This is a genomic window from Blastococcus sp. SYSU DS0533 (assembly GCF_054050775.1).
On the sequence record NZ_JBJGZZ010000010.1, the window covers coordinates 1 to 56,189 of the forward strand.

51 protein-coding genes and 1 pseudogene (1 of these 52 running past the window's edge) are annotated in these 56,189 nt (G+C 74.9%); 29 read left to right on the top strand and 23 right to left on the bottom strand.

Features of this window, described 5'->3' with window-relative positions; all coding sequences use genetic code 11:
• Positions 1–395: 395 nt before the first annotated feature.
• On the bottom strand, positions 396–1,025 hold the full coding sequence (locus ACI79W_RS12985) for an alpha-ketoglutarate-dependent dioxygenase AlkB (protein ID WP_456562498.1): 630 nt from the start codon (positions 1,023–1,025) through the stop codon (positions 396–398).
• Positions 1,026–1,077: 52 nt separating this feature from the next.
• Positions 1,078–3,300 carry a DEAD/DEAH box helicase gene (locus tag ACI79W_RS12990; RefSeq protein ID WP_456562499.1) on the bottom strand — a complete coding sequence of 741 codons (2,223 nt, stop codon included), beginning with the start codon at positions 3,298–3,300 and terminating at the stop codon, positions 1,078–1,080.
• 80 nt (positions 3,301–3,380) lie between these two features.
• Here ACI79W_RS12990 and ACI79W_RS12995 point away from each other — a divergent pair, with 80 nt between their 5' ends.
• Positions 3,381–4,226, top strand: a complete 846-nt coding sequence (locus ACI79W_RS12995; protein ID WP_456562500.1) for a PHP domain-containing protein — start codon at positions 3,381–3,383, stop codon at positions 4,224–4,226.
• A 3-nt stretch (positions 4,227–4,229) separates the two neighbouring features.
• Here the strand turns inward: ACI79W_RS12995 and ACI79W_RS13000 are convergent, their stop codons facing one another.
• The gene (locus ACI79W_RS13000; protein ID WP_456562501.1) at positions 4,230–5,399 is read right to left on the bottom strand and encodes a benzoate/H(+) symporter BenE family transporter; all 1,170 of its coding nucleotides are present in this window, start codon (positions 5,397–5,399) and stop codon (positions 4,230–4,232) included.
• A gap of 103 nt (positions 5,400–5,502) precedes the next feature.
• Between ACI79W_RS13000 and ACI79W_RS13005 the strand changes: the two genes are divergently transcribed.
• The 3 genes from ACI79W_RS13005 to bar are packed head-to-tail and all read left to right on the top strand — an operon-like array spanning position 5,503 to position 8,159.
• Positions 5,503–6,036, top strand: coding sequence for an N-acetyltransferase family protein (locus ACI79W_RS13005; protein WP_456562502.1), 534 nt, complete (start codon positions 5,503–5,505; stop codon positions 6,034–6,036).
• A gap of 54 nt (positions 6,037–6,090) precedes the next feature.
• The gene (locus ACI79W_RS13010) at positions 6,091–7,044 is read left to right on the top strand and encodes a carbamate kinase (RefSeq protein WP_456562503.1); all 954 of its coding nucleotides are present in this window, start codon (positions 6,091–6,093) and stop codon (positions 7,042–7,044) included.
• Positions 7,045–7,055: 11 nt separating this feature from the next.
• Complete coding sequence (bar, locus tag ACI79W_RS13015) at positions 7,056–8,159, top strand: barbiturase (protein ID WP_456562504.1); 1,104 nt, start codon at positions 7,056–7,058, stop codon at positions 8,157–8,159.
• 82 nt (positions 8,160–8,241) lie between these two features.
• On the opposite strand, the gene ACI79W_RS13020 is transcribed toward bar, so the two are convergent.
• Both ACI79W_RS13020 and ACI79W_RS13025 read right to left on the bottom strand, forming a co-directional pair.
• Positions 8,242–9,939 carry a signal peptidase I gene (locus ACI79W_RS13020; protein WP_456562505.1) on the bottom strand — a complete coding sequence of 566 codons (1,698 nt, stop codon included), beginning with the start codon at positions 9,937–9,939 and terminating at the stop codon, positions 8,242–8,244.
• Positions 9,940–9,997: 58 nt separating this feature from the next.
• Positions 9,998–10,393 (bottom strand): hypothetical protein, encoded by a 396-nt coding sequence (locus ACI79W_RS13025; RefSeq protein WP_456562506.1) that lies wholly within the window; start codon positions 10,391–10,393, stop codon positions 9,998–10,000.
• Positions 10,394–10,711: 318 nt separating this feature from the next.
• On the opposite strand from ACI79W_RS13025, the gene ACI79W_RS13030 reads away from it, so the two are divergent.
• The 3 genes from ACI79W_RS13030 (at position 10,712) to ACI79W_RS13040 (ending at position 14,225) form a co-directional block, all read left to right on the top strand.
• A complete protein-coding gene (locus ACI79W_RS13030; protein ID WP_456562507.1) occupies positions 10,712–11,962 on the top strand; it encodes a Cache 3/Cache 2 fusion domain-containing protein in 1,251 nt (416 codons plus the stop codon).
• Between the two features lie 91 nt (positions 11,963–12,053).
• Positions 12,054–13,145, top strand: a complete 1,092-nt coding sequence (locus ACI79W_RS13035) for a PP2C family protein-serine/threonine phosphatase (RefSeq protein ID WP_456562508.1) — start codon at positions 12,054–12,056, stop codon at positions 13,143–13,145.
• A 114-nt stretch (positions 13,146–13,259) separates the two neighbouring features.
• On the top strand, positions 13,260–14,225 hold the full coding sequence (locus tag ACI79W_RS13040; protein WP_456562509.1) for a tripartite tricarboxylate transporter substrate binding protein: 966 nt from the start codon (positions 13,260–13,262) through the stop codon (positions 14,223–14,225).
• A gap of 7 nt (positions 14,226–14,232) precedes the next feature.
• Here ACI79W_RS13040 and ACI79W_RS13045 read toward each other — a convergent pair whose 3' ends face one another.
• The 3 genes from ACI79W_RS13045 to ACI79W_RS13055 form a co-directional block, all read right to left on the bottom strand.
• The gene (locus tag ACI79W_RS13045) at positions 14,233–14,778 is read right to left on the bottom strand and encodes an RNA 2'-phosphotransferase (protein ID WP_456562510.1); all 546 of its coding nucleotides are present in this window, start codon (positions 14,776–14,778) and stop codon (positions 14,233–14,235) included.
• 10 nt (positions 14,779–14,788) lie between these two features.
• Positions 14,789–16,549 carry a PP2C family protein-serine/threonine phosphatase gene (locus ACI79W_RS13050; protein WP_456562511.1) on the bottom strand — a complete coding sequence of 587 codons (1,761 nt, stop codon included), beginning with the start codon at positions 16,547–16,549 and terminating at the stop codon, positions 14,789–14,791.
• 162 nt (positions 16,550–16,711) lie between these two features.
• Positions 16,712–16,963 (bottom strand): hypothetical protein, encoded by a 252-nt coding sequence (locus ACI79W_RS13055; protein ID WP_456562512.1) that lies wholly within the window; start codon positions 16,961–16,963, stop codon positions 16,712–16,714.
• A 7-nt stretch (positions 16,964–16,970) separates the two neighbouring features.
• Between ACI79W_RS13055 and ACI79W_RS13060 the strand changes: the two genes are divergently transcribed.
• Both ACI79W_RS13060 and ACI79W_RS13065 read left to right on the top strand, forming a co-directional pair.
• On the top strand, positions 16,971–17,183 hold the full coding sequence (locus ACI79W_RS13060; protein ID WP_456562513.1) for a hypothetical protein: 213 nt from the start codon (positions 16,971–16,973) through the stop codon (positions 17,181–17,183).
• Between the two features lie 211 nt (positions 17,184–17,394).
• Complete coding sequence (locus ACI79W_RS13065) at positions 17,395–18,156, top strand: PilZ domain-containing protein (RefSeq protein WP_456562514.1); 762 nt, start codon at positions 17,395–17,397, stop codon at positions 18,154–18,156.
• 60 nt (positions 18,157–18,216) lie between these two features.
• On the opposite strand, the gene ACI79W_RS13070 is transcribed toward ACI79W_RS13065, so the two are convergent.
• Entirely contained in the window at positions 18,217–19,635 is a 1,419-nt protein-coding gene (locus tag ACI79W_RS13070) for a DUF1116 domain-containing protein (RefSeq protein WP_456562515.1), read from the bottom strand.
• Positions 19,632–21,137, bottom strand: a complete 1,506-nt coding sequence (locus ACI79W_RS13075) for an FdrA family protein (protein WP_456562516.1) — start codon at positions 21,135–21,137, stop codon at positions 19,632–19,634. Before ACI79W_RS13075 ends, ACI79W_RS13070 begins: the two co-directional genes overlap by 4 nt.
• Positions 21,138–21,316: 179 nt before the next feature.
• On the opposite strand from ACI79W_RS13075, the gene ACI79W_RS13080 reads away from it, so the two are divergent.
• The 6 genes from ACI79W_RS13080 (at position 21,317) to ACI79W_RS13105 (ending at position 28,640) form a co-directional block, all read left to right on the top strand.
• Positions 21,317–22,792, top strand: a complete 1,476-nt coding sequence (locus ACI79W_RS13080) for a uracil-xanthine permease family protein (protein WP_456562517.1) — start codon at positions 21,317–21,319, stop codon at positions 22,790–22,792.
• Between the two features lie 209 nt (positions 22,793–23,001).
• Positions 23,002–23,871 carry an FAD binding domain-containing protein gene (locus ACI79W_RS13085; RefSeq protein ID WP_456562518.1) on the top strand — a complete coding sequence of 290 codons (870 nt, stop codon included), beginning with the start codon at positions 23,002–23,004 and terminating at the stop codon, positions 23,869–23,871.
• Positions 23,868–24,383: a (2Fe-2S)-binding protein gene (locus ACI79W_RS13090; RefSeq protein ID WP_456562519.1), complete on the top strand. Its 516-nt coding sequence runs from the start codon at positions 23,868–23,870 to the stop codon at positions 24,381–24,383. The genes ACI79W_RS13085 and ACI79W_RS13090 overlap by 4 nt, the downstream gene beginning before the upstream one ends.
• Complete coding sequence (gene cutA, locus ACI79W_RS13095) at positions 24,380–26,803, top strand: aerobic carbon-monoxide dehydrogenase large subunit (RefSeq protein ID WP_456562520.1); 2,424 nt, start codon at positions 24,380–24,382, stop codon at positions 26,801–26,803. The genes ACI79W_RS13090 and cutA overlap by 4 nt, the downstream gene beginning before the upstream one ends.
• Entirely contained in the window at positions 26,800–27,480 is a 681-nt protein-coding gene (locus ACI79W_RS13100) for an SRPBCC family protein (protein WP_456562521.1), read from the top strand. Before cutA ends, ACI79W_RS13100 begins: the two co-directional genes overlap by 4 nt.
• Positions 27,481–27,809: 329 nt before the next feature.
• Complete coding sequence (locus tag ACI79W_RS13105) at positions 27,810–28,640, top strand: SDR family oxidoreductase (protein WP_456562522.1); 831 nt, start codon at positions 27,810–27,812, stop codon at positions 28,638–28,640.
• 166 nt (positions 28,641–28,806) lie between these two features.
• Here the strand turns inward: ACI79W_RS13105 and ACI79W_RS13110 are convergent, their stop codons facing one another.
• A complete protein-coding gene (locus tag ACI79W_RS13110; RefSeq protein ID WP_456562523.1) occupies positions 28,807–29,559 on the bottom strand; it encodes a thioesterase family protein in 753 nt (250 codons plus the stop codon).
• On the bottom strand, positions 29,556–30,980 hold the full coding sequence (locus ACI79W_RS13115) for an MFS transporter (RefSeq protein WP_456562524.1): 1,425 nt from the start codon (positions 30,978–30,980) through the stop codon (positions 29,556–29,558). The genes ACI79W_RS13110 and ACI79W_RS13115 overlap by 4 nt, the downstream gene beginning before the upstream one ends.
• Positions 30,981–31,068: 88 nt before the next feature.
• On the opposite strand from ACI79W_RS13115, the gene ACI79W_RS13120 reads away from it, so the two are divergent.
• The gene (locus ACI79W_RS13120; protein WP_456562525.1) at positions 31,069–31,536 is read left to right on the top strand and encodes a winged helix-turn-helix transcriptional regulator; all 468 of its coding nucleotides are present in this window, start codon (positions 31,069–31,071) and stop codon (positions 31,534–31,536) included.
• Between the two features lie 129 nt (positions 31,537–31,665).
• On the opposite strand, the gene ACI79W_RS13125 is transcribed toward ACI79W_RS13120, so the two are convergent.
• From ACI79W_RS13125 to ACI79W_RS13135, 3 genes are all read right to left on the bottom strand, one after another.
• Complete coding sequence (locus ACI79W_RS13125) at positions 31,666–32,595, bottom strand: oxidoreductase (RefSeq protein ID WP_456562526.1); 930 nt, start codon at positions 32,593–32,595, stop codon at positions 31,666–31,668.
• 66 nt (positions 32,596–32,661) lie between these two features.
• Entirely contained in the window at positions 32,662–33,216 is a 555-nt protein-coding gene (locus ACI79W_RS13130) for a hypothetical protein (RefSeq protein WP_456562527.1), read from the bottom strand.
• A complete protein-coding gene (locus tag ACI79W_RS13135) occupies positions 33,216–34,349 on the bottom strand; it encodes a serine hydrolase domain-containing protein (RefSeq protein ID WP_456562528.1) in 1,134 nt (377 codons plus the stop codon). Before ACI79W_RS13135 ends, ACI79W_RS13130 begins: the two co-directional genes overlap by 1 nt.
• A 157-nt stretch (positions 34,350–34,506) precedes the next feature.
• On the opposite strand from ACI79W_RS13135, the gene ACI79W_RS13140 reads away from it, so the two are divergent.
• The 4 genes from ACI79W_RS13140 (at position 34,507) to ACI79W_RS13155 (ending at position 39,431) form a co-directional block, all read left to right on the top strand.
• Positions 34,507–37,212 (top strand): hypothetical protein, encoded by a 2,706-nt coding sequence (locus ACI79W_RS13140; protein ID WP_456562529.1) that lies wholly within the window; start codon positions 34,507–34,509, stop codon positions 37,210–37,212.
• The gene (locus ACI79W_RS13145; protein ID WP_456562530.1) at positions 37,202–38,032 is read left to right on the top strand and encodes an ABC transporter ATP-binding protein; all 831 of its coding nucleotides are present in this window, start codon (positions 37,202–37,204) and stop codon (positions 38,030–38,032) included. The genes ACI79W_RS13140 and ACI79W_RS13145 overlap by 11 nt, the downstream gene beginning before the upstream one ends.
• Positions 38,029–38,679, top strand: coding sequence for an ABC transporter ATP-binding protein (locus ACI79W_RS13150; protein WP_456562531.1), 651 nt, complete (start codon positions 38,029–38,031; stop codon positions 38,677–38,679). The genes ACI79W_RS13145 and ACI79W_RS13150 overlap by 4 nt, the downstream gene beginning before the upstream one ends.
• Positions 38,680–38,789: 110 nt before the next feature.
• The gene (locus ACI79W_RS13155; RefSeq protein WP_456562532.1) at positions 38,790–39,431 is read left to right on the top strand and encodes an NAD(P)-dependent oxidoreductase; all 642 of its coding nucleotides are present in this window, start codon (positions 38,790–38,792) and stop codon (positions 39,429–39,431) included.
• Between the two features lie 210 nt (positions 39,432–39,641).
• Here ACI79W_RS13155 and ACI79W_RS13160 read toward each other — a convergent pair whose 3' ends face one another.
• Positions 39,642–40,265 carry a dihydrofolate reductase family protein gene (locus ACI79W_RS13160; protein ID WP_456562533.1) on the bottom strand — a complete coding sequence of 208 codons (624 nt, stop codon included), beginning with the start codon at positions 40,263–40,265 and terminating at the stop codon, positions 39,642–39,644.
• Between the two features lie 91 nt (positions 40,266–40,356).
• Positions 40,357–41,265 (bottom strand): sensor domain-containing diguanylate cyclase, encoded by a 909-nt coding sequence (locus ACI79W_RS13165; protein ID WP_456562534.1) that lies wholly within the window; start codon positions 41,263–41,265, stop codon positions 40,357–40,359.
• A 162-nt stretch (positions 41,266–41,427) separates the two neighbouring features.
• Here ACI79W_RS13165 and ACI79W_RS13170 point away from each other — a divergent pair, with 162 nt between their 5' ends.
• Positions 41,428–42,636, top strand: a complete 1,209-nt coding sequence (locus tag ACI79W_RS13170) for a globin domain-containing protein (RefSeq protein ID WP_456562535.1) — start codon at positions 41,428–41,430, stop codon at positions 42,634–42,636.
• A 38-nt stretch (positions 42,637–42,674) separates the two neighbouring features.
• On the opposite strand, the gene ACI79W_RS13175 is transcribed toward ACI79W_RS13170, so the two are convergent.
• Together ACI79W_RS13175 and ACI79W_RS13180 are read right to left on the bottom strand one after the other, a co-directional pair.
• Positions 42,675–43,757 (bottom strand): alkene reductase, encoded by a 1,083-nt coding sequence (locus tag ACI79W_RS13175; RefSeq protein WP_456562536.1) that lies wholly within the window; start codon positions 43,755–43,757, stop codon positions 42,675–42,677.
• Between the two features lie 84 nt (positions 43,758–43,841).
• Positions 43,842–45,692: an ABC transporter ATP-binding protein gene (locus tag ACI79W_RS13180; protein ID WP_456562537.1), complete on the bottom strand. Its 1,851-nt coding sequence runs from the start codon at positions 45,690–45,692 to the stop codon at positions 43,842–43,844.
• Between the two features lie 82 nt (positions 45,693–45,774).
• Here ACI79W_RS13180 and ACI79W_RS13185 point away from each other — a divergent pair, with 82 nt between their 5' ends.
• The gene (locus ACI79W_RS13185) at positions 45,775–46,191 is read left to right on the top strand and encodes a MarR family winged helix-turn-helix transcriptional regulator (RefSeq protein WP_456562538.1); all 417 of its coding nucleotides are present in this window, start codon (positions 45,775–45,777) and stop codon (positions 46,189–46,191) included.
• Between the two features lie 493 nt (positions 46,192–46,684).
• On the opposite strand, the pseudogene ACI79W_RS13190 reads toward ACI79W_RS13185, so the two are convergent.
• Together ACI79W_RS13190 and ACI79W_RS13195 are read right to left on the bottom strand one after the other, a co-directional pair.
• Positions 46,685–47,251: pseudogene (locus ACI79W_RS13190) on the bottom strand (peroxiredoxin family protein); the annotation flags it as partial.
• A gap of 12 nt (positions 47,252–47,263) precedes the next feature.
• Positions 47,264–47,437, bottom strand: coding sequence for a hypothetical protein (locus tag ACI79W_RS13195; protein ID WP_456562539.1), 174 nt, complete (start codon positions 47,435–47,437; stop codon positions 47,264–47,266).
• 82 nt (positions 47,438–47,519) lie between these two features.
• Here ACI79W_RS13195 and ACI79W_RS13200 point away from each other — a divergent pair, with 82 nt between their 5' ends.
• The 3 genes from ACI79W_RS13200 to ACI79W_RS13210 all read left to right on the top strand — a co-directional run bounded on the left by ACI79W_RS13200 (position 47,520) and on the right by ACI79W_RS13210 (position 51,747).
• Positions 47,520–47,666 carry a hypothetical protein gene (locus ACI79W_RS13200; protein WP_456562540.1) on the top strand — a complete coding sequence of 49 codons (147 nt, stop codon included), beginning with the start codon at positions 47,520–47,522 and terminating at the stop codon, positions 47,664–47,666.
• A gap of 83 nt (positions 47,667–47,749) precedes the next feature.
• Complete coding sequence (locus tag ACI79W_RS13205; RefSeq protein ID WP_456562541.1) at positions 47,750–49,855, top strand: hydantoinase/oxoprolinase family protein; 2,106 nt, start codon at positions 47,750–47,752, stop codon at positions 49,853–49,855.
• Positions 49,852–51,747, top strand: coding sequence for a hydantoinase B/oxoprolinase family protein (locus tag ACI79W_RS13210; protein ID WP_456562542.1), 1,896 nt, complete (start codon positions 49,852–49,854; stop codon positions 51,745–51,747). Before ACI79W_RS13205 ends, ACI79W_RS13210 begins: the two co-directional genes overlap by 4 nt.
• A 78-nt stretch (positions 51,748–51,825) precedes the next feature.
• Here the strand turns inward: ACI79W_RS13210 and ACI79W_RS13215 are convergent, their stop codons facing one another.
• Positions 51,826–51,993, bottom strand: a complete 168-nt coding sequence (locus tag ACI79W_RS13215) for a hypothetical protein (RefSeq protein ID WP_456562543.1) — start codon at positions 51,991–51,993, stop codon at positions 51,826–51,828.
• A 209-nt stretch (positions 51,994–52,202) separates the two neighbouring features.
• On the opposite strand from ACI79W_RS13215, the gene ACI79W_RS13220 reads away from it, so the two are divergent.
• Positions 52,203–52,346, top strand: coding sequence for a hypothetical protein (locus ACI79W_RS13220; RefSeq protein ID WP_456562544.1), 144 nt, complete (start codon positions 52,203–52,205; stop codon positions 52,344–52,346).
• A 13-nt stretch (positions 52,347–52,359) separates the two neighbouring features.
• Here ACI79W_RS13220 and ACI79W_RS13225 read toward each other — a convergent pair whose 3' ends face one another.
• A complete protein-coding gene (locus tag ACI79W_RS13225; RefSeq protein WP_456562545.1) occupies positions 52,360–52,833 on the bottom strand; it encodes a DnaJ family domain-containing protein in 474 nt (157 codons plus the stop codon).
• A gap of 38 nt (positions 52,834–52,871) precedes the next feature.
• Between ACI79W_RS13225 and ACI79W_RS13230 the strand changes: the two genes are divergently transcribed.
• The 3 genes from ACI79W_RS13230 to ACI79W_RS13240 form a co-directional block, all read left to right on the top strand.
• A complete protein-coding gene (locus ACI79W_RS13230) occupies positions 52,872–53,393 on the top strand; it encodes an NUDIX domain-containing protein (protein WP_456562546.1) in 522 nt (173 codons plus the stop codon).
• A 110-nt stretch (positions 53,394–53,503) separates the two neighbouring features.
• Positions 53,504–54,514, top strand: a complete 1,011-nt coding sequence (locus tag ACI79W_RS13235; RefSeq protein WP_456562547.1) for an ATP-dependent DNA ligase — start codon at positions 53,504–53,506, stop codon at positions 54,512–54,514.
• A 66-nt stretch (positions 54,515–54,580) separates the two neighbouring features.
• Positions 54,581–56,189 carry the 5' portion of a diguanylate cyclase domain-containing protein gene (locus ACI79W_RS13240; RefSeq protein WP_456562548.1) on the top strand. It continues 239 nt past the right edge of the window, so 1,609 of the gene's 1,848 nt are visible here — the first part of the coding sequence; its start codon is at positions 54,581–54,583; its stop codon lies beyond the right edge, outside the window.

Consider the following 56,189-nt stretch of genomic DNA (forward strand, 5'->3'; position numbering starts at 1 on the left):
CCGAGAGCTGACACTCTCGATATCAATCAACCAAAGGAATCCCAGCCAGAACACGAAGCCCTGGCACGGGGTATTACTTGGCACTGACTTTCGGCACGCTGTTGAGTTCTCAAGGAGCGGACGCGCACGGATCCCGGCCAATCTTTTGGCCCTCGTCCGAGGCGGTTTCTCCACTGTACACCGCGCTCCGCAGCAGCTCGCCCTCAGGGGCTCCGCCGGCGGTTTCCCGGGCCTCGCGGCCCGGTCCGTTCTCGCTCGGTGCAGGAGGAACCATACACGGCCGCGGAGGGGTCGTGCAGGGGGGGTCGGTGTGGCCCCGCGCACCCCCGTCGGAAAGGCCGCGGGGCCCGGGGGCACCGAGTTCCGCGGGCGGGCCGGCGCGCCTGGCCCCGCGCTCAGGCGACGCCGCGCGGGCGGAACTGGACGCTCACCCGCGGGCCCACCGGCCGCGTCGTCTTGGGGATGCAGTGCTCCCAGGTCCGCTGGCAGGAGCCGCCCATCACGACGAGGTCGCCGTGCCCCAGGGGGAAGCGCAGCGACTCCCCGCCACCCACCGGGCGCAGCAGCAGGGGTCGCGGGGAGCCGAACGAGACGATGGCGACCATCGTGTCGGCGGAGCGCCCACGGCCGATCCGGTCGCCGTGCCAGGCCACGCTGTCCCGCCCGTCCCGGTAGAGGCACATGCCGGCGGTGACGAATGGCTCACCGAGCGCCGGCAGGTAGTGGCGGTTCAGCTGCGCCCGGGCCTCGGTCAGCAGCCGGTGCGGGAGCTGCTCCTGGCCGGAGTACCAGCGCAGGAGGCGGGGCACGGCGACCTCGCGCTCGTACATCTGGCGGCGGTCCTCCCGCCACCCGATGTCCCCGAGCAGCACTTCGAGCACCTCGTCGGAGCCGGACACCCAGCCCGGCAGGTGGTCGACCCAGGCGCCGGCCGACAGCTCGTGCCGCACGACGCGTCGGGGCAGGGGCGTGAGCGCGGCCTCCTCGGCCAGGTCCCACATGGAGGGCTGGTGCGCGACCTGCATGCCGGCACGCTACCCCGCGTTTCGCACATCTGTGCGAAAAGCTGTGGAGAACTCAGGCGGTGAGGGCGAGGGCGAACGGAAGGACCGTTGCGGCACCAGCCCGGCGCAGCTCGCGGCCGGCGACGGTCATGGTCCAGCGGGAGTCGGCCAGGTCGTCGACGAGGAGCACCGGTCCGGAGACCTCCGCCAGGCGGGCACGGAGCTCCGGCCCCACGACGATCCGGTCCCATACCGCGGCGAGCCGGAAGGCGCTGTTGCCGCCGGGCTGCCCGGTCGGCCCGCCGTGGGCGAGCGAGAGCTCGCCGAGATAGGGCAGGCGCCCCATACGGGCCAGGCCCTGCGCCACCCCGCTCACCAGTTGCGGGCGGCGCCGCGACGGCATCGCCACCACCGCCGCCGGGCGCTCCGCCCAGTCCCAGGCGGCGAGGACCCGTCCGCAGGCGCGCAGGAGCTCCTCGTCGGGTGGCACGTCCGAGACGGACCGCCGCACCGGCACGTCGAACGCTGCATCGGGGTCCTCCTCGAGGCCCGGTGCCTCGAGGTCGAGCTCGACCACCCCGCCGACGCCGTCGTCCCCGAGGAGGGTGCGCAACCGCTGGCCCCAGCCCAGGTCGGTGAGGCGGGCCACGGCCCGGCCGGTGGTGGTCTGCTCGCCCGGCGGGATCTTGCCCTTGACGTCGACGCCGAGCCGGTCGGCGCCGGTCGGCCACATGGCCCGCGGCGCCAGCTCCACGCCGGGCCGGTCCAGCGCGACCGAGGCTGCCTCGGACGCCGCCGCCGGGACGTCGGTCTCGTACCACGGGCCCGCGCAGACGTCGCACCGCCCGCACGGGGAGGCCGTCGGGTCGTCCAGCGCCGACTGGAGGAACGCCATGCGGCACTCCGCCTCGTCGACCGGCTTGGCGTAGGTCAGCATCGAGCGCTGCTCGGCCTCGCGGGTGCGCGTCACGCGGGCGTAGCGATCGGCGTCGTAGACCCACGGCTTCCCGGTCGAGCGCCAGCCGCCCTGCACCCGCTCCACCGCGCCGTCGACGGCGAGGACCTTCAGCAGCAGCTCCAGCCGGGAGCGGCGGACGTCGGCGACGGTCTCCAGCCGCGCGACCGACCAGGCCTTGCCGTCGGCCATCGCTGCCAGCACGGCGGCGGCGTGGTCCTCGCGCGGCATGGAGGAGGTCGCGAACCACTGCCAGATGGCGATGTCCTCGGGCCCGGGCAGCAGCAGGACGTCGGCGTGCTCGACGGCGCGCCCGGCGCGACCGACCTGCTGGTAGTAGCTGACCGGGGAGGACGGCGCCCCCAGGTGGACCACGAAGCCCAGGTCGGGCTTGTCGAAGCCCATGCCCAGCGCGGAGGTGGCGACCAGCGCCTTCACCTCGTTGTTCCGCAGTGCCTCCTCGGCGTCCTTGCGGTCGGCGTCGTCGAGCCGGCCGGTGTAGGCGCGCACCTCGTGGCCGGCGTCGCGGAGCAGGTTGGCCGTCTCCTCCGCCGCCGCGACCGTGAGCGTGTAGACGATGCCGCTGCCCGGCAGGTCGCCGAGGTGGGCCGCCAGCCAGGCCAGCCGCGCCCGGTCCGACGGCAGCCGGAGCACGCCGAGCCGCAGCGAGTCGCGGGAGAGCGGGCCGCGGACAGTCGTCACCTCGACCCCGCCGGCGCCCAGCTGCTCGGCGACGTCGGCGACCACGCGCTCGTTCGCGGTCGCCGTCGTGGCCAGCACGGGCGTGCCCTCGGGGAGGGTGCCCAGCAGGTCGCGGATGCGGCGGTAGTCGGGGCGGAAGTCGTGCCCCCAGTCGGAGACGCAGTGCGCCTCGTCGACGACGACCAGCCCGCAGCGGGCGACCAGCCCGGGCAGCTGCTCCTCGCGGAACCGCGGGTTGGTCAACCGCTCGGGGGAGACGAGCAGGACGTCGACGTCGTCCGCGGCCAGGCGGGCCGCGATGTCGTCCCACTCGGTCATGTTGGCGCTGGAGATCTCGACCGCCCGGATGCCGGCGCGGGCCGCGGCGGCCACCTGGTCGCGCATCAGCGCCAGCAGCGGCGACACGAGCAGCGTCGGGCCTGCGCCGCGGCGGCGGAGCAGCGCGGTGGAGACGAAGTACACCGCGGACTTCCCCCAGCCGGTGCGCTGGACGACCAGCGCCCGCTGGGACCGCTCGACCAGCGCGGCGACGGCGGCGTCCTGCCCCTCGCGGAAGACGGCGTCGGGGCGGCCGGTGAGCTCCCGGAGGATCTCCAGGGCCTCGTCGGCGATCGAGGACGGCGGTGCGGCGGTGCTCATGCCGACGACAGTAGGCACGAGCAGGGACGGACCGGGTGGCCGCGCGGAACCTGGGGACGGCGGGGGAGAATCCACAGGCGATGGCACACGAGAGGGCACACCAGGGGCAGCTGCCGGCCGACAACCACGTGCACACCCACTGGTCGTGGGACACACCCGACTCCTCGACGATGCGCAAGGCCTGCGAGCGGGCCGTCGCCCAGGGGCTGCCGGCGATCGCGTTCACCGAGCACCTGGACTTCACCGTGTGGCACGACGAGGACCGCGCGTCCGCGGAGGGGCTGCTCGACCGCCACCCGGCCCACCAGCTCCCCATCGACGTCGAGGGCTACGTCGCGGAGCTGGCCGAGGTGCGCGACCGGTTCCCGGAGCTGCGCATCTGGTCGGGCATCGAGACCGGCGAGCCGCACCTGTTCGCCGCCAGCATCGCGCGTCACCTCGAGGGGTCCCCGGTCGACCGGATCCTCGGCTCGCTGCACTCCCTCTCCGACGAGGGCCGGCTGGTCGGCGTGGGGCGGCTGCTGCACGTCGACGCCGACGCGACGATGCGCCGCTACCTCGGCGAGATGGTCGGGATGATCGAGAGCAGCGACGTCTTCCAGGTGCTGGCCCACGTGGACTTCCCGCGCCGGTACTGGCCCGGCGGCTCGCACCGGTACGTCGAGAAGGACTACGAGGAGGAGTACCGGGCGGTGTTCCGGGCGCTCGCCGGCACCGGCCGGGCGCTGGAGATCAACACCAGCAGCCCGCTCGCCTCCGCCGACCAGGTGCGCTGGTTCCACGAGGAGGGCGGCGAGGCGGTCAGCTTCGGCAGCGACGCGCACGCGCCCACGGCGGTCGGGCAGAAGTTCGACCTGGCCGTCGCCGTCGCCGAGGCCGCCGGGTTCCGGCCCGGGCGCGACCGCTTCGACTTCTGGCGCCGCTGACCGTCAGGCCGGGGCGGCGGCGGGCTCCGGCCGGTACCAGGCCCAGAGCACCAGGCCGGCGACGAGGGACCAGAACGCCGACCCGATGCCGCCCACGGAGACGCCGCTGATCGCCACGAGGAAGGTGGCGACGACGGGGATGCGGTCCTCCGCCCGCGCCAGCGCGCCGCTCAGGGACGCCGCCAGCACCGGCCACAGCGCGAGACCCGCAGCCGCGGCGACGAAGCCGGCCGGGGCGGTCACCACCAGCGCGGCGACGGCGGCCGAGACGAGCGCGAAGCCCACGTAGGCCAGGCCCGCCGTGCGCGCGGCGAGGTACCGGCGCGAGGGGTCGGGGTCGGCCTCGGGCCCGGCCGCCAGCGCCGCGCTGATGGCGGCCAGGTTGATCGCGTGCCCGCCGAACGGGGCACCGAGCAGCGTGCCGGCACCGGTGACGGCCATGGCCGACCGCCAGGGCGCCCGGTAGCCGTAGGCGGCCAGCACCGCCATCCCGGGCACGTTCTGCGAGGCCATGGTGACCAGGAACAGCGGCAGCGCCAGCCCGATGACGGCGGTGGAGGTGAGGTCCGGCGTCGTCCACTCGAGGACCGGGACCAGGGCGGCGACGTCGACCCCGCCGTCGCGGGCGGCGAGCCAGCCGATGAGGCCCAGGGTGACGGCGAAGGCGGCCGGCACCGCCCAGCGCGGGGAGAACCGCAGCAGGACCGCCCACACCAGGACCACCGGCACCACCAGCCAGGGCATCTCCAGCGCGGAGCGGACAGGCTGCAGGCACAGCGGGACGAGGACGCCGGCCAGCATCGCCTGCGCCAGCACAGGGGGGATGGCCCCGATCACGGAGCCCAGCCGGGGCCAGGCCGCGGTGAGCAGCACGAGGGCTCCGACCAGGACGAAGGCCCCGACGGCCACCTCCCAGGACGGCGCGGAGGCGGTCGCGAGGAGGGCCGCGCCGGGCGTGGACCAGGCGACGGTGATCGGCATCCGCGTCCGCTGGGCCAGCAGCACGGTGGCCAGCCCCATGGCCACCGACAGGACGACCAGGCCCGAGGCCGCCTGCCCCGGCGTGGCGCCGACCGCGCGCAGGCCGGTGAGCACGACGGCGAACGAGCTCAGGAAGCCGACGAGCGCCGTCACCAGCCCCGCGACGGTCGTCGACGACGGAGCAGCGCGCACGGCGCGGGACGCTAGCCGAGCGGGGCGGGGCGCCCCGACGGCGACGGGCAGGGGTGGCCGACCTCACGCCCGCGCGGCCGCGCCCGGCTCTACGTTGCTGTTCGTGAGTCACCCCGCTCCGACGGTCCGGGACGCGACCGTGGCCGACGCCGCCGCGTGCGCGGCGATCTACGCGCCCTACGTCACCGGCACCGCCATCACCTTCGAGACGGACCCGCCCACCGCCGAGCAGATGGCCGGCCGGATCGCCGCGGCCCTGCGCACGCACGCCTGGCTGGTGCTGGAGCACGACGGCGCCGTCGTGGGGTACGCCTACGCCGGGCCGTACAAGGAGCGCGCGGCCTACCGGTGGTCGTGCGAGGTGAGCGTCTACCTGGAGCCGGGGCGCGGCCGGCGCGGCAGCGGGCGGGCGCTCTACACCGCGCTGTTCGAGCGGCTGGCCGCGCGGGGGTACCGGACCGCGATCGCCGGCATGACCCTGCCCAACGAGCCGAGCGAGGGCCTGCACGCGGCGATGGGTTTCCAGCCGATCGGCACCTACCGGCGGATCGGCTGGAAGCACGGCCGGTGGCGGGACGTGCTCTGGGCGCAGCGGTCGCTGGGCACCTACGACGACCACCCGGCCGAGCCGAGCTGATCCCACCCCGACAACTACTTCACCGCTAAGGGAAATCCCGCTAGGGTCCCCGGGGTGACGTCGACCCGCGTGGTGATCGCCCTCGGCGGCAACGCCATGACCGGCGCGGACGGCTCCGCGACTCCCGAGGCGCAGCGCGACGCGATCCGGGAGGCCGCCGGGCACATCGCCGAGGTGGTGGCCGCCGGCGTCCAGGTGGTGCTCACCCACGGCAACGGCCCGCAGGTGGGCAACCTGCTGGTGAAGAACGAGCTCGCCGCCCACGAGGTGCCGCCGGTACCGCTGGACTGGAACGTCGCGCAGACGCAGGCCACGATCGGCTTCACCGTGGCCGACGAGCTGGACACCGCCCTCGCCGCGCGCGGCCTTCCCCAGCGCACCGCGGCGCTGGTCACCCGCACCCTCGTCGACGGCGACGACCCGCACTTCGCCGAGCCCTCGAAGCCGGTCGGCCGTTTCCTCCCCCGGGAGCGGGCGGAACGGTTCATCTCCCTCGGTCAGACGTGGGAGGACCGCGGCGAGAAGGGCTGGCGGCGCGTCGTCGCCTCGCCGGAGCCGCTGTCCGTCGTCGACTCCCCCGCCATCCACGCCCTGGCCGCGGCGGGGTTCGTCGTCGTCTGCGCCGGCGGTGGCGGCATCCCCGTCGTCGACGACCACGTGGACGGGCACGCCCTGCGCGGGGTCGAGGCGGTCATCGACAAGGACCTGACCGCCGCGATCCTCGCCCGCGACGTCGACGCCGGCACCCTGGTGATCGCCACGGACGTCCCGAACGTCATGGTGGACTTCGGGACGCCGGCGCAGCGCCCGCTGGCCCGGGTGACCGCCGCGGAGCTGCGCGAGCTCGCTGCCGCAGGCCAGTTCGCCCGCGGCTCGATGGGCCCCAAGGTCGAGGCCGCCCTACGTTTCGTGCAGACGGGCGGTACCCGCGCCGTCATCACCTCGCTCGAGCACATCGCCGACGCCGTCCGCGGCGACGACGTCGGCACCGTCGTCACCACCACCTGAAGGGAACCCGCATGCCCGCACCGATCGAGGTCCGCAAGGTCCCGCTGCACAACGTCAGCGACGCCTCCGAGCTCGCCAAGCTCATCGACGACGGCGTGATGGAGGCCGACCGCGTCGTCGCCGTCATCGGCAAGACCGAGGGCAACGGCGGGATCAACGACTACACGCGGATCATCGCCGACCGCGCCTTCCGCGAGGTGCTGCTCGAGAAGGGCTCGCGGAGCAAGGAGGAGGTCGGTGACATCCCGATCGTCTGGTCCGGCGGCACCGACGGCGTGATCAGCCCGCACGCCACGATCTTCGCCACGCTGCCCGAGGACGCCGTCGAGAAGACCGACGAGCCCCGGCTGACCGTGGGCTACGCGATGAGCGACGTCCTGCTGCCCGAGGACATCGGCCGCGTCGCGATGGTGGAGAAGGTCGCCGAGGGTGTGAAGAAGGCGATGGAGGCCGCCGGCATCACCGACCCGGCCGACGTCCACTACGTGCAGACCAAGACGCCGCTGCTGACGATCGACACGATCCGCGACGCCCACCAGCGCGGGGAGACGACGATCCTGGAGGAGCCGCACGGCTCGATGGACATCTCCAACGGCACGACGGCGCTGGGGATCGCGGTGGCGCTCGGCGAGATCGAGATGCCGAAGCAGGAGCAGATCATGCGCGACCTGTCCCTGTACTCCTCGGTCGCGTCCTGCTCGTCGGGCGTGGAGCTGGACCGGGCGCAGATCGTCGTCGTCGGCAACGCCCGCGGGCACGGCGGCAGCTACCGCGTCGGCCACTCGGTGATGAAGGACGCGCTGGACCAGGACGGCATCTGGGCCGCCATCCGCGACGCCGGCCTGGAGCTGCCCGAGCGCCCGCACCACACCGACCTGGGCGACCGGCTGGTCAACGTGTTCCTCAAGTGCGAGGCGTCGCCCGACGGCAAGGTGCGCGGGCGGCGCAACGCGATGCTCGACGACTCCGACGTCTCCTGGCACCGCCAGATCAAGGCGTGCGTCGGTGGCGTGACCGCCTCGGTGACCGGCGACCCGGCGGTGTTCGTCTCGGTGGCCGCGGTGCACCAGGGACCGTCCGGCGGCGGCCCGGTCGCCGCGATCGTCAAGGCGTGACGAGCTCCTAGAACCTGCTTCGGGGAAGTGGGGTTCCGGACGACGGTCCGGGGCCCTGCTTCCCCGAGGTCGTTCCCGGGGGCTAGGCGACGAGGCCGCGGAGGCCGACCGGCGGCAGCGGTGAGGTGAGGTCCTCGTCCGCGACCGGGGGGTGCGCGCGGGACGGCGCCGGGACCGGCGGCCGCCCGCGGCGCTCCGCCCCGCCCGGGACCACGAAGCGGTAGGTCGCGTCGACGTCGCGGACGGCGAAGACGTCCTCGTCCGGGCCCGCGTGGTGCAGGACGACGGTGTCGAAGCGCTCGGCGACCCGGCGCAGGGAGTCGGCATCGGAGACGTCGATGACCGTGCCACCCGCGGCCAGCCCGGCGACCGGCACGATCCGATCGGCGTGCCGCACGAGGAACGCGTCCGCGGCGTCGCCGCGACCGGTCCGGCCGAGCAGGGTCCCGATCCCGGCGACGAGCAGCGCGAGCGCCAGCACGGCGAGCGCGACGGCCCGGGCCACGCCGACGGGCACCGAGAGCGCCAGCACGTCGAACGAGCGGGGGCCGACCGTGGTCACCTGCACGGACGTCGGGGTCGCCGCCGTCAGCACGGTCTCGGGGTCACCCGCCAGCCGCAGGGCCGTCGGGTCGAGCGCGAAGTCCAGGCCGGCCGGGGAGCCCGCCTCGAAGGCGGTGCCCCGCACGCTGCCGGTGAGGGCCACGGTGGGGGTGACGGTCAGCGTCGCGGTGCTCCCCGACACGCCGACCTCGGCGTAGTGCCGGGCCAGCACCTCGGCGGCGCGGGCGGCATCGACCTCGACCGACGCCGCTGCCACCCCGTCGGTGAAGCCGACGACGGGGCCGCTGGCGAGGTAGGTGCTCCAGCCGTCGGCGGCCTGCACGGTGACGTCGAGGCGCAGGGCGCCCTGGAGACCGGCGAGGTCGGGGCCGGTGACGGTGTCCTCGTAGGAGACGGTCAGCCCGGTGGACAACCTGGTCCAGACGGTGTCACCGGTTCCCACCGTCCCGTCGGGGTAGGTGGTGCCGCGCTCGGCGGTCCCGGTGTAGGAGAAGCGCCCCTGCTGGGTGACCGTGAGCGGCTCCTCGACCGCCTCGGTACCGGGGACGACGAGGAGCGCACCGGCACCCAGGGCGGCGACCAGCGCGACGGCGGCGGCGACCAGCGCCACCTGGCGGGCGCGGGCCCGCACGAGCGCCCTCAGCGAACCACGGGGGACCCGCGGCAACTGCACCGAGGGCACCGGGAACGCGGGGACCGAGAAGGACGGCGTGCGCAGGGTCGGCAACCGGCGGCGGAGCGCGCGGGCGCGGTGACCACCGCGCTTCCGGCTGGCCGCGGAGAGGACCAGGGCCGAGGCGACGCCCACGAGCGCCAGCACCGGGGGGGAGCTGATCGCCTCGAGCGCCTTGCCGCCCTGCGGAATGCGGACGAACAGCCGGCCGAGGATCTCCTCCTGCGTCGGGCGGTCCTCGTCGAGCCAGTCGTTGCTGTCGCCGCGGGTCACGAAGCCCTCGGCGTCCGCGGCGACGATGCGGTGCATGACAACCGTGTCCAGCGACTCGCTGCGGTAGGCGACGACGTCACCCACGGAGTAGGAGCCGGCGCGGCTGAGCACGGCGAGGTCGCCGGCGGAGAACTCCGGCTCCATGCTCCGGCCGATGGTGGTGACGTAGGTGGTGCCGCCACCGAGCGCGTGCGGCCAGAACAACCACACGGTCGCGAGCACCAGCGCGACGGCGGCGCTGGTGCTCGCGACTCGTGATGCGGCGGTCATGGGGGCCCAATCGGTATGCGGCGGGGCGGCCCGGAGACCGCCCCGCCCCTTCGTGGTGCTACTTCGAGGTAACCGTCAGGCCGACCTTGGTGATCAGCTTGATCTCGACCGTGTCGGGGACGTCGCAGATGATCAAGTGCGCAGGGTCCTGGAAGGAGTACTCGCACGTGGAGGCACTACCCGGCATGACCCCGCTCGCCGAACTGAGGGTCATGACCGCGTTCATGTCGGTGGTGTCCTCGGCGGCCGTGAAGGTCACCTTGTCCAGCTTGGTGGCATCGGTGCTGAGGGGGGTGTAGGCGATGTTGTTGACGACCACGCCCGACACTGCGAGCTCCCCGTAGCCCGCGGTGTCGTCCGACGCGGGGAGCGTGTTGCTGTTGGTGAACGCGGAGCTGGTGGCGGCGACTCCGGCGACCGCGACACCGGCGAGCAGAACGCGCGACAGGCGCATGGCAGTGGTCCTGTTCTCTCAGTGGCCCAGACCCGCCGGGATGCTGGTCACCCGGTCCACGTGCTGGCTGCGCCGAATCATTGACGCCCCTGTTCTCGGCAGGACCCTGCGCATTCTCAACTCCTGTCCCAAAAGAAACCGGAGTCGCTGAGTCGACAATTTCGGGACGGTCACCGAATGGGGCAGGAATGGCTCCCCGGGCGGGTTCGGCGGTGGACCGGCGCGCCTTCCCGGGGACCTGGACCTGCGGCCTAGCGTGTCCCGGAGCCTCCCGGCCCACGGGCAGGTCCACCGGTCAGCTGCAGGAGGGAACGGGTCGTGCGTCCGTCCGCGTCGTCAGGCCCCGCTCCGCTCCCCCCGGCGACGGCGGCGACCGTCCCGGCACCCCGCCCGTCCCGGGGCCCCGTCGGGCGGGACACCAGCACGGAGGACGCCGCGCGCCAGGCCGGCGTCCTCGCCCGGGCCTCGCGCGAGGTCTCCGACACCTCCGCGGAGGCCGCCTCCTCCCTCGCCGAGCTGCGCGCCGCCATCGGCGACATCTCCGCCAGCACCGGCCGGGCCTCGGCCGTCGCCGAGGAGGCCGTGCAGGACGCGCGGGCCGTCGACGAGCGGATCGCCGCGCTGCAGACCGCGAGCGAGTCGATCACCCAGTTCGTCCGGCTGATCGGCGCGATCAGCCAGCAGAGCCGCTTCCTCGCGCTGAACGCCTCCGTCGAGGCCGCCCGCGCGGGCGACCTCGGCCGCGGGTTCGCCGTCGTCGCCGACGAGGTCAAGGAGCTCGCCGACCGGACGGCGCAGGCGGCCCGTGACATCGACGCGCAGATCACGGCGGTGCAGCGGGAGACCCAGCAGGCCGTCGAGGCGGTCCGGCGGATCACCGGGACGCTCGGCTCCATCGCCGAGGCGCAGGACACCATCGCCGCCGCCGTCGAGCAGCAGCGGGCGGCCACCGACCGCGTCGTGGAGAACGTGGAGCGCGCCGCCGGCGGCTCCGCCCGGATCAGCGAGGCCGTGGGGCAGCTGGCCGAGAGCCAGCGGGTGGTCTACGTCCGCCGGGCCCTGGCGGTGGCCGAGCGGCAGCTGGCCGACCTGGGCGGTGCACGGCTCGGCGAGGGCCGCGCCCGGCTGACCGTGCGCGACCAGGCCACCGGGGCCACGCACCCGGCGGAGCTCCCCGACCTGCTGGTCGGCGACCGGCCGCTCGAGCGCAGCGACGACCCTCGGCGCCCGGCCGCGCTCGTCGACGACGTGGTCCGCGAGGTGGGGGGCAGCTGCACGGTGTTCCAGCGCCTGGACGGCGACGGCGGCATGGTGCGCGTGGCGACGACGGTGCTCGACCCGGCCGGGCGGCGCAACGTCGGCACCGCCATCGCCCGCACGGACCCCGACGGCCGCCCCAACCCGGTGCTGGCGGCGGTGCTGGCCGGCGAGACCTACACCGGCGCCGCCACGGTGGCCGGCCGGCCGTACTTCACCGCCTACACCGGGTTGCGGGACGACGCCGGCGTCCTGATCGGCATGCTCTACGTCGGCCTGCCGCTGGACGCGATGCCGGGCACGGGGGCGTGACCGCTCGCGGCATCGCCCGACCCCCGGCCGCCGTCCTCTAGGTTGGGCCCCCGGACGCGCCGCGTCACTGGGCGGGCACGAGGGGGATGCGGTGAAGCGGTCACGGCGCGTGAACGCCGCGCTCCCGGCCCTCGTGCTGCTGCTCGTGGTCGTCGCCGAGGTGGTCAGCGGCCGCGGTCAGGTGGTGCTCGGCCTGAGCGTCATCGCCCCGCTCGCCTCGGCGACCTTCCTCGGCCGACGGGCCACGGTCGCCTACGCCGCGGCGGCCTTCGTCGTCGCCACCCTGCTGGGCCTCTACAGCCAGCAGTACACCGCCGAGACGGCGGTGGCGCAGACCATCCGCCTGGTCGCCGTCGCTCTCGGCGGCGCCCTCGCCGTGGTCACCTGCCAGTTGCGGCTGCGCCGGGAGGCGCACGTCGCCCGGCTCGGCGCGGAGGCCGCGGCGACGCGGGCCGCCGTCCGGACCGGGGAGACGCTGCAGCGGGCCCTGCTGGGGGACATCCCGACCGTCCCGGGGCTGGAGACGACCGCCCGGTACCTGCCCGGCGCCCGGGAGGCCCAGGTGGGCGGGGACTGGTACGACGCCTTCCCGCTGTCCGACGGGCGGACGATGCTGGTCATCGGTGACGTCGCCGGGCACGACGCCCCGGCGGCGGCCACCATGGCGCAGACCCGCGGCATGCTCCGCGCCCTGGCCCGCGTGGGGCACGGCTCCCCCGCGGCCGCGCTGACCGTGCTGGACGACGTCCTCACGGGGCTGGGCCTCGAGACACTGGTGACCGTCGCGGTGGCCACCGTCGACCAGCGGGCCGTGGTGGGCGATGCCGTGCCGCTGCGGTGGTCGAACGCGGGGCACCCGCCCCCGGTGGTCGTTCGGGCCGACGGCCGGGTCGAGGTGCTGGAGCGGATGCCCGACCGGCTGCTCGGCGCCGGCCCCGGCGGAGGGCCGGCCCGCACCGACCACGACCTGCTGCTGCACCGGGGCGACACGCTGCTGCTCTACACCGACGGACTGGTCGAGCGCCGCGGCATGACCCTCGACGACGGCACGACCTGGCTGGTGCGGACGCTGCGGGACATCGGCCGGGAACCGCTGGACCGCATGTGCGACGGGCTGCTCAGCGCGCTGGGCAGCCGCGGGGACGACGACATCGCGCTGCTGGCGGTGCGGCTCCCCGCCTGACGGGCAGCCCGGATGCCGGGGCGGCCGGGATGCCGCACGATGAGGGCACCGCCGGACACGGGCGGTGCCCCGGTGCGACGTCGACGCCGCCGTCCCCCACCTCAGGAGCCCCCCATGCGATCTGCCCGAGTGCTCGTCGCACTGCTCACCGCCACAGCCCTGACCGCCTGCGGCGGCGACGACGCCGGGCCGGGCGGGGGCGACTTCCCGTCTGAGAACGTCCGGCTGCTGGTCCCCTACACCGCGGGCGGACCCACCGACATCGCGGCGCGCGCCCTCGCCGCGCACATGGAGGAGGAGCTCGGCGAGTCCGTCGTCGTCGAGAACCTCCCGGGCGCCTCCGGCGCCACCGCGTACCAGCAGCTCATCCAGGAGGAGGCCGACGGGCACACGCTCTCCATGACCGCGCTGCCGACGGCGGTGCTCAACTACCTGAGCAACGACGTCGGGTACACCCGCGAGGACTTCACCCCGATCGGCGTCGTCACGCGGGTGCCGTCGGGCATCGTGGTGCCGGCCGACTCACCCCACCAGGACCTCGCGTCGCTGTTCGGCGCCGCGCAGGAGCAGCCCGGCGCGGTCACCGTGGGCACACCCGGCGCCACCAACACCCACGCCGCCGAGACCCGGCGGATCACCCAGCTCTACGACGTACCGCTGACCGTCGTCCCGTTCGACGGCAACTCGGAGGTGCAGACGGCGCTGCTGGGCGGCAACGTGACCGCCGGCTTCCTCAACCTCTCCCAGGACGTGCTGCCGGCCATCGAGTCCGGCGACCTGCGCGTGCTCGCCGTCGGGAGCGAGGAGCCGTTGCCGTACGTGGACGCCCCCACCTTCGTCGACGAGGGGTACCCGGAGCTGGTCCAGAGCACGACCACCTTCGGGGTCATCGCGCCCGCCGGGCTGCCCGACGACGTCCGCCAGACGCTCGAGGACACGCTGCGCAGTGCGGCCGAGGAGGCGAGCGTGGTGGAGGCCCTGGACGAGCGGTACGTGCCCGAGGAGTTCATCGGCGGTGAGGGCCTGGCCGAGCTGTTCACCGAGACCGAGGAGACCTTCCGCGGCGTCCTGGACGGGTGAGCGGCGGTCACCCCCCTGCGTCGGGTGCGGCCCCCACCACGGTCAGGTACCGCGAGGGCACGGCGTCCACCAGCCAGACGCCGTTGGCCGAACGGCGGAAGGTGGCGCCGCCCGCGGCCATGCGGGCCGCGTCCACCCGGAGGACGACCGGTCGGCCCCGTCGTCCCCCGACCGCGCGGGCGGTGGCGACGTCGGCGGACAGGTGCACCGCGTGCCGGCGCCCCGGCCGCAGCCCCTCGGCCAGGATGGCCGGGAGGAACCGCTCGACGGTGCCGTGGAACAGCTCTCCCGGCGGCGGCTCGGGCAGGTAGCCGAGGTCGACCGGGACGCTGTGCCCCTGGCTCGCCCGGATCCGCGTGCCGGTGCCGTCGAAGGCGAAACGGCGCTTGCCGTCGGCGGCCACGACGTGCTCGAGCTGCTCCCGGGTCAGCCCCAGCGCCGCGAGCAGCTCGCCGACGTCGGCCCAGCCGGCCGCGTCCAGGGTGAGGCCCGCGGAATCGGGGCGGTGGCGCAGCACGAACGACAGCCGCTTACCGGCCCGGACGACGTCCACCCCGCGCGCCTCAGCTCCGGCGGACGAGCACGAACGCGACGTCGTCCTCCGGGGCGTCGCCGAGCAGCCTCTCGGTGAGCCGTCCCTTGAGCTCCGCCGGGTCGAGGTGCCGCCCCTCGGCGAGCGCCGCCGCGGCCCGCTCGATCCCCTCGTCCAACGCCTCGTCCCGGCGCTCGACCAGGCCGTCGGTGTAGAGCAGCAGCGTGGAACCGGCCGGGAGCACGACCTCGGCCTCCGGCCGGTGCAGCTCGTCGACGACCGCGAGGGGCAGGGACCCCGCGGCCTGCAGCAGGCCGGTGCGGCCGTCCGCGTCGATCAGGATCGCCGGCGGGTGACCCGCGCTGCTGTAGCGCAGCGCGCCGGTGCACGGGTCGAGCACCGCGCAGAACACCGTGCTGACCGCGGCGCCGGGAACCATGGCGGCGAACCGGTCGAGCGCTCCGAGCACCTGCGACGGGGACCTGCTCTCCAGCAGCAGGGCGCGTCCGGCGCTGCGCAGCTGCCCCATGACCGCGGCGGCAGGGAGCCCGCGCCCGACCACGTCGCCCACCACGACCCCGTAGCCGTCACCGGGCAGGTCGACGACGTCGTACCAGTCGCCACCGACCTCGAGGGTCCCGGTGGCCGGCTGGTAGTGGACGGCGAAGCCCGGGGGCAGCACGGTGGGACCGAGGACGGCGCGCTGCAGGGTGACGGCGACGTCGGTGAAGAACTGGGCCCGTGCGCGGTCGGACCGCGCCCGCTCCTCTGCCCGTCGGCGCTCGGCCGCGACCGCCTGCGCGTCGGTGACGGTCGCGGCGACCTGCCCCGCGACCAGCGCCATGAAGACGCGGTAGTCGTCGTCGAGCGGGAGGTGGGGGCTGGCGCCGAGGACCACGGCCCCGACCGGTCGCTCGGCGCCCGCCGCGGTCAGCGGCAGGACGACGGCGGTGTCGACGGGGTCCTGCCCGGCGGGGCTGGCGCCGGAGGCCGTGAGGCCCGGGAGGAGGGCGGCCAGACCGGCGACGGTCTGCGCCTCCCCCGTGGCCATCGCCCGGAACACCTGCTCCGGCACCGGGGCCTCGGCCGTGGCCGGCCCCTCGTGCGCGGCGAGGCCCTGCCCGGCGACGTAGCGCGGCACCCCCTCGTCGTCGGCGAGGTAGACGAGGGCGAACGGGCAGTCGGACCGGGCGTCGGCGAGCAGCCCCAGCGCGGTCACGATCGCCTCGGTGGTGTTCCCGTGGGCGGCGCGCGGCAGGCTGCCCAGCCGCTGCAGCACACCCAGCCGGCGGGCGGTGAGCACCTGGGACGTCGTCTCGACGACCGTGTCGAGCAGCCCGACGACCGTGCCGCCGGGCTCGACGACGGGGCTGTAGGCGAAGGTGAAGTAGGTCTCCTCGTCGTACCCGTGCCGGGTCATGGTGAGGGGGAGGTCCTCGTCGTACGTGGCGCCCCCCGCGTGGACCTCGGCGATCATGGGCTCGATGTCGGCCCAGACGTCGGGCCAGACCTCGGCCGCCCGCCCGCCGAGGGCCGCCGGGTGGCGCCCACCCAGGATGGGTGCGTAGCCGTCGTTGTAGACCATGACCAGCTCGGGGCCCCACATGAGCAGCATCGGGAACCGGGAGTTCAGGCAGATGCTGACCGCGGTGCGCAGGGTCGGCGACCAGTCCCGCTGCGGGCCCAGCGGGGTGCCCGCCCAGTCGTGCTCCAGGACCATCCGCTGGAGGTCCGACCGGGGGCGACCGGGGATCAGCTCCGCCAGTTGGCTGTTCAGCGCTCCGCTCCCCACCCGGCCGGGCACGTCCCGCGCCGCCGAACCGGTGGCTGTCCCACGTGCTGGGCGAATCCTCGCACCTGGACCTGCCGCAGGTGAATCGGGCACGACCGGGAGCCACCCCACCGGATGCGGCGGGCCACCGCCGCCTGAGGACCACGGGTACGGACGCACCGGTCAGCGGGAGTAGTGCTCCACGACCAGCTGCTCCTCGCAGACGGCCGGGACCTCGTCGCGGGTCGGCGTCCGCTGGTAGCGCGCGACCAGGTCGGCCAGCCGCACCTCGAGGTACGTCGGCGCCTCGGCGTGCGCCCCGGACGCGGCGACGACGAACGGCTCCTCGGTGCGCGACTTCTCCGCGATCTGCACGAAGTCGCCGGGCTGGAGCCGGTAGGACGGGCGGTCGACGCGCTCGCCGTTGACCAGCACGTGCTTGGTGGGTGACGAACTGGCGGGCCTGGTAGATCGTGCGGGCGAAGCCGGTCCGGTCGGGCGCCGGTTGCTGGGGCTGGACCGCTTCGGCGTCCGTTTCCGGGTGCAGGGCCGCAGCGGCTGCTACGACCTGCGCGTGCCGTTCGCCGGGGCGCTGGACGGCGTGGACGGGTTCGCGGCCGCCGTCGACCACCTGCTCACCTGCGGCCCCGCCTGAGCGACGAGATCTGCACACCGGACCCATCGGAGGTGGATGAAGGGTGAGCCTGCGAATCTGACCCTGGGTCAGGTGGTCCCGCCACTGCAGCGCCGCAGGGAGTGACGACACGCCGATCAGGAGTCCACCCGCCGTGCGGCCTCGTGTCCACCTCACCCACTAGCCTCCAGGCGATCCAAGACGCGGCCGTCTAGAAGAAGGAGGGGCCGGGGTGCTGGTGGACGCCGGGGTGGACTACCCGGAAGCGCGCACGGTGGTCGACCTGCTCGCCACGAGCAGGGGCGACGTCCTGATCAGCCTGGTCGAGTCGGCCGACCCCACGCAGATCGTGGTGTCGATCGGCGAGGACCGCTCACGGCGGCGCGTCCGCCTCGAACCCGGTGAGCACGTGGAGGTGATCTGGCGCGGGCCCGAGGAGCTCCGCTCCCTCCCCACCGAGCTGATCGCCGCGGAGCTGCACCCGCCGCAGTGGCGGCTGCGGCCCGTGGGCCCGTCGACCCAGGGCCAGCGGCGGTCCGCGGTGCGCGCCCCGCTCAGCCTGCAGGTGCGGATGACGGTCGGGCCGGACGTGCTGCACGGCCTGACCGTGGACATCAGCGAGGGCGGGATCCGTGCGCTGTTCGCCCCGCGCGAGCCCGCGCCCACGGCCGGCACGCCGCAGCGCCGGCCCACGGCGGGCTCCCCGCCGGAGCAGCCGATCGCAGATGTCGCGCCGGAGCCCGCGGCGGACGGCAGCTCCCCGGGGGAGCCCGGCGACCCGCTGCGCATCGGCGCGGCCCTCCCGCTGGTCGTGCGCCTGGAGGAGGGGGAGGAGCTGGCCTGCCGGGGCGAGGTCATCCGGCGGATCCCCCGCCAGGACGGCGGCATCGAGCTGAGCCTGCGGTTCGTCGACATGCCGGAGAGGATCCAGGACCTGATCCGCCGGCACGTCTTCGCCGGGCTCCGGTCGCTGCGCGCCCGCGGCGTGCTCTGAGCCGGCTGCGGTCGCGCCTGACCCGACGCGCCCCGGATGCGACGGACTCGCTGCGATGGATCAGGCCCTGCGGGCCTCCTCGGCCAGCGCGGCCAGGGCCTGCTCGAAGCACTGCTGCGGGGGCTGCACCAGCCCCGCGCCGACCTGCCCCGTGCCGGCCACCCGGCCGGCCATGCCGGTGTTGATCTGCGGCAGCCAGCCGGTGCGCGCCACCTTCAGCACGTCGATCCCGGTGGGCGAGCCGCGGAAGCCCATGATCGGGATCTGCATCGCCGGGTTCTCCGCCAGGGTCAGCTGGTACATGCGCTCCGTCGTCGCCAGGGCGTCGGGCACGGTGCCGCCGACGAAGCGGACGATCGCCGGCGCCGCCGCCATCGCGAAACCGCCGATGCCGTAGGTCTCCATGATCGCGGAGTCGCCGATGTCGGGGTTGGCGTCGTCGGGCCCGTAGTCGCCGAGGAAGAGGCCGACCGGGGTGTTGGCCGGGCCGGTGAACCAGCGGTCGCCGGTGCCGGCCGTCTGGATGCCGAACTCGGTGCCGTTGCGCGACATCACGGTGAGCATCGTGGATCCCGGGATGCCCCGGGCGGCGTCGAGCGCGAGCTTCGCCGTCGGCATGCCGAGGTTGAGGAAGAAGTGCTCGTTGCCGCCGATGAACCGCAGCACGTCGGCGATGTCGGACGACGGGGCGCCGCTGGCCACGATGGACGGCGAGAGCTCGCGCAGCGCCATGAGGGAGCCGGCGCGGTTGCGGTTGTGCCCCTCGTCGCCCATCTGCAGCATCTGGGCCAGCACGGCCTTGACGTCGAGCGGGTCGCTGCCGGCGTCGATGGAGCCGCGGACGGCCGTCGACAACACCGGGCCGAGGACGTCGCGCATCCACCGCAGGCGGGTCTGCACCTCCTCGTTGAAGGCGCCCATGCGCAGCACCTTGCCGAGGCCCTCGTTGAGGTTGCAGAAGGCCTGCCCGCCGGTGACCGGGTCCTCCAGGCACCACATCCACATCGACGGGCTGGTCACGCCCGCCATCGGGCCGACGGTGCGGTGGTGGTGGCAGGGCTCGAGGGTGACCGCGCCGGTGGAGAGGAGGATCTCGGCCTCCTCGACGTCGGCCGCCCACTCCTCGAACAGGCAGGCGCCGATGAGCGCGCCGCGCATCGGCCCGGAGGCGTTCTCCCACTCCAGCGGCGGGCCGGAGTGCAGCAGCGTGCGATCGGTGAGACCGATGACCTCGCGCGCGGGCCGGACGTCCACGAGCACGGAGCCGGCTGCCATGAGCCGCTCGACCGCGGTCCGGTTGGCCGCGGCGCGGCGGCGGTCCAGGGCCAGCGCGGCCAGGTCGGCCGGGTCGCCGAAGCCAGGCGGCCGCCAGTCGACGTCGTGCACGTCGGCGCCCTGGGCACGCAGCGCCTCGGAGAAGACGTCGACGCCGGCCGCGACGATGGCCGGCGGGCCGGAGAGCAGGTTCCCGAGCGTCATGCCGAAGCTCCCAGCAGGTCGAGGGCGTACCGCGTGGCCGCGGAGTTGGAGGAGAAGACTGCGCAGCCGGCGGCGGCGAGCGCGTCGGCCTGCCGCGACCAGCCCTGCGGATCGCCGTCGGTGCCGATCAGCGCGACCACGACCGGCAGCGACCGGCGCGCGCGGGCGGCGGCCAGCGCCGGCACCAGCGCGGCGGCGGGGTCGGGGTCCGCGCCGTAGCCGAGGACGACGTCGAGCAGCAGCACGGCGGGCTCGTCGGAGGCGGCCAGCGCCTCGATCGCCTCCAGCCGCAGCGTCGGGTCGATCATCGGGTGGGCGCGGCCGACGGTGAGCGCGTCGTCGCCGAAGTCGACGACCAGGTGACCGGGGGCGGACAGGTCCGTCCCGAGATCGAGGTCGGGCCGCAGCGGGATGTTGGAGCGGATCCCGCCGAGCGCCGGGGAGGCCAGCAGCATCGCCTCGTCGGCCAGCGTGCCGCCGGAGTAGAGCCCCTTGAGCGCCGCACCGGGAAGGGCGGCCTCGGCGGGCCCGGGCCGGGACGGCCACACCGGCACGTCGAGCCCCATGTCGGCCAGCAACGCCTCGACGGCGGCGGTCAGGTCGGGGCTCTCCGGTGAGAGGACGGCGGAGCGCACCGGCACCGAGAGCTGCCCGGCGGCGTCGGTGACCGCGGCGGCCACCGACGGTGCGGGCGGCTTGGACACCAGCAGCACGCGCTCGGTGGCGGGGTCGGCGTCCAGGGCGGCGAGCGCGTCGAGGGTGGCCAGCCCGCCGACCTCCTCCTTCAGGTCGCGCCCGCCGACGCCCAGCACGTGCGAGACCCCGACGCCGGCCATGTCGAGCAGGCAGGAGACCTGCTGCGCGCCGGTCCCGCTGGCCGCGACCAGGCCCACCGGCCCGGGGCGGACGACGTTGGCGAAGCCCAGGGCGACACCGGAGACGATCGCCGTCCCGCAGTCGGGCCCCATGACCAGCACGCCGGCGTCGCGGGCGGCGCGCTTGAGCGCGACCTCGTGCTCGACGGGGACGCCGTCCGAGAAGACCAGCACGCTGCGCCCGGCGGCGATGGCGTCGGCGGCCTCGGCGACGGCGTACTGGCCGGGCACGCTGACGATCGCGAGGGCCGGCGCCTCGGGGGAGAGCTCGTCGAGCCCGGCGCCGGTGGTGCGGTGCGGGATCGCGGCGGCGGTGCCGGTCGAGCGCTCGCGCTCGGCCAGGGCCGCCTCGACGTCGGCCAGCGCCTCGGCCAGTGCCTCGTCGTCGACGGCGCGGACGGCGATGAGGAGCTGCTCGGGGCTCGGCTGCCCGTCGGGCGCGAGACCCATGTTGGCCGCCAGCTCGAGGTTGAGCGGCGTCGCCATCGCGACGAGGACGGCGGAGACGCCTTCGCGGGAGCCGATCCGCCGGCTCACCTGCATCAGCTTCACCGAGTCGGCGTAGACACCGGATCGCAGCTGCACCGAGACCGCGGCGTCTCCACCGGAAGGGGCTGAGGAGCTCATCCCCGGACCGTACCGACAGATCTCTCAGCGGTGAAGTATCGGCATCTCGTTGCAACAACGATTTAGCACTGAGGTACTTCCGCCTGGCTGCGAGGCGTGCCACATTGGCGCCTCCCGGTGCGGCCACACCCCCGTCGACCAGCACCGGACCATCGGAAGTGCACGTCGAGGAGGCACTCATGTCGTTCGGGTGGAAGCTCTACGGGGACGGCAAGACGCCCCCACTGGGGGAGGCGGTCGCCCCGGACGAACGCCTCTCCTGGCCGCGCACCGCGGGTATCGGCGCGCAGCACGTCGTCGCCATGTTCGGGGCGACCTTCGTCTTCCCGATCATCATGGGCCTGGACCCCAACCTCGCCATCATGATGAGCGGCATCGCCACGATCATCTTCCTGCTGATCGTGAAGAACCGGGTGCCGAGCTACCTGGGCACGAGCGCCGCCTTCGTCGGCGGCGTCGCCGCGATCCGCGCCAACGGCGGCGACTCGAGCGACGTCGTGGGCGCGCTGCTCGTCGCCGGCGTCGTCCTGGCGCTCGTCGGTGTGCTGATCCACTTCGCCGGGCTCGGGCTGATCAACAAGGTGCTGCCGCCGGCCGTCACCGGCGCCGTGGTCATGCTGATCGGCTTCAACCTGGCCCCGGTCGCCGCGGGCGTCTACTGGCCCCAGGACCAGTGGGTCGCGCTGGCCACGATGGCGTTCGTCATCGTCGCCTCCCTGGCGCTGCGCGGCTTCCTGGCCCGCATCTCGATCCTGCTGGGCCTGGTCTTCGGCTACCTGCTGTCGGTGCTGCTCGACGTCACGGCGGGCCCGATCACCTCGGTCGACGGCACCGGGGCGGTGAGCACCCGCGACCGGATCAACTTCGACTCGGTCGCCGACGCCGACTGGTTCGGCCTGCCCGACTTCACCGCTCCGTCCTTCTCGCTGAACTTCAGCCTGCTGGTCATCCCCGCGGTGATCGCCCTGGTGGCCGAGAACGCCGGCCACGTGAAGGCGGTCGCGGAGATGACCAAGCGCGACCTCGACCCGTACATGGGCCGCGCCGTCGCCGCCGACGGCATCGCGACCGTCGTCGCCACCTCGGTCGGCGGCTCCCCCACCACCACCTACGCCGAGAACATCGGCGTCATGGCCGCCACGCGGGTCTACTCGACGGCGGCCTACTACGTGGCGGCGCTCGTGGCGATCCTGCTCGGCCTCATCCCCAAGTTCGGCGCGCTGATCAACATCGTCCCGGGCGGCGTGCTCGGCGGGATCACCGTCGTCCTGTACGGGATGATCGGCCTGCTCGGCGCCAAGATCTGGAAGGAGAACCGGGTCGACTTCGCCAACCCGATCAACCTGGTGCCGCTGGCCGCCGGGATCATCATCGGCATCGGCAACGTGACCCTGACCTTCACCGACGAGTACGTGCTCAACGGCATCGCGCTGGGCTCGATCGTCGCGGTCGTGGCCTGGCACGTGGCCCGGGCGCTGGCCCCGGCGGAGATGAAGGCCGCGCTGCTCCGGGAGGGTGCGCACCCGGCCGCGGGCAGCACCTTCGGCCACGGCGCGGGCGACGAGGTGAGCTCCGACCCGTCGTCGGTGGACGAGGTAGGCCGTCCCGGCGTGCTGGGTGGGAACACCCCCGGGACGGACACGCGCAACCGCTGACCCGCTCCCACGCCGCCCCCGGCGCCCGGACGACCCCGTCCGGGCGCCGGGGGCGGCGTGCGTTCCCGGGCCGGCCCGGGCCCCGTCCTCGCCGGAACCCGGCAGGACCCGAATGCCGTAATGAAGTTTTAGCGCTGAGGTACTTTCGCCCCACCTCCTGCCGGTGACAGAGTGGCGTCTCCCAGCGAGCACGGAGGTGACCGGAGCCGGTGAAGCCCGCCCCCTTCCGCTACGCCGATCCCAGCACCCTGGGAGAGGCCTTGGCGGTCCTGTCCGACGAGGGCGCCAAGGTGCTCGCCGGTGGCCAGTCGCTGCTGCCGCTGCTCTCCATGCGCCTGGCGGCACCGGCCACGCTGGTCGACATCAACCGGATCCCCGGCCTGGATGCCGTCGAGGTGACCGCCGACGGTGTGACGGTCGGCGCGCTGGTCCGGCACGACGGGCTGCTCCGGCACGAGGGCGCGGCCCGGGTGCAGCCCCTGCTGGCCCGGGCGACCGCGAACGTCGCCCACCCGGCGATCCGCAACCGGGGCACCACCGTGGGCTCGATCGCGCACGCCGACCCGTCGGGCGAGATGACCTCGGTGCTCGCGCTGACCGACGGCTCGGTCACCGTGGCGACGACGGCCGGCAGCGAGGTCGTCGGCTGGCGCGACTTCTTCGTCGGGCCGCTTGAGACGTCGATCCCCGCGGGCGCCGTCGTCACCGCTGCCACGTTCCCGGCCCTGCCGCCGCGCTCGGGCACCGCGTTCGCCGAGGTCGCCCGCCGCAAGGGCGACTACGCGGTCTGCGGCGCCGGCGTCGTCGTCACCCTGTCCGAGGACGGTCGGGTCGAGCGGGTGCTGGCCTCCTACGTCTCGGTGGGGCTGACCCCCGAGGTGCACGACCTGACCGAGGCCGTCGCCGGCTCGCCGGTGGAGAAGGCCGACTGGGCCGCGGCCGGGGCGCTCGCGCGCACCCTGGTCGACCCGGACACCGACATCCACGCCAGCGCCGACTACCGGCGCCTGCTGGTGGGGGTGCTGACCGAGCGGACGCTGGCGGACGCCGCCGCCGAGGCCGCTGGGAGGGCCGCATGACGAGCATCGACGATGAGCGCACCATCACCGTCACCGTGAACGGTGTTCCACGTGAAGCGACGGTGCCCGTGCGCCGGCTGCTCTCCGACGCGCTGCGCCACGACCTGGGGCTCACCGGCACGCACGTGGGCTGCGAGCACGGCGTCTGCGGGGCGTGCACGGTGATCGTGGACGGCGCCCCGGTGCGCTCGTGCCTGATGCTCGCCGTGCAGGTGGACGGCGCGGAGGTGCGCACCGTCGAGGGGCTGGCGCGCGACGACCACCAGGGCGGGCAGGTCCTGCACCCGGTGCAGGAGGCGTTCCGCGAGTGCCACGCACTGCAGTGCGGCTTCTGCACGCCGGGGTTCCTCATGACGATCGCGGCCGGGCTCGAGGCGCGGGACGACAGCGAGGAGCTCACCGAGGAGGAGGTCGACGACATGGTCGGCGGCAACCTCTGCCGGTGCACCGGCTACGCCAACATCAAGAAGGCCGTGCACCACGCGGCCGCCGCGATGAAGGACGCCCGATGACGACGAAGCTCTTCGGCGAGCCGGTCCGCCGGCGCGAGGACCAGCGGCTGATCACCGGCAAGGGCCGCTACCTGGACGACATCGGGCACACCGCACTGGCCGCCGCCTTCGTGCGCTCGCCGCACGCCCATGCGCGGATCGTCTCGATCGACGTGGACGAGGCGCTGGACGTCGAGGGCCTCGTGGCGATCTACACCTACGAGGACCTCACCGGCCCGATGGCGGAGCCGCTGCCGGTGCTCATCCCCCACCCGCAGCTGCACGCGCCGCGCACCGGGTTCCCGCTGGCCGACGGCGAGGTCAACCACGTCGGCGAGCCGGTGGTCATGGTCGTGGCCACCGACCGGTACGTCGCCGAGGACGCCTGCGACCGCATCGTGGTCACCTACGAGGAGCTCCCCGTCGTCGTCGGGGTGGACGCCGCCCGCGCGGCCGCGCACGCGGTGCACGAGGAGATCCCGGACAACGTCGCGGCCCGGCACCACCAGGAGACGGGCGACGTCGAGCCGGTGCTGGCCGCCTCGCCCCGCACGATGAGCTTCACCCAGTACATCGAGCGCAGCGCCTGCATGCCGATGGAGGGCAAGGGCGTGCACGCGAAGTGGGACGCCGACGACTCGTCGCTGCGGGTGTACACGAGCACCCAGGCGTCGACGTCGGTGCGCGCGGCGATCGCGGCCAAGCTGGACCTGTCGCTGGACAAGGTCGAGGTGATCGCCCCCGACGTCGGCGGCGGTTTCGGTGTGAAGATCGTGCACCCGTGGCCCGAGGAGCTGCTGGTGCCGATGGCCGCGATCAACCTCGGCCGCGAGGTCAAGTGGACCGAGGACCGGCGCGAGCACTTCATCGGCTCCGCGCACGAGCGCCAGCAGCGGCAGGAGATCACCGTCGGGTACGACGACGACGGCCGGATCACCGCCCTCGACGTCCACATCTGGCACGACAACGGCGCGTACACGCCCTACGGGATCATCGTGCCGATCGTGACGGCGACGCAGCTCGTCGGCCCGTACGCCATCCCGGTGTACCGGGTGGTCGTCGAGTCGGTGTTCACCAACACCGTCATCGTGACGCCGTACCGCGGCGCCGGGCGGCCGCAGGGCTGCTACGCGATGGAGCGGACGATGGACCGGATCGCCGACGAGCTGGGCCTGGACCGGGCCCTGGTGCGCGAGCGGAACCTGATCCAGCCCGACCAGTTCCCCTACGACCACCACCTGACGTTCCAGGACGGCCGGCCGGTCATCTACGACTCGGGCGACTACCCGGGGCTGCTGGTCAAGCTCAAGGACCTGGTCGGCTGGTCGGAGGCCGAGCGGCTGCGCACCGAGGCCTCGGAGCGCGGGAAGCTGCTCGGCGTCGGGATGGCGCTGTACGTCGAGGGCACCGGGCCGGGGCCGTACGAGGGCGGGCACGTGCAGGTGCTCGGCAGCGGCAAGGTGCTGGTGTCGACCGGCCTGACCTCGCAGGGCCAGGGGCACGAGACGGCGTTCGCGCAGATCGTCGCCAGCGAGCTCGGGGTGCCGATCGAGGACGTCGAGGTGACCACCGGCGACACCCGCCGCTTCGGCTACGCAGTCGGCACGTTCGCCTCGCGGGCTGCGGTGATGAGCGGCAACGCGATCGCGCTGGCCGCCCGCGGGGTCCGGGAGAAGGCGCTGCGCATCGCCGCCGACGTCCTGGAGGCCTCGCCCGAGGACCTGGAGATCGACGCGGGCCTGGTGCAGGTGAAGGGCGTGCCCGGGACGTCGATCCCGCTGCGCACCGTCGCCGTGCTGTCCAACCCGCTGCGGTATGCGTTCGACGAGGCGGCCAAGCAGGCGACGCAGTTCGCCAAGGCCGGGGCGGACGACCAGCCGCCGGTGGCCGAGGGCGACGCACCGGGGCTCGAGCACCGCGACTACTACTCGCCGATCCGCTCGACGTTCGCCTCGGGGGCGCACGCGGCGATCGTGGAGATCGACCCGGCGACGTGGGAGATCGACGTCGTGAAGTACGCGGTCGTGCACGACTGCGGCAACGTGGTGAACCCGATGATCGTCGAGGGCCAGGTGCACGGCGGGGTCGCCCAGGGCGTGGGCGGGGCGCTGTACGAGCGGATGGCCTACGACGCCGACGGGCAGCTGCAGAATGCCTCGTTCATGGACTTCCTGATGCCGTACGCCTCCGAGGTTCCCGACATCGACATCGACCACCAGCAGACACCCTCGCCGCTCAACCCGCTGGGCATCAAGGGCGCCGGCGAAGCCGGCGTGATCCCGGGGACGGCGGCGCTGGCCTCGGCGATCGAGGACGCGGTGGGGCGGCGGATCGCGTCGATGCCGATCTCGCCGACCGAGCTGTACGACCTGGTGCGTGCCCCTGATTCGGAGATGACCGCGACGGCCGGGCGCCGGGCGGGGACTGGAGTGATGGCGTGAAGCTCGACGGCTCTGCGGTGCTGCACGGTGACCCCGAGAAGGTGTGGGCCGTGATCACCGACCCGGCGGTGCTGGCGCGGACGATCCCCGGCTGCGAGTCGCTGCAGCAGGTCGGCGACGACGAGTACAAGATGAACGTCTCCGTCGGGGTCGGCGCCATCAAGGGGACGTACGCGGGCGAGGTGCGGCTGTCGGACAAGGAGCACCCGAAGTCCTACGTCATGCACGCGTCGGGCGCCGGTGCGCCGGGGAACGCGCGGGCGACGGTGACGATCACCCTGGCGCCGTCCGAGGACGGCGCCACGGACCTGACCTACTCCGCGGACGCCGTGATCGGCGGGCCGGTGGCCGGCGTGGGCCAGCGGATGATCACCGGCGTCGCGAAGCGGATGGCCGGCCAGTTCTTCAAGGCGATCGACGCCGAGCTGACCGGTGCCGCCGTGCCGGCGTCCGTGGCACCCTCCGCGGCTGCGGTGAGCTCGACGGCCGAGACCGACGCGGCCGGCACGCACGCCGCCCCGGCGGCCGAGGCCGCGCCGCCGGTGTTCGCGGGCCGCGCGGGCGCTCCCGCAAGACCGTCCGGTGACGCGCAGACCCTGGCGCTCGGTGCCCTGGGCGGTGCCGTGCTGACGCTGATCGGCGTCCTGGTCGGCTACCGCCTCGGCCGGCGCGGCTGAGCCCAGGGCCGCCGCGGCCGGTCCCCGCTCACCCCGGGCAGGGAACTCCCGGCGCAGTCGCTCTCTGCCCCGCGAGAGCGGGCAGAGTGCGACCTTCCCGGCCCACACCGCCGGACGGCGGCGGTCCTGCGAACCCGGTACCCGCTACAGCAGAGCGGGGCGGTCACGTGCCGCTCCGGCCGGGCGCTCGGTCCGGCGGGGTCCGACGGCCGGGCTGCGGGAGGACCGGGCTCCTGCACCCCCCACCGCGGGTGCGGGCGCGCCCGCGGTGGAACAGGGCGGTCGTCGCACGCGCTGACGACGGCGGACGCCCGACGAAGGAGACCCGCATGCCCAAGACCTGGTTCATCACCGGCGCATCGCGCGGCTTCGGCCGCGAGTGGTCGATCGCCGCCCTCGAGCGCGGTGACACCGTCGCCGCCACCGCCCGGGACACCGCGAGCCTCGACGACCTGGTGCAGCAGTTCGGCGACCGGGTGCTGCCGATCCGGCTCGACGTCGACGACCGCGACGCCGTCTTCGCGGCCGTGCAGCAGGCCCATGACCGGTTCGGTGGGCTCGACGTCGTCGTCAACAACGCCGGCTACGGCCAGTTCGGCATGGTCGAGGAGATCAGCGAAGCCGAGGCCCGCGCCCAGTTCGACACCAACGTCTTCGGCGCGTTGTTCGTCACCCAGGCCGCGCTGCCCCACCTGCGCGCGCAGGGCTCGGGCCACATCCTGCAGGTGAGCAGCATCGGCGGGATCAGCGCCTTCCCGAACATCGGCATCTACAACGCCTCGAAGTGGGCGCTGGAGGGGTTGAGCCAGTCGCTGGCCGCGGAGGTCGCCGACTTCGGCATCAAGGTGACGATCATCGAGCCCGGTGCCTACTCCACCGACTGGGGCGGCTCCTCGGCGAAGCACGCCACGGCGAACCCGGCCTACGACGAGTTCCGGCAGAAGGCCGCCGAGCAGCGCAGGGCCCGTGCCGGCAACCCCGGCGACCCGCTCGCCACCCGGGGAGCGGTGCTGCAGCTGGTCGACATGGAGAACCCGCCGCTGCGGGTGTTCCTCGGTGACGGCCCGCTGGCGATCGCCACGCGGGACTACGAGTCCCGGCTGGCCGAGTGGCGCGCCTGGGAGCCGCTGTCCGTCGCCGCGCACGGCACCAAGCGCTGACGCAGCAGGGCCCCTCCCGCCCCGGGGAGGGGCCTGTCGCGTCGGCGGAGGTCGAGCCCCGCATGCGTGGAGGGGGTGCTGGCGCCGCTGGGTACCGGCGAGCCGGACGCCGACCTGGCCCGGCGGCCTGCTGGACGGCGCCTGACGAGCGCTGACCCGGGTGGGCTCAGGCCGCGGGGAGTCGCCGGGTCTGCCGGCCGAGGGCGACCAGCGAGCCGTCCTCCGCGCGCAGCTCCACGTCGTCGACCGCGACGTCGTCGTCGCACCAGACGGTCCGCTGGTCGACCCGCACCCACGCCCCGGTCGCCGGCACCGGGCCGGCCAGGTGCGCGGACAGCTCAGCCGTGGGCATGGCCGCCGGGACGGTCCGCACGGCGAACAGCGACGGCGGCAGCGCGTCGAGCAGCACCCCCAGCTGGACCAGCGGCGCCAGCTCGGCGCCGCGGATGCGCACCCACGCGTGCAGCCGCGGCTCGCTGCCCCCGGCCAGCGGCCGGGACGTGCCCAGCGCCCGGATCTCGGTGTGCTCGGCGACCGGCACGTACGCGCGCGGGAGCTCGAAGGGGACGCCGTCGGCCACCCGCGGCTGCTCCGCCGGCGCCCCGTGCTCGATCCCCGCGGACGCCGGGCGGGCCAGCGTGAGCACCTGGGCGACCGCGCGCAGCGCCCCGTCCTGCCGCAGCTCGCTGCGCACGCTGCCGGTGCGGCCGGTCCGGTCCGCCGCGGCGCTCACCTCCGCCTCGACACCGGCGGCCACCCCGCCCAGCAGGTGTGCGGTCACCGCCCGCGGCGGAGCACCCGCGAGCGAGGCGGCGGTGTCGAGCAGGTGGCCGACGACCAGGCCGCCCTGCGTCGCGGTGAACGAGCGCCAGGTGGGGTCGAACGAGAGCCGGCGTCCGGCGGTGGTCGTGGCGGTCATGGGGCTTCCTCTCGGGCAGCGGGGCGGAGATCGGGGTGCTGGGCGCGGCCGATGGCCAGCGCCAGCGCGCTGGCTCCGGCGGCGAGGACGACGACGAGCAGCCAACCCCGGTCAGCAGCGGGGAGCTCCCCGCCGCTGCGGGCGACGGCGGCCAGCAGCAGCGCGACGCCGAGCGTGGCGCCGAGCTGCCGGGACGCCCCGAACGTGGCGGTCCCGGTCGCCAGAGCACCCGGGGGCAGCGCGGCGGACGCCGCCGCCGACAGGTTGGTGAGGGTGAGCCCCACGCCGAGGCCGGTGAGCAGCTGGCCGGGCAGGAACGCGGTCAGGTAGCCGGGCTCCGCGCCGACCTGGGTGAGCCACCACAGCCCGCCCAGCGCGAACAGCGCCGTCCCCACCGCGGCCACCACCCCGCAGCCGACCTGCGCGCCCAGCCGGCCGGCCGGCACCGCGGCCAGTGCGGCCAGCAGCGGCCCGGGCACGAGCGCGAACCCGGCCTCGACCGCCGTGTGGCCCCAGCCGCCGGTCAGCCACAGCACATTGCCCAGCAGCATGGCGGCGAAGGCCGCCATGAACGCAGCGATCGACAGGCAGGCCAGCGCGAACGCCCGGGCGCGGAACAAGGGCAGCGGCAGCACGGGCACCGTGCCCCGCGGTGCCCGCGCCGCCCGTGCGACGACCAGGAGACCCGCCGTCCCGGCGACGGCGAAGGAGGCGAGCACGACGGCGTCGCCCCAGCCCCGCTCGGGGGCGTCGACCAGCGCGTACGCCAGCGCGCCGACGGCCAGGACGAGGAGGGCGGTGCCGACGACATCGGGGCGGCGGGTCTCGGCCTCGTCCCGGGACTCGGGCAGCACCCGGAGGCCCACCACCAGCGCCGCCACGACGACCGGCAGGTTGACCAGGAACACCCACCGCCACGACGCCTCGACCAGCAGCCCGCCGATCGGCGGCCCCAGCGCGGCGGCGACCCCGCCCACCGCGGACCAGACCGCGATCGCCTGGGCCCTGCGGGCCGGCGGGAAGGCGTGCAGCAGGAGCGCCAGCGACGTCGCCGTCACCAGGGCGGCACCCGTGGACTGGACGACGCGCAAGGCGACCAGGCTGCCGACGTCCCAGGCCAGGGCGCACCCCAGCGACCCGGCGCCGAAGGTCGCGAGTCCGGTGAGGAACACCCGTCGCCGGCCGATGCGGTCGGCCACCCGGCCGGCCGGGGCCAGCAGGGCGGCGAAGCCGATGGTGTACCCGTTGAGCACCCAGGACAGCGCCGTGGTCGAGGCGTCCAGCGACCGGCTCAGCGCCGGGAACGCCACGTTGACGATGAACAGGTCGAGGCTGGCCAGGAAGACCGCCGCCGACACGACCAGGAGCACCAGCCCCGGCTGGGTCGCCCTCGCCGTTCGCGGTTCCGCCGTCGTGCTCATGGGCACCCCTGCACGGTTCATGGTTCGGTTCTCGAACCGGAGGCGCCGGGACGTTACACGATTCGGTTCGACATGCGAACCTATGAGCATGACGACGCGACTGGACGAGCTCCCGGGCCGGCGCTGCTCCATCGCGGGCGCGCTCGACGTCGTCGGCGACCGGTGGGCGCTGTTGATCGTCCGCGAGGTGTCGCTGGGCGCCCACCGGTTCAGCGAGATCCTGCGCGGCACCGGTGCCCCGCGGGAACGGCTGGCCGCGCGGCTCGCCGCCCTCGTCGACGCCGGCGTGCTGGAGCGGCGCGAGTACAGCCGCACCCCGCCGCGCGCCGACTACCACCTCACGCGGGCCGGCATCGACCTCCTCCCGGTGCTGCAGGCGCTCATGCAGTGGGGCGACCGCCACGTCGCCGACACGCCGCCGGTCGAGCTGCACCACCACGGGCACCGCATCTCCGCCTCGTGGGTGTGCGACGTCTGCGGGGAGCGGGTCGGGCGGGGCACCGAGCGGCACGTGCCCGACGGCAGCGAGCCGGGGCACGGGCCCCTCCCCCGCTGACCCGTCCCTCGGGACACGCCGGCCGGCACCGACTTCCGGGAGATCGGGCCTCGGCAGGATGGCTGGACCCCGAGCTCCCGGATGTCGTGGCCGGAGCCCACGGAGCTCCGGGGCCCCGGAGCTCGCCGGTCAGGCGGGCGGTACCTCCAGCGGTATGCCGGTCTCCCGCGCCGACACCTCCCACAGGACGTCGATCTGCTCCTGCAGGCGCCGCCGGCGCAGGACAGGCCGCCGCACCGCCGGGCCGTTGGACCCGAACCGGGGCGCGTACAGCTCGCCGCCCCGGGCTCGCGGGTCGGTCGCCGCCCGGAGCTGGGGCCGGGCCCCCTCGAACGGCGTCATCCCCGACCGCGCCGTCAGCGCCTCGAAGAACGCCCCTACCCACCCGGCGCCGCCCTCCCGCACCGAGCGCGCCTGCAGGTCGGTGTTCGACAGGCCCGGGTGCGCGAGGAGGCTCTGCGCCGCCACCCCCGCGCGGGAGAGCCGCTGGTGGAGGCCCAGGCCGAAGTGCAGGTTGGCCATCTTGGACCGGGCGTAGGAGGCCCAGGCGCCGTAGGCGTCCCGCAGGTGCGGGTCGGCCGGGTCCAGCCGCCGGGCGCGGTGGCGGGCCGTGCTCGTCACCGTCACCACCCGCGCGGCCGGCGCCGCGAGCAGCGCCGGCAGCAGGTGCGCGGTGAGCGCCCAGTGCCCGAGGTGGTTGACCCCGAATTGCAGCTCGAACCCGTCGGCGGTGGTGCGCTGCGGCATCGCCATCACCCCGGCGTTGTTCACCAGCAGGTCCACGCGCGGGTGGGCCGCGAGCACCTGCTGCGCCGTCGTCGCCACCGCGGAGAGGTCGCCCAGGTCCAAAGGCACCACCTCCAGGGACGCGGCCGGGTACCGCTCCGCGATCCGCGCGACCGCTGCCTCCGTCTTCCGCGGGTCGCGGGCGGCGAGGACCACGTGCGCGCCGGCGCCGGCCAGCGCGAGCGAGGTCTGCAGGCCCAGCCCGCCGTTCGCGCCCGTCACCACCGCGGTGCGCCCGCCCAGGTCCGGGATGTCGGCCTCGGTCCAGGTCATGCGCGCATCCTCCCGGGCGGACGCGGCACCCGTCACGGTGGCCCTCGCCGACCGTGGGCGACGACGTCAGGGCAGCCGACCGGTGGCCTTGAGCTCGACCGCCGTCAGCACTTCCCAGCGGACCGCGGAGCTGCCCGGCCGGATCAGCCGCCAGTAGCGGTCGAACCGGCGGCGGGTGCCCTCGTCGGTCGACAGGACGCGGGTCTCCGAGCTCAGCTCCGTGCCGCCGCCCCGCTCGGACAGCCGGAAGTCGATCGCCGCCTTGACCCAGCCGCGCTGGGTGAACCGGCGGAACGCCTCGGCGTCCAGCGCCGGGCCGTCGTCCCCGCCGTCGAGGCGCCAGGCCTGCAGCGGGCCGCCGAAGACGACCGACGACGGCGCCTCGGCGCCCAGCAGCGGCACCGGCAGGGCGTCCAGGAACGGCCGGTCGTGGAGCTGCCCGAGCCCGCGGCCGGAGAGCACCACCGGGAGGAACCGGGCCGCGCCCAGCACCAGGGTCACCGGCAGCTGGGAGAGCCGGACCGCGTGCAGCGCGTCCCAGACGGCAGCCGGGTCGGCCGCGATCCAGCGCGCCTGCCGGGTGACGTGCTCGGGCCGCGGGAGGACGTCGTCGAGGTCCATCAGCCCAGCGCGTCGTACACGGCCCGCACGTAGGCCTCGCTGCGCGGCGAACCGATCAGCCCGCCGCCCATCCGGTTCATCATGTAGGTGATCGTCAGGCGCCGGTCCAGGTCCACCACCGCCAGCGAGCCGCCCCAGCCGCCCCAGAAGAAGGTGCGGCCCGTGGGCACGTAGGGCACCGTCGGCGAGCCGAGGCAGAAGCCCGTCCCCCACCGGAACGGCGCGCCCAGCACCAGGTCCACGCCGTCGGCCTGCACGTCGAACACCTGCTCCACGGTGGCGGGCCGCAGCAGCCGCACCCCGCCGGCCTCACCGCCCAGCGCGAGCGCGCGCAGCACCCGCATGACGCCGCGGGCGTTGGAGTGGCCGTTGAGGGCGCCGAGGTCGGCGGCTCGCCACTCGGGGCTGTTGGCGGCCTTCGCCGAGGCGAGGGGCCCGGTGAAGGTCTTCACCGCGACCGACTCCGGGTCCAGCGTGCGCGGGTCGACGTCCGGGGGCGGCGGGGGCACCACAGGCGCGATGCGGGACACCTCCGACTCGCGCGCCCCGATCTGGAAGTCCGCGCCCAGCGGGTCGGCGATCCGGTCGGCGACGAACTTCTTGAAGGTCGTGCCGGTGATGCGCCGGATCACCTCGCCGACCAGGTGCCCCTGGTTGTTGGCGTGGTAGCCCGACGCCGTCCCCGGCTCCCACCAGGGCCGCTGCTGGGCGAGCCGCTCGGTGGCCGAGGGCCAGTCGTACATGTCGCGGATGGAGAAGGGCTGCTCCCAGCCCGAGACACCGGAGGTGTGCGAGAGCAGCTGCCGCACCCGCACGTCCTTCTTGCCCTTGGCGCAGAACTCGGGCCAGTAGTCGCCCACCGGCGCGTCGAGGTCCAGCTCACCGCGGTCGGCGAGCATCAGCGCGGCGAGCGCCAGCACGCACTTCGTCGTCGACCAGACGTTGACGATGGTGTGCTCCGACCACGGGAGGGTCCGCGCCTCGTCGCGGTAGCCGCCCCAGAGGTCGACGACGGTCTCGCCGTCGAGGTCCACGGCCACCGAGGCGCCGAGCTCCTCGCCGTCCAGCTGCTGCGCCAGCGCCTCGCGCACCCCCGCGAACCGCTCGTCGCACCTGCCGTGGACCTCCGCCATGGGACCTCCTCGCTCGCCCGCGACCTCGTCGTCGCGCCCGGAACCGATCATGGACACACTCCCCGGCCCGGCGGTGGTCCGCCACCCGTCCGGGAACGGAGGTGCGGGAGGGTCGCGGGGCTGGGACCGGTCATCCGGTACCGCTAGGTTTCCCCCGATGACCACGCTGCGACCGGCGCTGCGCCGCCTGCGCATCCGGCTGGTGCCGGTGCCGGCGCAGGCCCTCGGCCTGGCCCTGCTGGTCGGCGTGCTGGCGGCGACGCTGGTGTCGGCGCCGCTCATGGTGGCCAGCGCCGAGCAAGGCGCCTGGGAGCAGGAACGGGCCCGGCTCGGCGAGACCCTCGTCGGCGCGACGCTGGGCAGCACCACGCAGGCCCGCCGGCTGCGCCCCGGCGACGCCCCCGTCTCCCGGGCGACGGACTTCGACGACGCCGTCACCGCCGCTGCCCGTCAGGCGGGCGTGCAGCGGGACGGGCTCGGCGCACCCACCACCTTCACCCGCCTGATGGACCCGATGTCCTACCTCGCGCCCGGCGGCGCGGGCCCGGTCGAGCTGGTGTCCCTCACCGGTGCCGCGGCGCACGTGCAGATCGTCGCGGGCGCCGCCGACGGCACCGGCGTCCTGGTCCCCGAGGAGCTGGCGGCCGCCGCCGGCGTCGGCCCCGGCGACCAGCTCTCCGTGACCTCGGAGGGAGCGCACGCCTCCCCGGCGCTGCCGGTGAGCGGGGTCTACGCCGCCCCGGAGGCCCCCTACCCCGGCTTCTGGGCGCCCTACGGTTTCCTCTACCGCCCGGTGCTCGACCCGCAGAGCGGCAACCTCGAGCACCCCCCGCCGGTGGTCATCGCACCGCGCGACCTCGCCGTCGCGACCGCCGCCGCGCTCGACCGCGACCTCTTCCTGGAGTGGTTCCTCCCGCTGCGCCCGGATCTGCCGGTCGCCCGGGTCCGCGAAGCGGCCGGTGCCGCGGAGCGGCTGCAGGTGACGATGGCCTCTCCCGACTCGGCCGTGGCCCAGCTCCTCGACGAGGAGGGCTACCAGGCGCCGGTCGCCCGGTCCGGGCTCCCCACCGTCCTCGACCGGGTCGACACCACCCGCGAGCTGCTCGAGCCCCCGGTCCGCGCCGTCGGCATCGGTGGCGGCGCGGCCGCGCTGGTCCTGGTCGGCGCCTGGGCGGGCCACCGGGTGCACCGCCGGGACGACGAGCTCCGCTCCCTGGTGGTCCGGGGCCTGTCGCCCGCCCGCGCCGCCCTGCACGCCGCGGGTGAGGCGGTGCTGCCCGTGACGGCCGGGCTCGCGGCCGGAGGCCTGGCGGGGTGGGCGTCGGTGCGGGAGCTGGGCCCGTCGACGACCCTCCCGCCCGGTGCGCTCGGGCAGGCCCTCGGGTTCCTCGCCGCCGGCGGGGTGGCCGCGCTGGCGGTCGTGGCCTTGGTGACCGCGGGGCTGACCGCCCACCTGGACTCGATCGGCAGCGGCGCCGCCGCGCACCTGCTGGGCCGGGTGCCGTGGCTGGCCGTCACTGCCGTGGTCACCGTCGTCGCGGCCGTCCCGCTGGTCGTCGGGGACCCCGCCGAGCGGGCCGGCCGGATCGACGTCCTCGCGCTGGTCGTGCCGCTGCTGGTCACCGTCGTCGTGGCCGGGGCACTCACCGCCCTGCTCCCCCGGGTGGCCGCCGGCGACCGGCTGCGCGGGCTGCCGGTCGGGCTCTTCCTCGCGGTCCGGCGCGTGCTGGCCGGGCAGGGCCCGGCCCGCGTGGTCGTGGTGACCACGGCGCTGTCGCTGGCGCTCGTCGTCTACGCCGGGGCGCTGGCCAGCTCGACCGCCCGCACCGTCGAGGTGAAGGCGGCCGTGGCCACCGGCAGCGACGTCGTGGTGCCCCTCGGCAGCGAGGACACGACCGGGCTGCGCCCGCCGGACGGCACGGCGGTGGTGGGCGTCGAGAACGACGCCGCGCTGCTGCCGGGGGACACCAGGACCGACGTGCTGGTCGTGCGGCCGGACGAGGTCGCCCACGTGGTGCGGTGGGACGACGGGCTGGCCGACCGGCCGCTGGATGAACTCATGGCGGCGCTGGCCGGGTACCGGGGCGACCGGGTGCCGGTGCTGCTGGCCGGTCCCCTCCCCGGCAGCCTGGTCGAGGGCACCGGTGGCGAGCTCACCCTGGACTTCGGCCACTACTCGCTGCCGGTGCAGGTGGTCGGTCGCGCCGCCGCCTTCCCGGGCCAGGCATCCAGCGAGCCGCTCGCCGTCGCCGAGTGGGAGGCGTACGCCGCCGCGCTGGAGGCGGCGGGCCGCGACCCGGCGCTCGTGCTGGCGCGCGAGGCCTGGGCCCGCGGGACCCCCGGACCGGTCCTCGACTCGCTCGCGGCGGCGGGCTACCGGAGCGACCCGACTCGGGCGGTGCGGACGGCCGCCGAGTTCGCCGCGCGGCCCGAGCTCGGGGCCCAGACGTGGTCGCTGGCCTACCTGCGCGCGGTCGCGCTGGCCGCGGGGGCGCTCGGGCTCGTCGGGCTGGCCATGCACGCCGTCGCCCAGCAGCGCCGCCGCACGGTCGGCGTGCTCCTGCTCCGGCGCATGGGCCTGGGCCGCCGCGCCTCGCACACCGCCTCCGGGGCGGAGATCGGCCTGCTCGCCGGGCTCTCCGCGCTCGTCGCCGTCCTGGTGGCCCTGCCCACCTCGGCGCTGGTGCTCCGGGTGCTGGACCCGCTGCCCGCGCTGCAGCCCGCGGCCGTGTTCGCCGTGCCCTGGGCCGCTCTCGCCGTCGTGGCAGGCGGTGTCGTGCTGGTCACCGCCGTCGGGTCGTGGCTGGTCGGCCGCACCGCCCGGCGGACCCCCGGAGGTCAGGTGATGCGCGATGCGACGTGACGGCGGGCCCGCGGCCACCTGCGAGGGGCTGGTCCGCATCTACTGGTCACCCAGCGGTGAGGTGCACGCGCTGAAGGGCGTGGACGTCGTCGTGCCCGCCGGGCGGCTGACCGCCATCACCGGTCCCTCGGGCTCGGGCAAGAGCTCGCTGCTGCGGATCCTCGCCGCGCAGGACCGGCCCACCGCCGGGCGGGCCGAGGTGGCCGGGCACGCGCTGACCGGCCTGTCCGCCCGGCGGCTCCGGGCGCTGCGCCGCCGCCACATCGGCTACGTCTTCGCCCGGCCACCGCAGAACCTACTGCCGCACCTCACCGGGCACGAGCACCTGGCCCTGGCCGCCCGGCTGCGGGGCGTCGGCCGCCACGACGCCCGGCAGCAGGGCGCCGAGCTGCTCGACCTGCTCGGCATCGCCGACCGCGGCGGCCACCTGCCCGGTCAGCTCTCCGGCGGGGAGCAGCAGCGGCTCGCCTTCGCGCAGGCGGTCATCGGCCGTCCCGCGCTCGTGGTCGCCGACGAACCGACGAGCGAGCTGGACAGCGCCACCACCGGCGACCTGCTCACCGCCGTGCACGGGCTCACCCGCACCGGCACCACCGTCGTCATGGCCACGCACGACCCGCTGGCCGCGGGGGCCGCCGACCAGGTCATCCACCTGCGCTCCGGCGCGGTCTCCCACGAGGAGGTGGCCGGGCGGCGGCTGGCCGTCATCGACGGCGACGGTCGCGTCCAGCTGCCCGAGGAGGCGCTCGCCCGGTTCGCCGCGCGGCGGGTGCTGATCGACCTCACCGAGGACGGCGTCGTGCTGAGGGACCCCTCGTGACCGCGCTGCGCGCCGCGGGCCTGCACAAGACCTACCGCCGCGGACGCGAACGGGTGCACGCCCTCCGCGCGGTGGGCATCGAGGTGCACCCCGGTGAGACGGTCGCGCTGCTGGGCCGCTCCGGCTCGGGGAAGACGACCCTGCTCAACTGCCTCCTGGGGTGGGAGACGCCGGACGCCGGCGAGGTGCGCGTGCCCGGCGTGGCCACCCCGGAGCAGGCACCGTGGACCACGGTCGCGGTCGTGCCGCAGCGGTTCGGCCTGCTGGAGGAGCTGACGCTCGCCGACAACGTGGCGCTGCCCGCCCGGCTCGCCGGGCGACCGGACGCCCTCGCGGCCGCGCACGGGGCGCTGGAGGCCGTGCGCCTGGGGCACCTCGCCGGCCGCCGGCCCCAGGAGGTGTCCCTCGGTGAGCAGCAGCGCACCGCGCTGGCGCGGGCGCTCGTCGTCCGCCCCGCGTTCCTCGTCGCCGACGAGCCCACCGGCCGGCTCGACGAGGAGCTCACCGCGCACGTCCTGACCACGCTGCGGGAGCACTGCGCCGACTGGGGCACCGGCGTCCTGCTGGCCAGCCACGACCCGGCGGTCATCGCCTCGGCCGACCGGCTGGTACGGCTGCACGACGGCGCGGTGGTCGACCCCGGGTGAACGCCCGGGGGCGTCGTGCCCCAGGAGCACCGACGCGGTGGTGGAATGCTCAACCACCCAGCCGGGTTCCCCACGCGACGGCAACCGGTCGGGACGGCGGAGGAGACGACATGGCACGGATCGGCGTGTTCGGCGGTACGGGGTACGCGGGGGGCCACCTGGTGGCAGAGGCGGCCCGGCGGGGCCACCAGGTGACGTCGTGGAGCCGGTCGCTCCCCGAGCAGCGGGCCGAGGGCGTGGGCTACGAGCAGGGCTCGCTGCTGGACCCGGCCGCCCGGAAGGCGGCGCTCGAGGCGGCCGACGTCGTGGTGGTCGCCGTCGCGCCGCGGGGCGACATGGCCGGCGCGGTGCGCGGGGGCATCGCGGCGCTGGCCGCCGAGGCGGAGCGGGCCGGGGTCCGGCTGGGCGTGGTCGGGGGCACGGGGTCCCTCCGCGTGCGCGAGGGCGGCCCGCTGGTGTTCGACACCCCCGACTTCCCGGCCGAGTACCGCCCGGAGAGCGTCGAGATGGCCGGCGCGCTGGCCGAGCTGCGGGCGACGGAGGTCCTCGACTGGTTCTACGTCAGCCCGCCCGCCGGCTTCGGGGCCTACGCCCCCGGGGAGCCGCGGGGCACCTACCGGGTCGGCGGGGAGGTCCTGCTGACCGACGACGAAGGCGGCTCCTTCATCAGCGGAGCCGACTTCGCCCGCGCCCTGGTCGACGAGATCGAGCAGCCGGCCCACCGGCGGGCCCACTTCACGGTCGCCTACTGACCCCGGGGGCGGTGCGTCCAGCCCTCCTGGGCTACCGGTGGACACCCCGGACCTGGCAGCGGCGCGGCTGGCCCTGACCCGGGGAGGGGGGGGGGGGGGGGGGGGGGGGGGGGGGGGGGGGGGGGGGGGGGGGGGGGGGGGGGCGGGGGGGGGGGGGGGGCGGCGCCGCCCCGGGGGCGCGGCGGGCCCCCCGCCCCCCCCCCCGCCGGCTCACCCCGGGGGCGTCAGGTCCCCGGTCTCCAGCTCGCCGACCCGCTGGTAGGCCGCCATGACCGCCCCGGTCGAGGTCACCTCCGAGGAGGTGAGCCGCCACGACCGGGGGGCCGAACCGTCGGCGAACAGCCGCTTGCCCGCGCCCACCACGACCGGGAAGGTGATCAGCCGCAGCTCGTCGACCAGGTCCTCGCGCAGCAGCGTGTGCACCAGACCGGCCGAGCCGTGCACCTGCAGCTCCCCGCCGTCCTGCGCCTTCAGCTCGCGCACCGCCGACGGCACGTCGCCGTCGAGCAGCCGCGCGGCGTCCCACTCCAGCGGTCCGGTGAGCGTCCGCGACGCCACGTGCTTGGTCAACGTGTTGAGCGCCGTACCGACCGGGTCGCCCTCCGTCGGCGCCTTCGGCCAGTGCGCGGCGAAGATCTCGTAGGTGCCGCGCCCCAGGAGGAAGTCCTCGGCGGAGGCGAACCACCGCTCCACCCGGGCGCCCATGGCGTCGTCGAAGTGGGGCACGAGCCAGCCGCCCCGGCGGAAGCCGCCCGTGGTGTCCTCCTCGGGGCCACCGGGGGCCTGCATGACCCCGTCGAGGGTCAGGAACGTGGTGACGACGAGCGGGCGCATGCGGTGCTCCTTGCCTGGCGGGGTCGGTCGCCGGGTAGACGGCCGGCGGCCCCCGAACTCATCGCCGCGGGTCCCGGGCCGGCACCGCGGGTCAGGGCAGGCGTCGCGCGCGCCGGCGCTGCGTGCTCTTCGCGCCGTACATCGCGCGGTCGGCGCGCGCGATGACGTCGTCCGCCGGCTCCCCGGGGTGCCCGATGGCCGTCCCGATGCTCACCCCGATGGACAGCGGCCCGTCCGGTCCGGGGAACGGTGCGCCCAGCCGGGCGACGACGCGACGCGACAGCTCGGCCAGGTCCGCCTCGCTCCCGGTGGGGCAGACGATCACGAACTCGTCGCCGCCGAAGCGCGTCACCAGGTTCTCGGCGCCGGCGACCTCGACGAGGCGGGTGGCCACCCCGGCGAGCAGGCGGTCGCCCACCCCGTGCCCGTACTGGTCGTTGACCTCCTTGAAGTGGTCGAGATCGCAGAACAGGAGCCCGCAGCCGGTCATCTCCAGCCGCAGCCCGAGCACGTCGAACAGCGCCCCCCGGTTGGAGATCCGGGTCAACGGGTCGGTGCGGGTCTGCTCGTGCAGCCACGCCTCCCGGGCCCGCTCCTCGGTGACGTCCAGGCCCACGCAGGCGACCGCCCAGGGCCGGCCGTCGTCGTCCCGCAGGACGGTGTTGCGCAGGGCGATCCGCCGCAGCGCACCCCGGCCGTCGACCCAGTCGGCCTCCAGCGGGTGGGCCGTCCCGCTCGCGATCGCCAGCCGCACGGCGTTCTCCGCGTAGGGGACGTCGCTCGGGATCACCCAGACGTCGACGAACCGCCGGCCGAGCAGCGCGTCCCGGCCGAGGCCGGTGAAGCGCTGCAGGGCGGGGTTGGCGAGCACGATCCTGCCCTCGGCGTCGACGATGCACAGGAGCGCGTCGACCGCCTGCACGAAAGCGCACGCCAGGTGGGCGTCCGGCAGCCCGGCGGCCGGGTCGCCGCGCGGCACCGCCCCGTCCTGCGCAGGCATCCCGCGCTCACCCCCGCTGCTCGTCGGACGGACCGGTTCCGCGCCCGGGGCGGTGACCCTACGGCCGGAGGCGCCCCGCGGCGACCCGTTCCGGACTGCCCCGGCACCCCGCGTTGCCTAACGTGGCCGGAGTACGGGGAACCGAGGGGGAAGGAGTTCCACATGCTGTCCGAGAGGTCCGCACCCGTCGTCCAGGCCACGCTGCCGGTCGTCGCGGAGAACATCCAGGAGATCGCGCGGCGCTTCTACGCGCACCTGTTCGGGGAGCACCCCGAGCTGCTCGACGGCACGTTCAACCGCGGCAACCAGGCCGAGGGCACCCAGCAGGTGGCGCTCGCCGGCTCCGTGGCGGTGTTCGCCAGCGCACTGGTCGACCACCCCGACCGGCTGCCCGAGCACCTGATGAGCCGCATCGCCCACAAGCACGCCTCGCTGGGCATCACGCCCGCGCAGTACCAGGTCGTCCACGACAACCTGTTCTGGGCGATCGCCGACGTGCTCGGCGACGCCGTCACACCGGAGGTCGCCGCCGCCTGGGACGAGGTCTACTGGCTGATGGCCAACGCGCTCATCAACCAGGAGCGCGGCCTCTACAGCGCCCGCGGCGTCCGGCCCGAGACGGTCTGGCGGGAGTGGGAGGTGACCGACAAGGTCCGCGAGACCGACGACGTCGTCACCTTCAAGGTCAAACGGGTCGACGACCGGCTGGTGAAGACCTCGCTGCCCGGCCAGTACGTGACCGTGCGCCCGGTGATGCCCGACGGCGTCCGCCAGCCCCGGCAGTACAGCCTCACCGCCGCCGACGACGGCGAGCACCGCCAGTTCGCGGTCAAGCGGGTGCACGGTGGCGGCAAGCCCGACGGCGAGGTGTCCAACCTGCTGCACGACCGGGTCCAGGTGGGCGACCGCGTCGAGATGTCCCTGCCGTTCGGCGACGTCGTCCTCGACGACTCCGGCCGTCCCGTGGTCTTCGCCAGCGCCGGCATCGGCATCACCCCGATGGCCGGGATGCTGTCGCACCTGGTCAACGCCGGTTCGCACCTGGACATCCGGCTCTGGCACGCGGCGCTCGACGAGCCCTCCTGGGCGCTGCGCCAGCAGGTGCTCGACGACGTCCGCAAGCTGCCCAACGGGCGGATCGACGTCTGGTTCGAGCGCGGCGGCGACTGCTCGCTGCCGGTCGACGGGGTGCACGCCGGGGAGGTGGGCCTCGACGAGGTGGAGGTGCCGCCGGGCGCCCTGTACTACCTCTGCGGCCCGCTGCCGTACATGCAGGCGCTGCGCAGCCGGCTCATCGACCGCGGCATCCCGCCGAAGGACATCCAGTACGAGGTGTTCGGCCCCGACCTGTGGCAGGCCGATCTGGACTGAGCGGGGGCCGGGCGGCAGGCACCGCCCGGCCCCGGCGCTCAGCGCCCCGCGGTCGCCAGCGTGGGGTAGTCGGTGTACCCCTCCGGGCCCGACGTGTAGAAGGTCCGCGGGTCGGGCTCGTTCTCCGGGTGCTCCCCGGCCCACCGCTCGACCAGGTCGGGGTTGGCCAGCACCGGACGGCCCACGGCGACGGCCTCGGCGTGCGCGTCCTCGGTCAACCGGACGGCCTCCGCGCGGGTGGTGACCGTGCCGAAGCCGCTGTTGGCGATCAGGGGTCCGCCGAACCGACGGCGGAGCTCCTGCACCAGGTCCCCGCCGGGCTCCACGTGCAGCACGCTGAGGTAGGCCAGGCCCAGCGGCCGGAGCCCGTCCACCAGCGCGCCGTAGGTGGCCAGCACATCGGCGCGGTCGGTCTCCAGGGCCCCCTGGATGTTGTGCTCCGGCGAGATCCGCACCCCGACGCGCCCGGCGCCGATCTGGTCGGCGACGGCGGTGGCGACCTCGAGCAGCAACCGGGCCCGGTTCGCCGGACTGCCGCCGTAGGCGTCCTCGCGCCGGTTGGACGCCGGCGACAGGAACTCGTGCAGCAGGTACCCGTTGGCACCGTGCAGCTCGACGCCGTCCAGACCGGCGTCGACCGCGCGACGGGAGGCGGCGACGAAGTCGGCGACCGTGGCCCGCACCTCCTCGGTGGTGAGCGCGTGCGGCACCGGGAAGGGCAACTTGACCCCACCGCCGACGTGCACCTCACCGTCGATCGCGATGGCGCTCGGCCCGACGACGCGCGTGCCGGTCAGCTCGGGGTGGGAGACCCGCCCGCCGTGCATGACCTGCATGACGATGCGGCCGCCGCGGGCGTGCACCGCGTCGGCGACCCGGCGCCAGCCGGCGGCCTGCTCGTCGGTCACGATGCCCGGCTGCCCGGCGAAGGCGCGGGACTCCTCGTTCGGGAAGGTCCCCTCGGTGATGATCAGGCCCACGCCCGCGCGCTGCTCGTAGTGCTCGACGACGACGTCGCGGGGGACGCCGGCGCGCCCGGATCGCATGCGGGTGAGCGGGGCCATGACGACGCGGTTGGCGAGCTCGAGGTCGCCCAGCCGCACGGGGGAGAACAGGTCCATGACCGGCGCAACCGCCGGGCGCGCGCGGGGGATTCCGGCGTGCGGCGAGCGTCACGCGGCCGGCCGCCGGTGGCGGGTCGCGGGTCAGCCGGCGAGGGCGGCGTCCTGCTGGGCCAGGCCGGCCAGCCGGGCGTACCGGCCGCCGAGCGCCAGGAGTTCCTCGTGGGTGCCCTGCTCGACGACCCGGCCGGCGTCGAGCACCACGATGCGGTCGGCGTCGCGCACGGTGGAGAGCCGATGCGCGATGGTGATCGTGGTGCGCCCGCGGGCGGCCTCGTCCAGCGCGGCCTGCACCGCCCGCTCGGTCTCGTTGTCCAGGGCGCTGGTCGCCTCGTCGAGCACGAGCACCCGCGGGTCGCGCAGCAGCGTGCGGGCGATCGCCAGCCGCTGCTTCTCCCCGCCCGAGAAGCGGTGACCGCGCGCCCCGACCACCGTGTCGTAGCCGTCGGGCAGCGCGGCGATGACGTGGTGGACCTGGGCGCGGCGGGCGGCGTCGACCAGCTCGGCGTCGGTGGAACCGGGTCGGGCGTGGAGCAGGTTCTCCCGGACCGTGCCGTGCAGGAGGTAGGTCTCCTGGGACACCACGCCGACGACCCGCGCGAGATCGGCGAGCCGCAGGTCGCGGACGTCGACGCCGTCGATCAGCACCCGCCCGGTGGTCGGGTCGTTCAGCCGGGCCACCAACGAGGCGAGCGTGCTCTTCCCCGAGCCGGTCTCGCCCACCAGCGCCAGGCTGGAGCCGGCGGGCACGCTGACGTCGACGTCGTCGAGCGCGGCGCGGACGCCGTCGGGGTAGCGGAAGCCGACGCGCTCGAAGCGCACCTCACCGCGCGCCACCGCCCGGTCGAGCGGCACGGGGGAGGCGGGGTCGTCGATCTCGACGGGCAGGTCGAGGTACTCGAACACCCGGCTGAACAGCGCCATGGAGGCGGTGAGCGAGACGCCGATGTCCAGCAGCTGCATGAGCGGGCGGAAGAGCGCGCCCTGCAGGGTGGTGAAGGCGACCAGCGTGCCGATGGTCATCCCGCCCGACGTCGCCGGCAGGCCGGCGGCCAGGTAGATCAGCGCCGGGATGCCGGCGAAGACGACGCTCATGGTGGCCATCCGCCAGCGGCCGGCGAGCTGCGAGCGCACCTCGAGGTCGACCAGGAGCTCCGACGTGCCGGCGAAGCGCCGCGACTGCTCGGGCCCGGCGCCGAGGGTCTTGCCGAGCAGCACGCCGCTGACGCTGAGCCCCTCCTCGACCTGGGAGTGCAGGTCGGCCAGGTGCCGCTGTCGCTGGGCGGTGATCGTGCGGCGCATCCGGGCGACGCGCCGGGTCAGCCAGATCGCCGGCGGCAGCACGACGAGCGAGAGCAGCGACAGCCGCCAGCTCAGCACCACCATCGCGACCACCGTGCCGACGACCGTGGTCGCGTTCGCCGCGAAGGACGTGGCGGTCGAGGTCACCACCGACTGCATCCCGCCGATGTCGTTCATCAGCCGCGACTGCACCTCGCCGCCCTTGGTGCGGGTGAAGAAGCCCAGGGACTGGCGCTGCAGGTGCGTGAAGACGCCCGTCCGGAGGCCGTGCATGACCCGCTGGCCGACGGTGGTGGACAGCCAGGTCTGGACGACGCCGAAGACGGCCGTGACCACGGTGACGGCCAGCATGCCGCCCACCGCCCAGAGCAGCAGCGGCACGTCCTGCTCGGGGATCGCCTCGTCGATGACCAGGCGGATCAGGAAAGGGGTGGCCAGCGCGACCACCGAGGACGCCACGATCAGGGCCACCACGACGGCGAGCTGCCGGCGGTAGGGCCCGAACAGCGCGGCGACCCGGCTCCAGCGCACCGGGGAGCGCTCCAGCTGGGCCAGGTCGGCCGGGTCGGGCCGGCGGGCGGAATTCCCACCACCGCCGCCGCCACCACCACCGCGGCCTCCGCCGCCGGTCATCGTCTCGCTGATCTCGCCACCTCCAGATTGCTGAGGTTACCTCACTGCCCGGTAACGGGAGCACTGTCGTTACCATTCCCCCGTGACCGAGGACCGGACCGGCGAGCTGGGCGACCTGCTCATGCGGGTGGCCCGCACGCAGCGCCGCCGATGGCGGGAAGCGCTCGCGCCTTGGGACCTCTCCCCCCACCAGGCCCGGGCCCTGCGGGTGGTCTGCGAGCGAGAGGGCGTCCGGCTCACCGACCTGGCGGAGGCGCTGCACATCGCGCCCCGTTCGGCGACGGAGGTGGCCGACGGGCTGCAGGAGCGCGGGCTCGTCGAGCGGACGCCGGACCCCGCCGACCGCCGGGCGGTCCTGCTGCGGCCGACGGACGAGGGCCGCCGGGTGCGGGGCGAGATCGGCCGCGCGCGGGCCGCCGACTCCGCCGAGCTCTTCGCCCGCCTGGGCCCCGAGGACCGCACCGCGCTCACCCGGATCCTGCGCACGCTCGCCGACTGACCGCGCCGCCGTGCGGCCGCCGGGACCTCCCGCCGCCCGGTGGGCCCGGCGAGCGCACAGCCGCGGGGGCGCGCGCCCGAGAATGGGGCCGACCTGCACCGCCGTCCGGGGAGGCCCGATGAGGGAGCAGCTGGGGATCGACTGGCAGACGGCCGGCTACGTCGTCCTGACCACGGTGTCCATGTACCTGGTGCTGGTCCTCTGCGTCCGGCTCGTCGGCCAGCGCAGCCCTCGCCACCATGTCGAGCTTCGACCTCGGCTGCGCCATCGCGCTCGGGGCCGTGATCGGCCGGACGGCGCTGCTCCTCGACCCGACGCTGCTCACCGGCGTCGTCGCGATCGTCACCCTCTTCGCCACGCAGTTCGCCCTGGTCAGGGTCCGGCGCAGCCGATGGGTCGACCGGCTGCTGAACCGGCCCCCCGTGCTGCTGATGGCCGGGGGCGGTGGGCGTGGTGCGCCGGTTGTTCTCCGACGTGCCCGGCGCCGGGCTGACTACTGCCGCCCGGGCGGGTGCTCGGCCCGCCAGCCGTCGAACGCTGCCAGGAACGAGGCGGCCATCCGGTTCTCGGTGAGCACCTCCTCGCGGTCCCGGTCGTCGCGCATCCGGTCGGCCAGCGCCATCGTGTTGAACTTGATGGCGCGGAAGTAGGGGATGAACGAGCCGGGCGTGAAGGCCCGCTTCGACGGCCGTGGCTCGACGCCCTCGGGCGCCCACGGCCCGGGCTCGGGGATCGCGGGCAGGCCGAGCCCCTCCAGGGCGGTGAGGAGGGGCTCGTCGTCCGTCCGGTCGGTGAAGTCGCGCGAGAGCTCGTGGAACACCTCGCGGCCGTCGGGGGCGACCGCGACGACGACCGGGCGGAAGATCGAGGCGTCCTCGTCCCACGCGCCCAGAGGCCTGGCCAGCCGGGACCCGTCGGGATCGCTCACCCAGCGGTAGGGGACGTGCCAGGTGCGGTCGAAGGCGAGCTGGGCCTCGGGTGGGTCGACGGAGGCGAGCACCACCTCGGTACCGGCGGCGGCGAGACGGGGGAGCGACGGGGCCAGGCGGACCGCCTGGGCGCAGCAGTAGGGCTACCAGTCGCCCCGCAGGCCGATCAGGAGCAGGGCCGCGCGGTCGTCGGACCGCAGCGCGAGCAGGTCGGCGGTGTCCACCAGGCCACGGTAGGCAGACGCTCGGCGCGGCGCACCCGGGGCGCGCGGGTCGCCGAACTCATCAACCGTGGGGGCGGTCGTGCCAGGAGTCACAGGAGAAGGGCTCACGTTGCCGGCAGCCCGGTCGTTGAATCGGTAGGGCACCACCGACGACGACGAGAAGCAGGAACCCGACGTGACCACACCCGCTGCCCAGCAGACCACCGCCGGCGCCACCACGCGCCCCGGCCCCGCCGACCGCGCCACCCGGCGGGCGCGCGGCAGCCGCCCCCGCCGCTGGACCCTGGACCGGATCATCGCGGAGCTGAACCGGGGCGCCTGATCCCGGCTGCCCGGAAGCCCGACCCGCATCGGATACGGGAGGACGCTTCCGGTGGAGATGTCTCACCGCTAAGATTTCCGCCCATGAGCGAACGCCGGGTCCGCATCGGCATCGACACCGGCGGGACGTTCACCGACGTCGTCGCCGTGGACGAGGAAACCGGGCGGACGACCACCACCAAGACTCCGTCCACCCCCGCCGACCCGGCTGAGGGCTTCCTCACCGGCGTCCGCAAGGTCCTGGACCTGATGGGTCTCCCGGGCGAGGCGGTGACCGCCGTCAGCCACGGGACGACGGTGGCCACCAACCAGCTGCTCGAGGGCAAGCTGGACCGCCTCGGCTTCATCACCACCGAGGGCTACGAGTCGGTCCTGGAGATCGCCCGCCAGTCGGTGCCCGACGGCTACGGCAACAGCTACTTCTGGGTCAAGCCGCCGCGGATCGTGCCGGCCGACCTGGTGCGCACCGTCCGCGGCCGGCTGGACCACACCGGCGCGGAGGTGCGGCCCTTCGACGAGGACGACGCCCGCGCCGCCGCCCGGTTCTTCCGCGACGCCGGCATCACCACCATCGGCGTCTGCTTCCTGCACGCCTACGCGAACGACGCCCACGAGCGGCGGATGCTCGCGGTGATCCGCGAGGAGCACCCCGGCGCGGTCGTGAGCATCAGCTCCGAGGTCCTCCGCGAGTACCGGGAGTACGAGCGCTCGGTGACCACGCTGGTGGACGCCGCCGTCAAGCCCAAGGTCGGCGCCTACGTCACCAACATCCGCACCCGCCTCGACGAGATCGCGCCGGGCGTGCCGTTCTACGTGATGAAGAGCAACGGCGGCGTCCTCTCGGCCGCCGAGGTCGTGCACCAGCCGATCACCACGATGCTCTCGGGCCCGGCCGCCGGCGCCCTGGGCGCGGCGCTGATCGCCGGCACCGCGGGCTTCGACCGGGTGCTCACCTGCGACGGCGGCGGCACCTCCACCGACGTCACGGTGGTCATCGACGGCGAGCCGACGCTCACCACCGAGGGCTCGGTCGGCGACTACCCGTCCAAGATCCCGATGATCGACGTCGTCACCGTGGGCGCCGGCGGCGGCTCGATCGCGTGGCTCTCCCCCGAGGGCACGCTCAAGGTCGGCCCGAAGTCGGCCGGCGCCGACCCCGGCCCCATGTGCTACCCGCAGGGCGGTGACCAGCCGACCGTCACCGACGCGCACGTCGTGCTCGGCCGGATCCCCCCGCACCTGCTCGGCGGCGAGATCCCGCTGAGCGTCGACGCCGCGCGCGCCGGGCTGGAGCAGCTCGGCGGCAAGCTCGACCTCTCCCTCGAGCGCACCGCCACCGGGATCCTGGAGATCTCCGCGTGGAACCAGGCCAACGCCCTGCGCCAGGTGACCGTCGCCAAGGGCCTCGACGTCCGCGACTTCACGCTCACCACCTTCGGCGGCTCCGGGTCGCTGCTGGCCTGCCGCCTCATGGACATCCTCGGCCTGCCGCGCACGCTGGTGCCGCCGAACCCCGGCAACGTCAGCGCGTTCGGCCTGCTCACCGTCGACGTCCGCAACGACTACGTGCAGACCGTCGTCAGCAAGCACGCCGACCTCGACCTGGACCGGGTGCGCGCGGTCTTCGCCGACCTGGAGGGGCAGGCGGCGAGCGCGCTGGACGGCGAGGGCTTCGCCCGCGACCAGCAGCGCATGCAGCGGACGGCGGACCTGCGGTACGTGGGCCAGGCGTTCGAGGTGCGGGTCCCGGTCGCCGACGGCGAGCTCGACAGGGCTGCCGTCGAGGAGGTCGCGCAGACCTTCCACGCCGCCCACCGCCAGCTGTACGGCTACGACTTCGCCGACGACCCGCGCCAGGCCGTCGAGTGGGTCAACCTGCGGGTCAGCGGGATCGGCCCGATCCGCCGCCCGGACCTGGTGGAGCTGCCGTCGCGCCGGGAGGGCACGGTCGGCGGGGCGATGTCGGGCTCCCGCCGCGTCTTCTTCGACGACTGGGTGGACACGCCGACCTACAACCGGCCCGACCTCGCTCCCGGCGACGTGGTCAGCGGCCCGGCGATCATCGAGGAGTTCGGCTCCACCGTCCCCGTGCACCCCGGCTTCGCCGCCACCGTCGACGCCCACGGGAACCTGATCCTCACGCGCGCCGAGGCGGGCGACCTGCTGCTCACGAAGGAGTCGGGCCAGTGACGACGTTCCCCACCGGTCCCCTGAAGGCCACGAAGGTCGACGCCGACCCCGTCCTCGTCGAGATCGTCGCGGGCACGCTGGCCGCGATCGAGAAGGAGGTGGAGACCTCCATCGGGCGCACCTCGCGCTCGCCCATGATCCGCGACGCGCACGACTTCCGGGCCGGCATCCACGACCGGAACCTGCGCAAGCTCACCGGCCGGTCGTACTCGGCGCTGGTGCACCCGGTGGTGCGCGACTACCCGATCGAGCAGATGAACGTCGGGGACGTCTTCTTCCACAACGACGTCTACGCCTCCGAGGGCGGCATCGGCCACCTGCCCGACCTGTGCGTCACCGTGCCGGTCTTCGCCCACGTGGACGGCGCCGAGAAGGTGGTCGCGTTCATCCAGGCGTTCGGGCACCACGACGACATCGGCGGCGCGGTCCCCGGCTCCATGCCGAGCGCGGCGACCAGCGTGTACGAGGAGGGCCTGATGGTCCCCCCGATCAAGCTGTGGGACCGCGGCGTGCCCAACGAGAGCGCGCTGAAGATCATGACCCGCAACTCGCGGATGCCCGACTCGCTGGCGGCGGACCTGGATGCGGAGTGCTCGGCCTGCCTGGCCGGCGCCCGGCGACTGGGCGAGCTGTTCGACCGCTACGGCGTGGCCGCCGTCGAGGCGTGCTTCGACGCGATCCTGGCGAACTCCACCGAGGTGTACCGGCGGGAGATCCTCTCCCAGATCCCCGACGGCACGTACGTCTGGGAGGACTACGCCGAGCACGACGGCGTCGAGGAGCCCAAGCTCCACCGCCAGCGGATCACGCTGACCATGGACTCCACCAGGGAGACCCCGCTGGTCATCGACTTCACGGGCACCGGCCCGCAGGCCAAGGGCCCGATCAACCACTGCGGCGACTACGCCGACGGGAACTTCCTCAAGAAGTGGCTGGCGCCCATCCTGCGCAACCTGGCCGAGTCGCCGGAGCGGATGGCCCAGCTCGACGTCAACGAGGGCGTCGTCCCGCTGATCGAGATGCGCTTCCCCGAGAAGGGCACGCTGCTCACCCCGATCTTCCCGGCACCGACCAACGCCCGGACGTTCGTGATCCTGCGGCTGCTCGGCGTCCTGGCCGGCGTGCTGGCCAAGGCCACCGGCGGCCGGATGCCCGCCGACCAGGAGACGATCCGCTACACCGGCGTCTACGGCACGGACTTCGACGGGCAGCCCTACCTGATGCGCGAGGTGCTCGGCGGCGGCTCCGGCGGGCGGTACTACGCCGACGGCGAGGACACCATCCACGTCGTCCCCGACTCGCGGAACCTGCCGACCGAGTTCACCGAGGGCCGGTTCCCGCTGCGGGTCGAGCGGCTCGGTCTGGCCGTGGACTCCGGTGGCCCCGGGCGGTACCGCGGCGGCTGCGGCTACGAGAAGCACATCCGGGTGCTGCGCGACGCGCACTTCATGTCCATCGCCGACCGATCGATCCTCGCCTGCTGGGGCGTGAAGGGCGGCAAGGCCGGGCGGCCGTTCCAGATCACCGTCGACCCGGGCGGCCCCGACGAGCACGAGGTGGACGCGCTCGCCGACGCGGAGCCGCTGAAGGCCGGCACGGTCGTGCGCATCCGGACGACGGGCGGCGGCGGCTGGGGCGACCCGCTGGACCGGCCGGTGGACGAGGTGCTGCGCGACATCGCCTGGCGGAAGGTGTCGGTCGCCGGCGCCCGCGAGGACTACGGCGTCGTGGTGCTCGACGACGGGACGGCGGACGAGGCCGCGACCGACGAGCTGCGCGCCTCGCTGCGGGCCTCCCGCACCGGCGACGAGCCGTTCTTCGACCGCGGGCCCGGCTACGCCACCCTCTCGGGCGGCGCCGCGTTCAACGAGTTCGACGTCCTGCAGGGGTAGCCGGCGACCCCTGCGGGACGTCCCGGAGGAAGTAGGTCTCTGCCCCGCCCGGCGGGGCAGAGACCTACTGCACACGGCTCAGGTCACCGGGTCGGTGGTCCCGGTCTCCGGCTTGGCCTGGTCACCTGCCTGGCCGTCGTCCCCCTCGGTGGACATGTCCTGCTCGACGCCCTCCGGGGTGAACGGCGTCTCCTCGAGCACGTTCTCCCGGGCCTCGTCGCGGTCGGTCCCTGGTACCTCGGTCATGTCGGCCTCCTCCTCGGCGGACCCGGCCCCTACCCCCGCCCGCCGCGGCCGACGCGGGTTCCGCCAGGAGCGGACGGCCCGGCGGCCCGCGGGGAACTCGAGCTGCACCTCGGCGAGGAGGTCGTGGTGTCCGCCGGTGTCGAGGCGGTCATCGACCCCCAGGCCTTCGTCGTCGCGGGCGCGGCGGACAGCGGCGTGCCGCCCCTGCGGTGCTGGCATCCGGGGGCGCCGACGGGCTGCAGGTGGAGACGGACGTCGAGGTGGCGGGCACCGTGCAGGGCTCGTCCGCCACCACGGCGGCCGAGGAGGACCTCGGCGTCGACCTGGACGGCGACGTGGTCAGCACCGGGTGACGCCGGTGCCCGGTCACCCGCTCCGGCGCCACCAGCGGCGCCGCGCAGGGGCTGCGGGCGGTGCGACCGGCTCGGGAGCGGGGCGGTCGCGGCGCCATCCCTCGACCAGCGCCTCGACGTCGGCCAGCCCCGGAACGGGTGACCACCGGCTGGGTTGGGGGGTGCGCCAGAAGGCCTCGACGCGGGCGTTGTAGTCCTCGGCCAGCGCGCGGACGGCCTGCTCGGTGCCCAGCCGGGCCGCGCGCTCGGGCAGCACGTCGCGCTCCCGGCGCAGCGCGAGGCCGGGCGGCAGCATCTCCGCCGCCTCGATGCCCTCGCGCTTGGCCTTGGCCACCACCCAGTCGTAGGCGGTGGTGTCGCGTTCCAGGCCGGGGATCGGCTTCCCGGCCCCGTCGAGGCCCTCGAAGTCACCGCGCTCGCGGGCGCGGGCGATCTGGGTGTCCACCCAGGTCTCGAAGGAGACCCGGGGCGGCTTGCGCTGCGTCATCGCCGTCCATGGTCCACGCGTCTGGCACGCTCGCCACCGTGCGGACGACGAGCAGCCGGGAGGTGTACCGCAACCCGTGGATCCGGGTGCGGGAGGACAGCGTGGAGCTCGCCGACGGGACCAGCGGCATCTACGGCGTGGTGGAGAAGCCCCACTTCGCCCTGGTGCTGCCCGCCGAGCGGGACGGCTTCTGGCTGGTGCAGCAGCACCGGCACCCGCTCGGCCGCCGCGCGTGGGAGTTCCCGCAGGGCACCTGGCCCCAGGGCGCGGAGGGTTCGGCCGAGGAGCTCGCCCGGGCCGAGCTCGCCGAGGAGACCGGCCTGCGCGCCGGCACGCTCAGCCACCTCGGCCACCTCGACCTGGCACCCGGTCTCTCCACCCAGGAGTTCGACGTCTGGCTGGCCACCGAGCTCGAGCCCGGTCCTCCCGCCCGCGAGGCGACCGAGGCCGACATGGTGTCCGCGTTCGTCCTCGAGCACGAGCTCCGGGCGATGATCCGCGACGGCCGCTTCACCGACGGGCCCTCGCTGGCGGCCTACGCCCTGCTGCTGCTCGGCTGACGCCCCGCCGCGCGCCCGCGTGACGACGGAGGGTGGTGACCGGCCCCCGAACGGGTGTGTCCGCCCCCCACCGGCGTGCGCGGCGCCCGGCCGCCCAGCAGGCTGTCCCGGTGCCCCTGTCCGCCCCGGGTCTGCCCGCGCTGCCGCCCGAGCTCTCCGGGCCGGTCGCCGTGGAGCTCGCGAAGCCGGTCCGCTCGATCCCCGGGCCCGCGACGCTGAGCGGCGGGTGCCGGTACGAGCCGAAGTGGGACGGCTACCGGCTGGTCGTCGTCCGCGACCGGAGCGCCACCCGGCTGTGGTCCAAGCAGGGGCGCGACCTCACCGACCGCTTCCCGGACGTCGCCGCCGCCGCGCTCGCGCAGGTCCCCCCAGGAACCGTGGTCGACGGCGAGGTCGTCATCTGGCACGACGACCGGCTGGACTTCGGCCTGCTGCAGCAGCGCATGGTCGCCTCGGCCGGGCGCATCGCGGCGCAGGTCTCCACCGCACCCGCCTCCTACGTGGCCTTCGACCTGCTGGCCGCCGGCGGCGAAGACCTGCGCGGCCGGACGTTCACCCGGCGCCGCGCCACCCTCGAGGAGCTGGCCGCCCGCTGGGCGCCGCCGATGCAGCTCTCCCCGGTGACCGCCGACCCCGCCGAGGCCCGGCAGTGGTTCGAGGACTTCCGCCCGGCCGGCGTCGAGGGGCTGGTCGTGAAGGGGGCGGCGAGCCGCTACGCCCCCGGGCGCCGGGAGTGGCTGAAGGTCAAGAGCTGGGAGACGACCGAGGTGCTCGCCGGTGGCGTCATCGGTCCCCTCGAGCGGCCGAGCCAGCTGGTGGCCGGCCGGTACCGCGACGGGGAGCTGGTCGTCGTCGGCCGCAGCAGCCCGCTCTCCCCCGCCCAGTCGGCCGAGCTGGCCGCCGTGCTGCGCCCCGCGGGCCCGGACCACCCCTGGCCCGAGCGCATCGGCACCGGCCGGTTCGGCGGTGGCCGCCTCGCCGTCCCCCTCACCCGCGTGGAACCGACCGCCGTCGTCGAGGTGAGTGCCGACGCCGCCCTTCAGGCCGGCGTGTTCCGCCACCCGCTGCGCTTCGTCCGGGTACGCCCCGACCTCCGCCCCGAGGACGTCGCCACGGTCTGAGCCGCCGCTTCCCTCCTGCGGGTGAAGGCGGTCACCGAACCGCGGTCGGCGGCCGATGGGATCGGTGTGACCACCTCCGCGCCTCGCGCCCCGGCCGCCGCGCGCGCCGCGTGGGGGCACGCCGCGCTCACGGCGGGCGTGGCGGTCCTGGTGTCCACCGTCGTCCCGATGGGCCCGTGGCGGCCGGCAGCCGAGGTGCCCCTGTTCCTGCTCGGGGTGGTGGCCTGCGGCAGCGCGCTGCGCGCCCACCGGTCGCCGCTGACCACGGCCTGGCGCGCGCTGCGCATCGGGCTGGCCTGCTTCGCCGCGAGCAGCGCGGTGGAGACGGCGGTGCTCGCGGGTCTGCTCCGGGGGCCGCTCGGCGGCGCGGAGTCCGCCTTCGACCTGGCCGCCTACCTGGCGGTGGTGGCGGGGGCGATCGGGGTCGTCCGCGGCTCCCGGCGGCGGGACTGGGCGGCCACCGGTGACACCGCGACCCTCCTGCTCGCCGCCGTGCTCGCGGTCCTCGCCATCGTCGGGGGCCGGCGCGACGTGTCCGCCGGCCTGCTCGAGACCGGCATCGGCACCCCGCTGATCACCGTGGTGCTCCTCATCGTCTGCGTGCCCCTGGCGATGGCCCGCGGTCGTCGTTCGGTGAGCTCCCTGGCGCTCCTCGCCGCGGCCGTCCTCACCGTCACCGGCTACGCCGGCCGCCTGGTGGCCGGACCGCTGCGTGAGAACGCCTGGCTCGACCCGTTGCCGCTGCTGGCGATCGCCGCGCTCGTGCTCGCCGCGCGGCACCCCTCGGTCCGGGTCCTGGGCGCCCACCCGGAGACGGAGCAGGAGGCCGCGTGGGGCCGGGTCCTAGGCCTGGGCGCCGCCCTGCTGATCAGCCCGGCCCTGCTGCTGCTCTGGAGCATCGGCCACGGCGGCGTCGGCTACCTGCTGGGCCTCGGCAGCAGCCTGCTCACCGGGATGGCGCTGTGGCGGCTGGCGGGCCTGACCCGCGAGCGCGAACGGGCCCGGGCCGCGCTGGCGGCGAGCGAGTCCCGGCTGCAGCTGCTCCTGGCCAACGCCTCCGACGTGATCGCGATGGTCGACGTCACCGGCACGATCACCTACATGAGCCCGGCGGCGGAGCACATGCTCGGCCTGCCCGGCAGCGCCTACGTCGGCCGTCCGGCGATCGGGCTGGCCGACCCCCGGGACCAACCGCGGCTGCACGCGGCGGTCGCCGCCGCGGGCGCGGCGGGTACCGCCCTGCCGGGGTTCGTCGACGCCGACGTGCGGGTGCAGCACAGCGACGGCAGCAGCCGCTGGGTCGAGGTGCGGATCAGCGGCCGGGTGACCGAGGCGGGCCTGGACGGCTGGGTGGTCAACCTGCGGGAGGTCACCGACCGGAAGCTCTTCGAGGAGGAGCTGCGCCGGCAGGCCACCACCGACCCCCTGACCGGGCTGCTCAACCGCACCGCCTTCAACGAACGGCTGACCGCAGCCACCGCCGCCGCCGGACCGGGCACCTGCCCGGCGGTGCTCTTCGTCGACGTCGACGACTTCAAGGACGTCAACGACACCCTGGGGCACGCGGCCGGGGACGAACTGCTGCTGGCCGTCGCCGGGCGGCTCTCTGCGGACGTGCGCGGTGAGGACGTGGTCGCGCGGCTGGGCGGGGACGAGTTCGCCCTCCTGCTGGCCG

What these genes read in the sequence shown, in the direction of transcription:
- ACI79W_RS13180 (WP_456562537.1), bottom strand. Translation starts at nt 45,692, where the DNA reads ATGACCGGCGGCGGAGGCCGCGGTGGTGGTGGCGGCGGCGGTGGTGGG.
- ACI79W_RS13155 (WP_456562532.1), top strand. Translation starts at nt 38,790, where the DNA reads ATGGCACGGATCGGCGTGTTCGGCGGTACGGGGTACGCGGGGGGCCAC.
- ACI79W_RS13215 (WP_456562543.1), bottom strand. Translation starts at nt 51,993, where the DNA reads ATGACCGAGGTACCAGGGACCGACCGCGACGAGGCCCGGGAGAACGTG.
- ACI79W_RS12985 (WP_456562498.1), bottom strand. Translation starts at nt 1,025, where the DNA reads ATGCAGGTCGCGCACCAGCCCTCCATGTGGGACCTGGCCGAGGAGGCC.
- ACI79W_RS13025 (WP_456562506.1), bottom strand. Translation starts at nt 10,393, where the DNA reads ATGCGCCTGTCGCGCGTTCTGCTCGCCGGTGTCGCGGTCGCCGGAGTC.
- bar (WP_456562504.1), top strand. Translation starts at nt 7,056, where the DNA reads ATGCCCGCACCGATCGAGGTCCGCAAGGTCCCGCTGCACAACGTCAGC.
- ACI79W_RS13130 (WP_456562527.1), bottom strand. Translation starts at nt 33,216, where the DNA reads ATGGACCTCGACGACGTCCTCCCGCGGCCCGAGCACGTCACCCGGCAG.
- ACI79W_RS13225 (WP_456562545.1), bottom strand. Translation starts at nt 52,833, where the DNA reads ATGACGCAGCGCAAGCCGCCCCGGGTCTCCTTCGAGACCTGGGTGGAC.
- ACI79W_RS13135 (WP_456562528.1), bottom strand. Translation starts at nt 34,349, where the DNA reads ATGGCGGAGGTCCACGGCAGGTGCGACGAGCGGTTCGCGGGGGTGCGC.
- ACI79W_RS13145 (WP_456562530.1), top strand. Translation starts at nt 37,202, where the DNA reads ATGCGACGTGACGGCGGGCCCGCGGCCACCTGCGAGGGGCTGGTCCGC.
- cutA (WP_456562520.1), top strand. Translation starts at nt 24,380, where the DNA reads ATGACGACGAAGCTCTTCGGCGAGCCGGTCCGCCGGCGCGAGGACCAG.
- ACI79W_RS13175 (WP_456562536.1), bottom strand. Translation starts at nt 43,757, where the DNA reads ATGGACCTGTTCTCCCCCGTGCGGCTGGGCGACCTCGAGCTCGCCAAC.
- ACI79W_RS13165 (WP_456562534.1), bottom strand. Translation starts at nt 41,265, where the DNA reads ATGCCTGCGCAGGACGGGGCGGTGCCGCGCGGCGACCCGGCCGCCGGG.
- ACI79W_RS12995 (WP_456562500.1), top strand. Translation starts at nt 3,381, where the DNA reads ATGGCACACGAGAGGGCACACCAGGGGCAGCTGCCGGCCGACAACCAC.
- ACI79W_RS13080 (WP_456562517.1), top strand. Translation starts at nt 21,317, where the DNA reads ATGTCGTTCGGGTGGAAGCTCTACGGGGACGGCAAGACGCCCCCACTG.
- ACI79W_RS13160 (WP_456562533.1), bottom strand. Translation starts at nt 40,265, where the DNA reads ATGCGCCCGCTCGTCGTCACCACGTTCCTGACCCTCGACGGGGTCATG.
- ACI79W_RS13205 (WP_456562541.1), top strand. Translation starts at nt 47,750, where the DNA reads ATGAGCGAACGCCGGGTCCGCATCGGCATCGACACCGGCGGGACGTTC.
- ACI79W_RS13115 (WP_456562524.1), bottom strand. Translation starts at nt 30,980, where the DNA reads ATGAGCACGACGGCGGAACCGCGAACGGCGAGGGCGACCCAGCCGGGG.
- ACI79W_RS13170 (WP_456562535.1), top strand. Translation starts at nt 41,428, where the DNA reads ATGCTGTCCGAGAGGTCCGCACCCGTCGTCCAGGCCACGCTGCCGGTC.
- ACI79W_RS12990 (WP_456562499.1), bottom strand. Translation starts at nt 3,300, where the DNA reads ATGAGCACCGCCGCACCGCCGTCCTCGATCGCCGACGAGGCCCTGGAG.
- ACI79W_RS13090 (WP_456562519.1), top strand. Translation starts at nt 23,868, where the DNA reads ATGACGAGCATCGACGATGAGCGCACCATCACCGTCACCGTGAACGGT.
- ACI79W_RS13125 (WP_456562526.1), bottom strand. Translation starts at nt 32,595, where the DNA reads ATGACCTGGACCGAGGCCGACATCCCGGACCTGGGCGGGCGCACCGCG.
- ACI79W_RS13040 (WP_456562509.1), top strand. Translation starts at nt 13,260, where the DNA reads ATGCGATCTGCCCGAGTGCTCGTCGCACTGCTCACCGCCACAGCCCTG.
- ACI79W_RS13075 (WP_456562516.1), bottom strand. Translation starts at nt 21,137, where the DNA reads ATGAGCTCCTCAGCCCCTTCCGGTGGAGACGCCGCGGTCTCGGTGCAG.
- ACI79W_RS13110 (WP_456562523.1), bottom strand. Translation starts at nt 29,559, where the DNA reads ATGACCGCCACGACCACCGCCGGACGCCGGCTCTCGTTCGACCCCACC.
- ACI79W_RS13020 (WP_456562505.1), bottom strand. Translation starts at nt 9,939, where the DNA reads ATGACCGCCGCATCACGAGTCGCGAGCACCAGCGCCGCCGTCGCGCTG.
- ACI79W_RS13120 (WP_456562525.1), top strand. Translation starts at nt 31,069, where the DNA reads ATGACGACGCGACTGGACGAGCTCCCGGGCCGGCGCTGCTCCATCGCG.
- ACI79W_RS13105 (WP_456562522.1), top strand. Translation starts at nt 27,810, where the DNA reads ATGCCCAAGACCTGGTTCATCACCGGCGCATCGCGCGGCTTCGGCCGC.
- ACI79W_RS13070 (WP_456562515.1), bottom strand. Translation starts at nt 19,635, where the DNA reads ATGACGCTCGGGAACCTGCTCTCCGGCCCGCCGGCCATCGTCGCGGCC.
- ACI79W_RS13140 (WP_456562529.1), top strand. Translation starts at nt 34,507, where the DNA reads ATGACCACGCTGCGACCGGCGCTGCGCCGCCTGCGCATCCGGCTGGTG.